55 protein-coding genes (1 of these 55 cut by a window edge) are annotated in these 55,867 nt (G+C 73.4%); 24 read left to right on the top strand and 31 right to left on the bottom strand.

From position 1 onward, the window contains the following. From IE287_RS28740 to IE287_RS28710, 7 genes are all read left to right on the top strand, one after another. Positions 1 to 66: the end of a flavodoxin family protein gene (locus IE287_RS28740; RefSeq protein WP_189852138.1), read on the top strand. The gene continues 555 nt to the left of window position 1, outside the view; 66 of the gene's 621 nt are visible here — the last part of the coding sequence; its start codon lies off the left edge, out of view; the stop codon is at positions 64 to 66. Positions 67 to 115: 49 nt separating this feature from the next. After that, positions 116 to 568 (top strand): nucleoside deaminase, encoded by a 453-nt coding sequence (locus IE287_RS28735; protein ID WP_189852137.1) that lies wholly within the window; start codon positions 116 to 118, stop codon positions 566 to 568. Next, positions 561 to 1,469 carry an isopenicillin N synthase family dioxygenase gene (locus IE287_RS28730; RefSeq protein WP_189852136.1) on the top strand — a complete coding sequence of 303 codons (909 nt, stop codon included), beginning with the start codon at positions 561 to 563 and terminating at the stop codon, positions 1,467 to 1,469. Before IE287_RS28735 ends, IE287_RS28730 begins: the two co-directional genes overlap by 8 nt. A gap of 86 nt (positions 1,470 to 1,555) precedes the next feature. Next, on the top strand, positions 1,556 to 3,616 hold the full coding sequence (locus IE287_RS28725) for a hypothetical protein (protein ID WP_189852135.1): 2,061 nt from the start codon (positions 1,556 to 1,558) through the stop codon (positions 3,614 to 3,616). A gap of 4 nt (positions 3,617 to 3,620) precedes the next feature. Beyond that, a complete protein-coding gene (locus tag IE287_RS28720; protein WP_189852134.1) occupies positions 3,621 to 5,153 on the top strand; it encodes an ABC transporter substrate-binding protein in 1,533 nt (510 codons plus the stop codon). Between the two features lie 101 nt (positions 5,154 to 5,254). After that, the gene (locus IE287_RS28715) at positions 5,255 to 6,484 is read left to right on the top strand and encodes an FUSC family protein (RefSeq protein WP_189852133.1); all 1,230 of its coding nucleotides are present in this window, start codon (positions 5,255 to 5,257) and stop codon (positions 6,482 to 6,484) included. 44 nt (positions 6,485 to 6,528) lie between these two features. After that, positions 6,529 to 8,022, top strand: a complete 1,494-nt coding sequence (locus tag IE287_RS28710) for an MFS transporter (protein ID WP_189852132.1) — start codon at positions 6,529 to 6,531, stop codon at positions 8,020 to 8,022. A 3-nt stretch (positions 8,023 to 8,025) separates the two neighbouring features. On the opposite strand, the gene IE287_RS28705 is transcribed toward IE287_RS28710, so the two are convergent. The 8 genes from IE287_RS28705 to hemL form a co-directional block, all read right to left on the bottom strand. Beyond that, complete coding sequence (locus IE287_RS28705) at positions 8,026 to 8,553, bottom strand: SRPBCC domain-containing protein (RefSeq protein ID WP_189852131.1); 528 nt, start codon at positions 8,551 to 8,553, stop codon at positions 8,026 to 8,028. Positions 8,554 to 8,590: 37 nt separating this feature from the next. Beyond that, positions 8,591 to 9,676 (bottom strand): c-type cytochrome biogenesis protein CcsB, encoded by a 1,086-nt coding sequence (gene ccsB / locus IE287_RS28700; protein ID WP_189852130.1) that lies wholly within the window; start codon positions 9,674 to 9,676, stop codon positions 8,591 to 8,593. Further along, complete coding sequence (resB, locus tag IE287_RS28695; RefSeq protein WP_189852129.1) at positions 9,673 to 11,358, bottom strand: cytochrome c biogenesis protein ResB; 1,686 nt, start codon at positions 11,356 to 11,358, stop codon at positions 9,673 to 9,675. The genes ccsB and resB overlap by 4 nt, the downstream gene beginning before the upstream one ends. Before the next feature lie 3 nt (positions 11,359 to 11,361). After that, on the bottom strand, positions 11,362 to 12,099 hold the full coding sequence (locus IE287_RS28690; protein WP_189852128.1) for a cytochrome c biogenesis CcdA family protein: 738 nt from the start codon (positions 12,097 to 12,099) through the stop codon (positions 11,362 to 11,364). 4 nt (positions 12,100 to 12,103) lie between these two features. Continuing rightward, entirely contained in the window at positions 12,104 to 12,718 is a 615-nt protein-coding gene (locus IE287_RS28685) for a TlpA family protein disulfide reductase (protein WP_189852127.1), read from the bottom strand. Between the two features lie 77 nt (positions 12,719 to 12,795). Next, positions 12,796 to 14,052 (bottom strand): polysaccharide deacetylase family protein, encoded by a 1,257-nt coding sequence (locus IE287_RS28680; protein ID WP_189852126.1) that lies wholly within the window; start codon positions 14,050 to 14,052, stop codon positions 12,796 to 12,798. 197 nt (positions 14,053 to 14,249) lie between these two features. Then, on the bottom strand, positions 14,250 to 14,945 hold the full coding sequence (locus IE287_RS28675; protein WP_189852125.1) for a histidine phosphatase family protein: 696 nt from the start codon (positions 14,943 to 14,945) through the stop codon (positions 14,250 to 14,252). Beyond that, a complete protein-coding gene (gene hemL / locus IE287_RS28670; RefSeq protein WP_189852124.1) occupies positions 14,942 to 16,249 on the bottom strand; it encodes a glutamate-1-semialdehyde 2,1-aminomutase in 1,308 nt (435 codons plus the stop codon). Before hemL ends, IE287_RS28675 begins: the two co-directional genes overlap by 4 nt. A 267-nt stretch (positions 16,250 to 16,516) precedes the next feature. On the opposite strand from hemL, the gene IE287_RS28665 reads away from it, so the two are divergent. Further along, positions 16,517 to 17,116 (top strand): hypothetical protein, encoded by a 600-nt coding sequence (locus tag IE287_RS28665; RefSeq protein ID WP_189852123.1) that lies wholly within the window; start codon positions 16,517 to 16,519, stop codon positions 17,114 to 17,116. A 176-nt stretch (positions 17,117 to 17,292) separates the two neighbouring features. After that, positions 17,293 to 17,685, top strand: a complete 393-nt coding sequence (locus tag IE287_RS28660) for a MerR family transcriptional regulator (protein WP_189852209.1) — start codon at positions 17,293 to 17,295, stop codon at positions 17,683 to 17,685. A 144-nt stretch (positions 17,686 to 17,829) separates the two neighbouring features. On the opposite strand, the gene IE287_RS28655 is transcribed toward IE287_RS28660, so the two are convergent. Continuing rightward, positions 17,830 to 18,684 carry a substrate-binding domain-containing protein gene (locus IE287_RS28655; protein WP_189852122.1) on the bottom strand — a complete coding sequence of 285 codons (855 nt, stop codon included), beginning with the start codon at positions 18,682 to 18,684 and terminating at the stop codon, positions 17,830 to 17,832. Positions 18,685 to 18,966: 282 nt separating this feature from the next. On the opposite strand from IE287_RS28655, the gene IE287_RS28650 reads away from it, so the two are divergent. Beyond that, positions 18,967 to 19,206: a hypothetical protein gene (locus IE287_RS28650; protein WP_189852121.1), complete on the top strand. Its 240-nt coding sequence runs from the start codon at positions 18,967 to 18,969 to the stop codon at positions 19,204 to 19,206. 51 nt (positions 19,207 to 19,257) lie between these two features. On the opposite strand, the gene IE287_RS28645 is transcribed toward IE287_RS28650, so the two are convergent. Beyond that, positions 19,258 to 19,821: a TIGR03086 family metal-binding protein gene (locus IE287_RS28645; RefSeq protein ID WP_229883799.1), complete on the bottom strand. Its 564-nt coding sequence runs from the start codon at positions 19,819 to 19,821 to the stop codon at positions 19,258 to 19,260. A 228-nt stretch (positions 19,822 to 20,049) separates the two neighbouring features. On the opposite strand from IE287_RS28645, the gene IE287_RS28640 reads away from it, so the two are divergent. Both IE287_RS28640 and IE287_RS28635 read left to right on the top strand, forming a co-directional pair. Further along, positions 20,050 to 20,958, top strand: a complete 909-nt coding sequence (locus tag IE287_RS28640; protein WP_189852119.1) for a helix-turn-helix domain-containing protein — start codon at positions 20,050 to 20,052, stop codon at positions 20,956 to 20,958. 14 nt (positions 20,959 to 20,972) lie between these two features. After that, positions 20,973 to 21,530: a GNAT family N-acetyltransferase gene (locus tag IE287_RS28635; RefSeq protein WP_189852118.1), complete on the top strand. Its 558-nt coding sequence runs from the start codon at positions 20,973 to 20,975 to the stop codon at positions 21,528 to 21,530. Here IE287_RS28635 and IE287_RS28630 read toward each other — a convergent pair. Continuing rightward, on the bottom strand, positions 21,514 to 21,954 hold the full coding sequence (locus IE287_RS28630) for a GNAT family N-acetyltransferase (RefSeq protein ID WP_189852117.1): 441 nt from the start codon (positions 21,952 to 21,954) through the stop codon (positions 21,514 to 21,516). The two genes, IE287_RS28635 and IE287_RS28630, sit on opposite strands and share 17 nt — an antisense overlap. Before the next feature lie 110 nt (positions 21,955 to 22,064). Here IE287_RS28630 and IE287_RS28625 point away from each other — a divergent pair, with 110 nt between their 5' ends. Further along, complete coding sequence (locus IE287_RS28625) at positions 22,065 to 22,799, top strand: Mut7-C RNAse domain-containing protein (protein ID WP_189852116.1); 735 nt, start codon at positions 22,065 to 22,067, stop codon at positions 22,797 to 22,799. Between the two features lie 52 nt (positions 22,800 to 22,851). Here the strand turns inward: IE287_RS28625 and IE287_RS28620 are convergent, their stop codons facing one another. Next, positions 22,852 to 23,415: a TetR/AcrR family transcriptional regulator gene (locus IE287_RS28620; RefSeq protein WP_189852115.1), complete on the bottom strand. Its 564-nt coding sequence runs from the start codon at positions 23,413 to 23,415 to the stop codon at positions 22,852 to 22,854. Positions 23,416 to 23,517: 102 nt separating this feature from the next. On the opposite strand from IE287_RS28620, the gene IE287_RS28615 reads away from it, so the two are divergent. After that, on the top strand, positions 23,518 to 24,969 hold the full coding sequence (locus IE287_RS28615; protein ID WP_189852114.1) for an FAD-dependent oxidoreductase: 1,452 nt from the start codon (positions 23,518 to 23,520) through the stop codon (positions 24,967 to 24,969). A gap of 53 nt (positions 24,970 to 25,022) precedes the next feature. On the opposite strand, the gene IE287_RS28610 is transcribed toward IE287_RS28615, so the two are convergent. Beyond that, on the bottom strand, positions 25,023 to 25,583 hold the full coding sequence (locus IE287_RS28610) for a hypothetical protein (protein WP_229883793.1): 561 nt from the start codon (positions 25,581 to 25,583) through the stop codon (positions 25,023 to 25,025). A gap of 77 nt (positions 25,584 to 25,660) precedes the next feature. On the opposite strand from IE287_RS28610, the gene IE287_RS28605 reads away from it, so the two are divergent. Then, positions 25,661 to 25,996: a YnfA family protein gene (locus IE287_RS28605; RefSeq protein ID WP_189852113.1), complete on the top strand. Its 336-nt coding sequence runs from the start codon at positions 25,661 to 25,663 to the stop codon at positions 25,994 to 25,996. A 56-nt stretch (positions 25,997 to 26,052) separates the two neighbouring features. Beyond that, positions 26,053 to 26,808 (top strand): SDR family NAD(P)-dependent oxidoreductase, encoded by a 756-nt coding sequence (locus tag IE287_RS28600; RefSeq protein ID WP_189852112.1) that lies wholly within the window; start codon positions 26,053 to 26,055, stop codon positions 26,806 to 26,808. 257 nt (positions 26,809 to 27,065) lie between these two features. On the opposite strand, the gene IE287_RS28595 is transcribed toward IE287_RS28600, so the two are convergent. Then, positions 27,066 to 28,259, bottom strand: a complete 1,194-nt coding sequence (locus tag IE287_RS28595; protein WP_189852111.1) for an RtcB family protein — start codon at positions 28,257 to 28,259, stop codon at positions 27,066 to 27,068. 174 nt (positions 28,260 to 28,433) lie between these two features. On the opposite strand from IE287_RS28595, the gene IE287_RS28590 reads away from it, so the two are divergent. The 3 genes from IE287_RS28590 (at position 28,434) to IE287_RS28580 (ending at position 31,762) form a co-directional block, all read left to right on the top strand. Then, the gene (locus IE287_RS28590; RefSeq protein ID WP_189852110.1) at positions 28,434 to 29,360 is read left to right on the top strand and encodes a DUF3558 domain-containing protein; all 927 of its coding nucleotides are present in this window, start codon (positions 28,434 to 28,436) and stop codon (positions 29,358 to 29,360) included. Between the two features lie 123 nt (positions 29,361 to 29,483). Further along, positions 29,484 to 30,230, top strand: a complete 747-nt coding sequence (locus IE287_RS28585) for a DUF3558 domain-containing protein (protein WP_189852109.1) — start codon at positions 29,484 to 29,486, stop codon at positions 30,228 to 30,230. A 179-nt stretch (positions 30,231 to 30,409) separates the two neighbouring features. Further along, positions 30,410 to 31,762: a DUF2637 domain-containing protein gene (locus tag IE287_RS28580; RefSeq protein ID WP_189852108.1), complete on the top strand. Its 1,353-nt coding sequence runs from the start codon at positions 30,410 to 30,412 to the stop codon at positions 31,760 to 31,762. Between the two features lie 92 nt (positions 31,763 to 31,854). Here the strand turns inward: IE287_RS28580 and lysS are convergent, their stop codons facing one another. Continuing rightward, positions 31,855 to 33,576, bottom strand: a complete 1,722-nt coding sequence (lysS, locus tag IE287_RS28575; protein WP_189852107.1) for a lysine--tRNA ligase — start codon at positions 33,574 to 33,576, stop codon at positions 31,855 to 31,857. Positions 33,577 to 33,819: 243 nt separating this feature from the next. Here lysS and argS point away from each other — a divergent pair, with 243 nt between their 5' ends. Then, entirely contained in the window at positions 33,820 to 35,586 is a 1,767-nt protein-coding gene (gene argS, locus IE287_RS28570; protein ID WP_189852106.1) for an arginine--tRNA ligase, read from the top strand. Between the two features lie 19 nt (positions 35,587 to 35,605). On the opposite strand, the gene IE287_RS39185 is transcribed toward argS, so the two are convergent. Further along, entirely contained in the window at positions 35,606 to 36,850 is a 1,245-nt protein-coding gene (locus tag IE287_RS39185; protein ID WP_189852105.1) for a helix-turn-helix domain-containing protein, read from the bottom strand. A gap of 271 nt (positions 36,851 to 37,121) precedes the next feature. Between IE287_RS39185 and IE287_RS28560 the strand changes: the two genes are divergently transcribed. Then, on the top strand, positions 37,122 to 37,832 hold the full coding sequence (locus IE287_RS28560) for a DUF4232 domain-containing protein (protein ID WP_189852104.1): 711 nt from the start codon (positions 37,122 to 37,124) through the stop codon (positions 37,830 to 37,832). 60 nt (positions 37,833 to 37,892) lie between these two features. Here the strand turns inward: IE287_RS28560 and IE287_RS28555 are convergent, their stop codons facing one another. The 7 genes from IE287_RS28555 to IE287_RS28525 form a co-directional block, all read right to left on the bottom strand. Beyond that, entirely contained in the window at positions 37,893 to 38,165 is a 273-nt protein-coding gene (locus IE287_RS28555; protein WP_189852207.1) for a DUF1876 domain-containing protein, read from the bottom strand. A 117-nt stretch (positions 38,166 to 38,282) separates the two neighbouring features. Continuing rightward, complete coding sequence (gene hemB / locus IE287_RS28550; protein WP_189852103.1) at positions 38,283 to 39,287, bottom strand: porphobilinogen synthase; 1,005 nt, start codon at positions 39,285 to 39,287, stop codon at positions 38,283 to 38,285. Positions 39,288 to 39,429: 142 nt separating this feature from the next. Next, positions 39,430 to 41,100: a bifunctional uroporphyrinogen-III C-methyltransferase/uroporphyrinogen-III synthase gene (locus tag IE287_RS28545; RefSeq protein WP_189852102.1), complete on the bottom strand. Its 1,671-nt coding sequence runs from the start codon at positions 41,098 to 41,100 to the stop codon at positions 39,430 to 39,432. Continuing rightward, complete coding sequence (gene hemC / locus IE287_RS28540; RefSeq protein ID WP_189852101.1) at positions 41,097 to 42,083, bottom strand: hydroxymethylbilane synthase; 987 nt, start codon at positions 42,081 to 42,083, stop codon at positions 41,097 to 41,099. The genes IE287_RS28545 and hemC overlap by 4 nt, the downstream gene beginning before the upstream one ends. Continuing rightward, positions 42,080 to 43,435: a glutamyl-tRNA reductase gene (locus tag IE287_RS28535; protein ID WP_189852100.1), complete on the bottom strand. Its 1,356-nt coding sequence runs from the start codon at positions 43,433 to 43,435 to the stop codon at positions 42,080 to 42,082. Before IE287_RS28535 ends, hemC begins: the two co-directional genes overlap by 4 nt. After that, positions 43,432 to 44,217 (bottom strand): redox-sensing transcriptional repressor Rex, encoded by a 786-nt coding sequence (locus IE287_RS28530; RefSeq protein ID WP_189852099.1) that lies wholly within the window; start codon positions 44,215 to 44,217, stop codon positions 43,432 to 43,434. The genes IE287_RS28535 and IE287_RS28530 overlap by 4 nt, the downstream gene beginning before the upstream one ends. A gap of 272 nt (positions 44,218 to 44,489) precedes the next feature. Further along, on the bottom strand, positions 44,490 to 44,780 hold the full coding sequence (locus IE287_RS28525) for a glutaredoxin family protein (protein ID WP_189852098.1): 291 nt from the start codon (positions 44,778 to 44,780) through the stop codon (positions 44,490 to 44,492). 93 nt (positions 44,781 to 44,873) lie between these two features. Here IE287_RS28525 and IE287_RS28520 point away from each other — a divergent pair, with 93 nt between their 5' ends. The 3 genes from IE287_RS28520 (at position 44,874) to IE287_RS28510 (ending at position 48,815) form a co-directional block, all read left to right on the top strand. Then, a complete protein-coding gene (locus tag IE287_RS28520) occupies positions 44,874 to 45,839 on the top strand; it encodes an HAD family hydrolase (RefSeq protein ID WP_189852097.1) in 966 nt (321 codons plus the stop codon). Between the two features lie 510 nt (positions 45,840 to 46,349). Continuing rightward, on the top strand, positions 46,350 to 47,141 hold the full coding sequence (locus IE287_RS28515) for an ECF subfamily RNA polymerase sigma factor, BldN family (protein WP_189852096.1): 792 nt from the start codon (positions 46,350 to 46,352) through the stop codon (positions 47,139 to 47,141). A 417-nt stretch (positions 47,142 to 47,558) separates the two neighbouring features. Beyond that, complete coding sequence (locus IE287_RS28510; RefSeq protein WP_189852095.1) at positions 47,559 to 48,815, top strand: DUF5667 domain-containing protein; 1,257 nt, start codon at positions 47,559 to 47,561, stop codon at positions 48,813 to 48,815. A gap of 75 nt (positions 48,816 to 48,890) precedes the next feature. On the opposite strand, the gene IE287_RS28505 is transcribed toward IE287_RS28510, so the two are convergent. The 8 genes from IE287_RS28505 to IE287_RS28470 all read right to left on the bottom strand — a co-directional run bounded on the left by IE287_RS28505 (position 48,891) and on the right by IE287_RS28470 (position 55,741). Beyond that, positions 48,891 to 49,961, bottom strand: a complete 1,071-nt coding sequence (locus IE287_RS28505) for a lysophospholipid acyltransferase family protein (RefSeq protein ID WP_189852094.1) — start codon at positions 49,959 to 49,961, stop codon at positions 48,891 to 48,893. Between the two features lie 15 nt (positions 49,962 to 49,976). Further along, the gene (locus IE287_RS28500; RefSeq protein WP_189852093.1) at positions 49,977 to 51,068 is read right to left on the bottom strand and encodes an NAD-dependent epimerase/dehydratase family protein; all 1,092 of its coding nucleotides are present in this window, start codon (positions 51,066 to 51,068) and stop codon (positions 49,977 to 49,979) included. A gap of 156 nt (positions 51,069 to 51,224) precedes the next feature. Beyond that, positions 51,225 to 51,323: a 30S ribosomal protein bS22 gene (locus IE287_RS28495; RefSeq protein ID WP_003948845.1), complete on the bottom strand. Its 99-nt coding sequence runs from the start codon at positions 51,321 to 51,323 to the stop codon at positions 51,225 to 51,227. 152 nt (positions 51,324 to 51,475) lie between these two features. Beyond that, entirely contained in the window at positions 51,476 to 51,685 is a 210-nt protein-coding gene (locus tag IE287_RS28490) for a helix-turn-helix domain-containing protein (RefSeq protein WP_030495139.1), read from the bottom strand. 127 nt (positions 51,686 to 51,812) lie between these two features. Then, positions 51,813 to 52,628, bottom strand: a complete 816-nt coding sequence (locus IE287_RS28485; protein WP_189852092.1) for a phosphatase — start codon at positions 52,626 to 52,628, stop codon at positions 51,813 to 51,815. Positions 52,629 to 52,709: 81 nt separating this feature from the next. Further along, the gene (locus tag IE287_RS28480) at positions 52,710 to 53,885 is read right to left on the bottom strand and encodes an acetoin utilization protein AcuC (RefSeq protein WP_189852091.1); all 1,176 of its coding nucleotides are present in this window, start codon (positions 53,883 to 53,885) and stop codon (positions 52,710 to 52,712) included. Then, positions 53,854 to 55,050, bottom strand: coding sequence for an MFS transporter (locus tag IE287_RS28475; RefSeq protein ID WP_189852090.1), 1,197 nt, complete (start codon positions 55,048 to 55,050; stop codon positions 53,854 to 53,856). The genes IE287_RS28480 and IE287_RS28475 overlap by 32 nt, the downstream gene beginning before the upstream one ends. A 43-nt stretch (positions 55,051 to 55,093) precedes the next feature. Further along, complete coding sequence (locus tag IE287_RS28470; protein ID WP_189852089.1) at positions 55,094 to 55,741, bottom strand: HAD family hydrolase; 648 nt, start codon at positions 55,739 to 55,741, stop codon at positions 55,094 to 55,096. Between the last annotated feature and the right edge of the window lie 126 nt (positions 55,742 to 55,867).

The following is a 55,867-nucleotide window of genomic DNA, read 5'->3' as shown; positions in this document are numbered from 1 at the left end:
TTCTTCACCCGCGAGGCCCCCTTCGCGCGCTTCCCGTACGAGGAGAGGGCCGCCGCCGGCGTGTGAGCCGGCACCCGGGTGTGACGTCCCCGGTCCCGCGGGGAAGGCTTTCCGCATGGACCGGGAACAGGCGCGCCGCCGGCTCGGCATCGCCCTCGACGAGGCCCGCGCCGGGCTCCGCGAGGGCGGTGTCCCCGTCGGGGCCGCGCTCTACGGGGCGGACGGGGCGCTGCTCGGGCGCGGGCGGAACCGGCGGGTGCAGGACGGGGACCCCTCGGCGCACGCGGAGACCGACGCCTTCCGGGCGGCGGGGCGACAGCGCTCGTACCGGGGCACGACGATGGTGACGACGCTGTCGCCGTGCTGGTACTGCTCGGGGCTCGTGCGGCAGTTCGGGATCTCGCGGGTGGTCGTCGGGGAGGCGCGGACCTTCCGCGGCGGGCACGACTGGCTGGCGGAGCACGGCGTCGAGGTCGTCGTGCTGGACGATCCCGCGTGCGCCGCGCTGATGCGGGAGTTCATCGCCGCCCGGCCCGACCTGTGGAACGAGGACATCGGCCATGGCTGAGGCACGGCTCCCCACGATCGACCTGGCCCGCGATCCGGCCCCGCAGCTGCCCGCCGTGGACCGCGCCCTGCGCGAGGCCGGGTTCCTGCTGGTCAGGGGGCACGGGGTGGACCCCGGGCCGCGGGCCGCCCTCCGCGAGACGGCCCGCGCCTTCTTCCACCTGCCGGCCGCCGCCAAGGAGCCGTACGCGGTGCGGGTCGGCGGGCGGGGGTGGCTCGGGCCGGGCGCGGAGGCGAACGGCCACGCGGAGGGCACGGCGACGCCGCCCGACCTGAAGGAGTCGCTCTCCTTCGCGGCGGAGGAGCCGACCGGGGACCCGGCGGTGGACGCCGAGTGGTTCCTGCCGAACGCCTGGCCCGCGGCGGCGCCCGGGCTGAGGCCGCTGGTGGAGGCGTACCTGGGGGAGATGAGGGCGCTGTCGGACCGGGTGCTCGACCTGCTCGGGACGGCGCTCGGCGAGGAGCGGGACTTCTTCACCCGGCACACCGGCCACCCCACCTTCGGCTTCAACATCAACTGGTATCCGGGGCGGGAGCGGACGGGCGACCCGGAGCCGGGCCAGTTCCGGATCGGTCCGCACACCGACTTCGGCACGGTCACCGTCCTGGACCGGGAGGCGGGCAGGGGCGGCCTCCAGGTCTTCACGGACGCCGGCGGCTGGCAGGACGCGCCGCACGACCCCGCCGCGTTCACGGTCAACATCGGCGACCTGATGGCGGGCTGGACCGGCGGGCGGTGGCGCTCGGGGCGCCACCGGGTGCTGCCGCCGCCGGCCGACGCGCCCGGGGAGGAGCTGATGTCGCTGGTGTACTTCTACGAGTGCACGCCCGGCACCACGGTCCACGGCATCGAGTCCCACCGGTACCTGCGGGACCGCCTCGACAGCATCGCCACGGGCTGACAACACCTCGGCAACAGACCCGAAAAGACTCTCCAGTTCCCAACACCCCGTCGATATCCTTGAGTTGACTGCGACGGGGGTGGCGGGTGCACAGAGAGCTGTACGGCCGCGAGGCGGTCCTCGATCCGCACGGGCTCGCCGCGCGGCTCGTCGGGCTCGAACCGTACGGCCGGGGACGGGTGCCCTTCGAGCACGGCGAGGACCCGCCCGTCACCGTCTTCACCGGCGGCCGCGGCATGGGCAAGACCGTGCTGCTCAAGGAGGTCCGCAACCACTACCGCGGCCTCACCCCGCTCGCCCTCCTCGACTGCTCCGCCGTCGAGGAGCCCGCCGACCACGGGGCCGGCTGGTCCCCCGTCACCGGCGCCCTCGGCGAACTCGCCGTCCAGCTCGGCCGGCGCGCCGACGCCGTGCGGGCCGTGCCCTTCCCGCGCCTCTCGCTCGGCCTCGTCGCGGTCACCTCGGTCGGCTGGACCCGGGAGGACGACGAGCGGGCCCGCCGCGACCTGCTGCGGCTCGGCCCGCTGCTCGCCACCGTCGACGCCGGGCGGGCCGCGGCCGCGTCCTGGGTGGGCAACGTCCTCGCCAAGCTCGCCGGCACCGTCGCCGAGGCGGGCGCCCCCTTCGCCGGCGTGGTCGCCGAGGCCACCGTCGAGACCGTCGCCGACGAGTTCTTCCACCGCTTCCGGCAGGCCCCCGAGGAGTGGTTCGGCGGCTACCGCAACGCCGGCGGCCGCGGCCGCGCCGGGCTCCAGCAGCTCGCCGTGGACTTCGCGCAGGGCGGGCCGCGCCGCGAGGAGGCCGAGGCCTTCCTCGTCCTCACCCTCACCGAGGACCTCCTGCGCGCCTACACCGGGCTGCGCCGCGGCAGCCGCGTCGGGCGCCCCCTGGTCCTCCTCGACAACGCCCACGAACCCGTCGGCCGCGCCCTCGTCGAACCGATTCTGCGCGCCCGCGCCGACGGCCGCCGCGACCGCACCGTCGTCCTCGCCGGCTCCCGGCTCCACGACCACGAGGCACTGCGCCACGCCACCCGCCTGCGGCTGCCCGAGACCGCCCACCGGGCGCCCTGCCCGCGCACCGGCCGGGTCGGCTCCGGCCTCCTCGCCGTCGAGCTGACCCCCCTCACCCCCACCCAGACCCGCGCCGCCCTCGACCGCCACGACGCCTCCGACCTCGCCCCCGCCGCCCTCGCCCGGGCCGTCCACCGCCTCACCGGCGGCCGCCCCCTCGGCGTCGACCTGCTCGCCCGCGCCGCCGGCGAGGCCCCGCCCGCCGTCCGCCGCGGCCTCACCCCCGCCGGCCTCCTCGACCTGACCGTGGAGCTCCGCGAGGACTCCGCCCCCGTGCCGGTCGCCCCCGCCCTCCTCGCCGCCCTCCTGCCGGTCCCCCGGCCCGGCCCGTACGCGGTCCTCGCCGCCGCCCACGACGAGGAGTCCGCCCGCCGCCTCGCCCAGGCCCGCCTCGCCGCCGAGTCCCTCGACGGCGACGTCGCCCTGCGCGTCCGCGACCGGCTCCGCGCCGAGCACTGGGCCGACCACCCCCGCCACTTCGTCGGCGACCCGCTGCTGCGCGCCCTGCTGCTGCACCGGCTCCGCTTCGAGGACGGCGACCACCCCGGCTACTCCGCCTGGCGGGCCGTCCACGAGACCCTCCGCCGCCACTACGGGCCGCAGCCCGGCCCGTACCGGCTCCACCACGACCTCGCCCTCGGCGACACCGCCGAGGCCGTCGCCCACCTCCGGCTCACCTTCCCCGGCCCCGACGTCCTCGGCTGGCTCGGCCTGCTGCGGTTCGTCGCCGCCGCCCCCTACCCGCGCGAGCGGGGCCGCACCGGACCCGACCCGCGCCGGGCGGTCGCGCTCGGCCGGGAAGCCGACCCCGCGCTCCCCGACGGACTCGACCCCGACTCCGCCGAACTGCACCTCGCCCTGCGGCGGCTGCTGCACGCCGTATGGCTGCTCACCGATCCGCTCGCGCTGCCCGACGAGGAGGTCGCCGACCGGCTGGCGCACGAACTGCGCCGGCTCTCCGGCCGCCACCTCACCGGCAGCGGTCCACTGTGGGACGCGGCCGGCCACTGGCCGCGGGACATCCGCGCCTGGCGGGAGCTGTCGCTGCCGCCCGGGCGCGAGGACGGAGTCTGACGCCATGCTCGACCGGCTGCGCCGCCGCTTCTTCTGGACACCCCGGCAGAAGCTCCTCGGCACCCTCCTCGCCGCCTCGCTCGTGCTCGGCCTCGGCGGCTGGGGCCTCTACCTGTTCCTCGAACCGGAGGACCGTTCCTGCGCCACCGGGGTCACCCGGCCCGCCGGCAGCGAGGAGTGCGTCGGCGTGAACGGCGACGGGCACGACTTCCGGGTCCCCGCCCTGACCGCGATCACCGCCGCCATCGGGCGCGAGAACGCGAGCCTCAAGGCCGGCGAGTACGCCACCGTCGCCCTCCTCCTCCCGATCACCGCCGCCGACCCCGGCACCGGCGAGAAGATCCTCCGCGAGCTCCAGGGCGCCCACGCCTACCAGTACCGCGCCAACCACGAGTCCAACAGCGAGACCCCCAAGATCCGCCTGGTCCTCGCCAACACCGGCAACAAGAACGCCCACTGGCGCACCGTCGTCGACCGGCTCACCGGGATGACCGGCGCCCCCGACCGGCTCCGCGCCGTCTCCGGCGTCGCCACCTCCTCCGCCGAGGTGCGCGAGGCGGTGACCGCCCTCACCGGCGCCGGGATCGCCGTCGTCGGCACCACCATCACCGCCGACGACCTCGCCAACGGCCCCGGCCGCGACCGCTTCCCCGGGCTCGCCCGGGTCTCCCCCACCAACAGCGACGAGGCCAGGGCCCTCGCGAACTTCGGGAAGGTCGACGCGGCCCGCGCGATCCTCGTCCAGGACTCCCGCACCGGCGACCACTACATCGACACCCTGCGGTCCGCCTTCGCCGCCTCCCTGGAGGGCGCCCCCTACGAGCCGCAGCTCTACACCTCGCCCCCGGACAACACCGAGGAGGGCACCACCGCCAACACCTTCCGCCAGATCACCCACCTGATCTGCGACACCCGCGCCGAGACCGTCTTCTTCGCCGGCCGCCACACCCAGCTGCGCCAGTTCATCAACGCGCTCGGCTCCCGCGGCTGCGCCGACCGCGCCTTCACCGTCCTCACCGGCGACGAGGGCTCCTACCTGGGCGCCGACGAGAAGCTGAACCGCTCGGCCCTCGGCAAGAAGCTGACCGTCCGCTACGCGGCCCTCGCCCACCCGGACGCCTGGCAGCCCGCCCCCGGCCGGCCGGTGCCGACGACCGGCGGCTCGGTCGTCGCCTTCCGCACCTTCCTGACCGACATCGCGCGCACCGACCCGAAGCCGGTGCCGCTCCGCGACGGGCAGGCCATCGTGGCGTACGACGCGATGGCGACGGCCGTCCACGCCATCCGCCAGGCCACCCCCGCCGACGCCCCCTACCCCGAGCTCGCCGACGTCGGCACCCAGTGGCCGCAGGTCAAGGGCTCGCTGCGGGTCCAGGGCGCGAGCGGCTGGATCTGCCTGGACAACCACGGCAACCCCCACAACAAGGCGGTCCCCGTCGTGGAGCTCGCCCCGGACGGCACCCAGCGCTTCGTCCAGACCGCCTGGCCCGAGGGCCGCCCCCCGGCGGCGAGCTGCCTGCCGCCCAAGCGGGGGTGATCCCGCGCCCGCCCGGACGCATCCGCGCATGAGCGCGCGGCCGTCCGGGCAGGCGATGCTCCAGAGGCCCCCCGGGGCGGCCGACGGGACGAAGGCGGGACGTGGCACGCGACGGAGGACGCAAGGACCGGCGGGACGGCCCGCTCGCCCGCCTGCGCCGCGACCCGTTCGCCGTGCAGACCGTCCGGTCCACGGCGGCCGCCACCCTCAGCTACGTCGTCGCGCTGCGGCTCAGCAGCGAGCCGGTCCCCCTCACCGCGCCCCTCACCGCGCTCCTCGTCGTCCAGGTCACGCTCTACTCGACCCTCACCACCAGCCTCCGCCGGGTGAACTCGGTGGTCGTCGGCGTCCTCATCGCCATCGCCTTCAGCGCCGTCGTCGGCCTGTCGTGGTGGAGCCTCGCCCTCGTCATCCTGGCCTCGCTGCTGGTGGGGCGGCTCGTCCGGGTCGAGGAGTTCGTCCCCGAGGTCGCCATCAGCGCCATGCTCGTCCTCGGCGTCACCCAGGTCTCCGACACCGCCTGGGACCGCGTCCTGGAGACCCTCATCGGCGCCGTCGTCGGCATGCTCTTCAACCTCGTCCTCGCCCCGCCCGTCTGGGTCGACACGGCCGGCGACTCCATCGAGGACCTCGCCCGGCGGATGCGCCTGCTCCTCCTCGACGTGGCGGACGAGTTCACCGGGGCGCCCCCCGTCGAGCGGGCCGCCGTCCGGCTCCACGAGGCCCGCCGCCTGGACAACGACGTCGCCGACGTCGACGGGGCCCTGCGCACCGCCGAGGACAGCCTGCGCTTCAACCCCCGGGTCAAGGAGGGCCTCCTCCACCGGGTCGTGCTGCGCACCGGCCTCGACACCCTGGAGATCTGCGCCGTCGTCCTCCGGGTCCTCGCCCGCACCCTCACCGACCTGGCCAAACACCGCGAGGGGGACGAGCTGCTGCCGGAGCGGGCCGCCCTCTCCGTCCGGGAGACCGCCCAGTACACCGCCGACGCCCTGGTGAGCTTCGCCGTGCTCGTCACCGCGCGGGGCAGCGAGGCGGCCGAGGCGGCCGAGACCCGCCTGGCGGGCGAGCTGCGGGCGGCCCGCGCCTGCCGCGACGACGCCGCCGAACGCCTCCTCGCCCTCGCCCTCGCCGACCCCGGCCGCTGGCAGCTGTACGGGGCGCTGCTCGCCGAGGTCGACCGGATCCTCGACGAGCTCGACCCCGAGCACCGGGGCCGCCGGCTGATGGAGGAGCTCGACCTGCGGGTCCGCGAGCGCCGCGAACGCCACCGCCGGCTCACCCTCCGCGACCGGTGGAGTCCCCGCCGCCGGGCGCGGACGGGCGGATGAGCCGCCGCCGACGGGGTAACCGCGCCCCCGACGGAAGGAGAACCATGAGCGCGCCCGCATCGACGCCCGGGACGGGGACGGTCACCACCGCCGTGCCCGCCCGCCTCGACCGGCTTCCCTGGTCCCGGTGGCACTGGATGATCGTCATCGGCCTGGGCACCGTCTGGATCCTGGACGGCCTGGAAGTCACCATCGTCGGCAACGTCGCCGGCCGGCTGGCCGAGGAGGGCAGCGGTCTCGACATCACCGCCGCCCAGGTCACCGGCGTGGCCGCCGCCCTGTACGTGGCGGGCGCCTGCTCCGGCGCGCTGTTCTTCGGCTGGCTGACGGACCGCTACGGCCGCAAGAAGCTGTTCATGATCACTCTGGCCGTCTATCTCGGTGCGACGGCGATGACCGCCCTGTCCTTCGAGTCCTGGTGGTTCTTCCTCTTCCGCTTCCTCACCGGCTTCGGCATCGGCGGCGAGTACGCGGCCATCAATTCCGCGATCGACGAGCTGATCCCCTCCCTCTACCGGGGACGGGTCGACCTGATCATCAACGGCAGCTACTGGCTGGGCGCCATCGGCGGCGCGCTGCTCTCCGTGGTCCTGCTGGACACCGACATCTTCCCGAAGGACCTCGGCTGGCGCCTCAGCTTCGCACTCGGCGTCGTCCTCGGCCTGGTCATCCTGCTGGTGCGCCGGCACGTCCCGGAGAGCCCACGCTGGCAGTTCATCCACGGCCGGGGTGAAGAGGCCGAGGAGCTGGTCACCTCCGTCGAGCGGGAGATCGAGGCGGAGAAGGGCACCCGGCTGCCGCCGCCGGCCGGCGAGCTCACCATCCACCAGCGCAGGAGCATCGGCTTCGGCACGATCGCGAAGACCGTCTTCGGCCGCTACCCGCGCCGCGCCACCCTCGGGCTCTCCCTCTTCGTCGGACAGGCGTTCCTGTACAACGCGATCACCTTCGGCTTCGGCACCATCCTCATCACCTTCTTCGACGTGCCGACCGGCAGCACCGGCTACTACTTCGCGGTGATCGCGGCGGGCAACTTCCTGGGACCGCTGCTGCTCGGCCACCTCTTCGACACCGTCGGCCGCCGGATCATGATCTCCGGCACGTACCTGCTGTCGGGCCTGCTGCTCTTCGGGACGGCGTGGCTCTTCGACCGGGGCTCGCTGTCGGCGACGACCCTGACGGCCTGCTGGTGCGTGGTGCTGTTCTTCGCCTCGGCGGGCGCCTCCAGCGCCTATCTGACCGTCTCGGAGATCTTCCCCATGGAGACCCGCGCGATGGCCATCGCCTTCTTCTACGCCCTCGGCACGGCGGCCGGCGGCATCAGCGGCCCGCTGATCTTCGCGAAGCTGACGGAGTCGGGCGTGGTCGGCGACACCGTCCTCGCCTTCCAGATCGGTGCCGGGCTGATGTGCGCGGCGGGGATCGTGGCGGCCTTCCTCGCGGTCGACGCGGAGCGCCGCTCGCTGGAGGACATCGCCGAGCCCCTCTCGGCGGTCCGGGCGGACGAGGGGGCCGACGCCCCGGGGAGCCGGGGCTGAGACCTAGGGCACCCACTTCGGCCAGGGCGCGGCGTCCCGCTCGTACCGGTCCCGCAGCACCCGCCATCGCTCGGGGGTCCAGTCGCGCCAGTCCGTCGGGTGCCCGTCCAGGGCGTCCCGGAGGCGTTCGAGGTGCTCGTGCCAGCCGGCCAGGCAGTCGAGGAGGAGCTCCCGGTCGCCCCGGAACTCGTTGGTGAGGCGCAGGACGGTCGACGCCCCGCCGGCGGCCGGTTCCAGATGGAACCGGATCCGCCCGTGCGGGGCGCCGACCGTGTACTCGGCGACGTGGTCGGGGTCCCAGGCGGTGACCCGACCGACGACCTCCGCGCCGCCGTTCAGCCAGCGGAGGGTGACCCGTCCGCCGAGCCGCGGCTCCAGCGGGTCCGCCGCGCACAGCCAGGCCGGCAGGCCCTCGGGCGAGGCGACCGCCGCCCACACCCGTTCCTGCGGGTGCGGCAGCTCGCTCGCGTACCTCAGCAGGTGCGCGTCGCCGTCGTGGGTCTCGCTCCTGCCCAGGGGTATCTCGGTCATACCTCCAGCGTGGCCCCCCGCGGGGGGCCGTGCCAGCTCAGACGCCCGCGTAGGAGTGCTTGCTGCTGACGAAGATGTTCACGCCGTAGTAGTTGAAGAGGAAGCAGCCGAAGGCGATGAGCGCGATGTACGCGGCCTTGCGGCCCTTCCAGCCGGCCGTGGCCCGGGCGTGCAGGTAGGCGGCGTACCCGACCCACGTGATGAAGGACCAGACCTCCTTGGCGTCCCAGCCCCAGTAGCGGCCCCACGCGTCGCCGGCCCAGATGGCGCCCGCGATGATCGTGAAGGTCCACAGCGGGAAGACGGCGGCGTTGACGCGGTAGGAGAACTTGTCGAGCGAGGCCGCGGAGGGCAGCCGCTCCAGGACGGAGCGGGCGAAGGACCCGGGCTCGCCGCCGTTCGCGAGCTTGTTCTCGTACGAGTCGCGGAAGAGGTACAGCAGGGTGGCGACCGCGCCGAGGTAGAAGACGGCGCCGCAGAAGATCGCGGTGGAGACGTGGATCCACAGCCAGTACGAGTCGAGTGCCGGGACCAGCTGGTCGCTGTCGGTGTACAGCCAGGTGGTGGCGACGCCCAGGTCGAGCAGGACCGTGGTCACCAGCGGGAGGCCGATCCAGCGGACGTTCTTCTTGGCGAGCAGGAAGCCGAGGTACGTGCCGACCGCCACCGTGGAGAAGGTGGTGGAGAACTCGTACATGTTGCCCCAGGGGGCGCGCTGCACGGAGATCGCGCGGGTGACGACGCCGGCCGCCTCCAGGGCGAAGGCGAGGACGGTGAGCGAGACGGCGATCCGGCCGTACAGGTCGCCCTTGACCGTGCCGCCGGCGGCGCCGGGGCCGTCGGGCACGTCGCGGGTGCCGGCGGCGGAGCGGGTGACGACCTTCGGCCGGTCCAGGACGGTGGTGCCGCCGGCCCCCTCGACCCGTACGGAGACGGTGGCGGGCGCGGCCGCGTCCTTGGCCCCGGTCAGCGCGGCGGCCGTGCGGCCGACCTTGCTGCGGCTGCCGAACACCCACTCGGTGATGTGGGCGAGGAAGGCCAGGGTGTAGACGGCCATGGAGGCGTAGACGAGCTCGTTGCTGAGCTGCGCCAGGCCCTCGTTGGTCTCGGCGGCGAGGATCACTTCTCGACCCCTTCTGAGGCTTCTGCTTCGGCAGGTTCGGGCGCCGGGGGCGCCGTGGCGGTGAGCGCGACCGCGAGGTCGGCGAGCTCCTCGGGCAGCTTGGCGGACTCGCTGCGGCCGAGGCCCGCCATCTCGACGACGGTCACGCCGTCCTCACCGCGGACGGCGCGGACCCAGACCCGGCGCCGCTGGATGAAGAGCGAGCCGGTGAGTCCGGCGATCGCGGCGACGGCACCGCCGAGGGCGAGGCCGTTGCCCGGCTGCTGGGAGACCTGGAAGCTCGCCCACTCCTTGATGTCCTTCTCGAAGGTGATCGAGCCGGCGCCGTCGGGGAGGGTCATGGTCTCGCCGGGCCGCATCCGCTGGGCGACCCCGGTGCCCCCGTCGACCTCGAACTGGGTCATCTTGGAGGTGTCGAGCTGGTACACGTTCTGCGGCAGGCCGGAGTCGACGCGCAGGTTGCCGTGGTAGCCGGTGAGGGCCATGACGGGGAAGTCGAGCGCGGGGAACTGGGAGAACATGTCCCCCTTGCCGGCGCCGGCGAAGGTGGGCACGAAGAAGGCCTTGAAGCCGAGCTGCTGCTTCTCGCCGTTCTTGTCGCGGTAGCCGTCCATCACCTTGATGGCGCCGGTGGAGGTGATGTTGTTGTCGATGGGCAGCAGCGGGACGGCGCCGTGGAAGACGCTCTTGCCCCGGCCGTCCCTGACGGTGACGACCGGTGCGTAGCCGTGGGCGATCAGGTAGACCTTGGAGTCGCCGATCTTCAGCGGCTCGTTGACCCGGATGACCGCCTTCTCGTCCTTGCCGCCGCCCCGGGTGTAGGTGACGGCCGCCTCGAAGGTGCGGGGGGTGCCGCGCTGCGGGCCGCTCTTCTCGTACGTGCCGGTGAAGCTGTCGAGGGAGAAGCTGAACGGTTCCAGCTCGTCGACGCCGAACTGGGAGCCGGACTTGAAGTCGTCGTACTGGGTGAGCGTGTTGGAGAAGCCGTCGCCCTCGACGACCAGCTTGCCGCCCTCGGACTTGAAGAGCTGGCCCCAGGCGAAGGCGACGAGCATCACGATGAGCGCGATGTGGAAGAGCAGGTTGCCGGCCTCGCGGAGGTAGCCCTTCTCGGCGGCGACGGCGTCGCCGGCGCTCCTGGCGCGGAAGCGGCGGCCCTTGAGGACGCCGAGGGCGGCCTCGCGGACCTGCTCGGGATCGGCCCCGGTGCGCCAGGTGGTGTAGGCGGGGAGGCGGGTGAGCTTCCTGGGGGCGCCCGGCGGCAGGCCGCGGAGCTGGCCGACGAACTGCCAGGTGCGCGGGACGATGCAGCCGATGAGGGAGACGAAGAGCAGGATGTAGATCGCGGAGAACCACACCGAGCTGTACACGTCGAAGAGCTGGAGCTTCTCGTAGAGCGGGGTGAGGCTCTCGTGCGCCGCCTTGAAGTCGGCGACCTTCATCTCGTCCGCGCTGGTCTGCGGGATGAGGGAGCCGGGGACGGCGCCGAGGGAGAGCAGGAAGAGCAGGATCAGCGCCACCCGCATGGAGGTGAGCTGGCGCCAGAACCAGCGGATCCAGCCGACGACCCCGAGGGCGGGGCCGCCGGCGGTCTCCTCCCGGGGCGCGGTGGAGAGGTCCGCGGCCGCGGCCTCGTCGGCGCCGGCCGCGCGGTTCGTTTCCGTCGTGTCGGTCTTGCTCATGGATCAGATTCCCACCGTGAAACCGCTGGACCAGCCCTGCATCGTGGAGACCATGCCGTCCCAGACGCCCGTGAGGAGCAGGACGCCGGTGACGATCATCATGCCGCCCCCGACGCGCATGACCCACACGTAGTGCTTCTTGACCCAGCCGAACGCGCCGAGGGCCTTGCGGAAGGCGATGGCGGCGAGGACGAAGGGGACGCCGAGGCCGAGGCAGTACGCGAGGGCCAGTATGGCCCCGCGCCCGGCGCTGGCCTGCTCCAGGGCGAGCGCGTTGACCGAGGCGAGGGTGGGGCCGATGCACGGGGTCCAGCCGATGCCGAAGAGCGCGCCGAGGACGGGCGCTCCGAGGAGTCCGGCGACGGGCTTCCGGTGGAAGCGGAACTCGCGCTGGGTGAACCAGGGCATCAGCCCGGCGAAGAAGAGCCCCATGAGGATCATGAAGACGCCGAGGACGGTGCCGAGCGTCGAGCTGTACTCCTGGAGCGTGGCGCCGAAGTAGCCGAAGAGGGCGCCGCCGGAGACGAAGACGGCGGTGAAGCCGAGGACGAAGAGGAGGGCTCCCGCGGTCATCCGGCCGCGGCGGGTGTCGGCGAGGTCGGTGCCGGAGACGCCGGTGACGTAGCTGAGGTAGCCGGGGACGAGCGGGAGCACGCAGGGGGAGAAGAAGGAGACCAGGCCGGCCAGGAGGGCGACGGGGACGGCGAGCAGGAGGGCTCCGCTGGTGACGGTCTCGTTCACCGGCTCACTTCTCCTTGAGCAGCGGGTCGATCATGGACCGCAGCTGGGTCTCGTCGATGGCCATGACCGCGCGGGCGGCGATCTTGCCCTCCTTGTCGAGGACGACGGTGGAGGGGATGCCCTTGGGGCTGAGGGTGCCCTTGGGGAAGCCGAAGAGGATGAGCTTGCCCTGGGGGTCGTAGAGGCTCGGGTAGGGGACCTCGTAATCGGCCTCGAAGGCGAGCGCCTGCTGCTTGTTGGCGTCGCGGGTGTTGAGGCCGACGAAGGCGACGTCCTGGCCCTTCAGGTCGCCGGCGGCCTTGGCGAAGTGGGGGGCCTCGGCCCGGCAGGGGCCGCACCAGGAGCCCCAGACGTTGAGGACGACGACCTTGCCCTTCAGGTCGGCGACGTCGAGCCGTTCGCCCTCCAGGGTCTCGCCGGCGATCTCGTTGATGTCGGCGCGCTCGCCCTTGGCGACGGTGGAGATGCCGCCCTTGCTGGTGACGAAGTTGGTGTTGCCGCCGCCGGAGGTGCCGTTGCTGTCGCCGCCGCAGGCGGAGAGCGCGAGGGCGGCGGACAGTACGCCGACGGCGACGAGGGCGCGTCGGGGGGCACGGTGGAGGCCACGGCTAAGGCTCATGTGAAAAGTTTCGCATGGGCGTTTGGGGGATCTTGGGCACCCCCCTACGTGCCCGGAACGCCCCTTGTCAAGATCGCCTAAGCGGTCTTGAGATAGGCGGTCCATCCGCCGGCCGGCTTCTGGCCGACGTCGAGGCCCCGCAGACGGTCGAGGATACGGGGGTCCTGCGCGTCCATCCAGTCGGTGAACTGGCGGAACGACACGAGCCGGACGTCCTTCTTGCCGGCCATCGCCTTGAGCGCGTCCTCGACGGCGTCCATGTAGATGCCGCCGTTCCACTGCTCGAAGTGGTTGCCGACGAAGAAGGGGGCGCGGTTGGACTCGTAGGCGCGGGTGAAGCCGGCGATCAGCGCGTCGGTGGCCTGCCTGCGCCAGCCGGGATAGCGGGAGGGCATGCCCTTGGTCGAGTTCTTCGACTGGTTGGCGAGCATGTTGTAGTCCATGGAGAGGACCTCGAAGGAGTGCCCGGGGAAGGGCACGGCCTGGAGCGGGAAGTCCCAGATCCCCTTGCGCTTGACGGGCCAGGTCTGGCGGCCGCCGGGGGAGCTGGCGTCGTAGCGCCAGCCGAGGCGCTTGGCGGTGGGGAGCAGGTTGTCCTGGCCGAGGAGGCAGGGGGTGCGGCCGCCGACGAGCTCCTTGGAGTAGTCGAAGGGCAGCGGGTCGAGGTCGGTCCAGCCGCTGTTCGTCTTCCACTCGGTGACGAACCTCACGGCCTGGTCGATCTCGCTCTGCCACTGCGCCGGGGTCCAGTTCCCGACGGAGCCGGAGCCCCCGCAGAAGTGCCCGTTGAAGTGGGTGCCGATCTCGTGCCCGTCGAGCCAGGCCCGGCGGACGTTCTCGAGGGTGTCCTTGATGTGCTCGTCGGTGAGGTAGCCGATGTCGGAGGCGCCGACGCGGTTGTTCGGCGGGCGGTAGAGGTCCTTCTTCGACTCGGGCAGCAGGTAGATGCCGGAGAGGAAGAAGGTCATGGCCGCGTCGTGGTTGCGGGCCAGTTCGAGGAAGCGGGGGAAGAGGCCGTTGCCGACCTCGCCGGCGCCGTCCCAGGAGAAGACCACGAACTGCGGCGGGGTCTGCCCCGGTTCGAGCGGGACGGGGGCGTCGGGCTGGTGCGGCTGCCTGCCGGTGTCCGCGGTGGACCCGTCGCCGATGAGGCGGACGGCGTCCTCGGTCGGCGCGGGGGTGGCGGGACCGGTGCCGGTCGAGGGGGATCCGCCCTTGTCCGGACCGGAACCGCCCGCCCCGCTCGGCTCCTTGCCGCCGCACCCGGCGATCCCCAGTCCCGCGGCGGCTCCGACTCCGGCCCCCAGAAGGCTCCTTCGACTCAACCCTCGCATGGCATCCCCATTCACGCTGCGACGCAATACATCATCCAAACCGACAATGAGTGAGATGCAGGGAGGAACACGGAGGTTCCGGCAAATCGCACATAAATTTCAGGGCGGCCGGAGAGTAACCCTTCCCCCGACCGCCCTGACGATGTCGCTCTGACGATGTCCCGTCAAGCCGGGACCGCGGTCCCGGCCGGCGTGGACTACGCGCCGAAGGCCTTCTGGCCGCCCTTCACCGGCTTGGCGCCGGCCCGCAGGTGCACCGGCACCAGATCGATGGCCGGCTCGCTGTACCCGACCGAGACGATCCTGTCGCCCTTGTACGTGAACGAGGTGAGCGAGGCCAGCGTGCACTGCCGGCGCCGCGGGTCGTGCCACAGCCGGCGCCGCTCCACGAAGGACCGCACGATCCAGATCGGCAGCTGGTGGCTGACCAGCACCGCCTCGTGGCCGCGCGCCGCGTCCTTCGCCGCGTCCAGCGCGCCCATCATCCGCACGACCTGCTCGATGTACGGCTCGCCCCAGGACGGCTGGAACGGGTTGGTGAGGTGCTTCCAGTTCGCCGGCCGGCGCAGCGCCCCGTCGCCGACGCCGAAGGTCTTGCCCTCGAAGACGTTCGCCGCCTCGATCAGCCGCCCGTCGGTCGCCAGGTCCAGGCCGTGCGTCCTGGCGATCGGCGCGGCCGTCTCCTGGGCCCGCTCCAGCGGGGAGGCCACGACGTGCGTGACGTCCCGCCCGGCCAGCGACTCGGCCACCCGGTCCGCCATCTTCCGGCCCAGCTCGGAGAGGTGGTAGCCGGCCCGGCGCCCGTAGAGCACGCCGTCCGGGTTGTGCACCTCGCCGTGGCGCATCAGGTGGACGACGGTGATGTCCTGGTCGCCCCGCGCGTTCTCGCTCATGCGGTGGCCTCCGCGGCGGCACGGGCGGCGGCGGGCAGCGCGGCGGCGACCCGCTCGATCGCGCGCTCGTCGTGCGCGGCCGAGACGAACCACGACTCGAAGGCGGACGGGGGCAGGTACACCCCGTCGGCCAGCATCGAGTGGAAGAAGGCGTTGAAGCGGAAGGCCTCCTGCTTCTTCGCGTCCTCGTAGTTCCGCACCTCGTCGGCGGTGAAGAAGACCGAGAACATGTTGGACGCGGTCTGCAGCCGGTGCGCCACGCCCTCCTTGCGCAGCGCGTCCGCGACCAGGTCCCGGATCTCCCGCGAGACCGCGTCGACCTTCGCGTACGCGGCCTCGTCGAGCAGGCGCAGCTGCGCGAGCCCGGCGGCGGTGGCGACCGGGTTCCCGGAGAGGGTGCCCGCCTGGTAGACCGGGCCGGCCGGGGCGAGGTGGCCCATGACGTCGGCGCGGCCGCCGAAGGCCGCGGCCGGGAAGCCGCCGCCCATGACCTTGCCGAAGGTCAGCAGGTCCGGCTTCACGCCGTCCACGCCGTACCAGCCGGCGCGGCTGGTGCGGAAGCCGGTCATGACCTCGTCGGAGATGTAGAGCGCGCCGTTCTCCCGGCACAGGTCCGCGAGGCCCTGGTTGAAGCCGGGCAGCGGCGGGACCACGCCCATGTTGCCGGGCGAGGCCTCGGTGATCACGCAGGCGATCTCGCCGGGGTGCGCGGCGAACGCGGCCCGCACGGCCTCCAGGTCGTTGTACGGCAGCACGATCGTGTCGCCGGCCTGCGCACCGGTCACGCCGGGCGTGTCGGGCAGGCCGAAGGTGGCGACGCCGGAGCCGGCGGCGGCGAGCAGCGCGTCCACGTGCCCGTGGTAGCAGCCGGCGAACTTGACGACCTTCGCGCGTCCGGTGAACCCGCGGGCGAGCCGGATCGCGGACATCGTCGCCTCGGTGCCGGAGGAGACCAGGCGGACCTGCTCGACCGGCTCGACGCGGGACACGATCTCCTCGGCGAGCGCCACCTCGCCCTCGCCGGGCGTGCCGAAGGAGGTGCCGCGCGCCACGGCGGCCTGTACGGCGGCGGTGACCTCGGGGTGGGCGTGGCCGAGAATCATCGGCCCCCAGGAGCAGACGAGGTCGACGTACTCGCGACCGTCCGCATCCGTGAGGTACGGACCGGTGCCGGACACCATGAACCGGGGCGTACCGCCCACAGCCCGGAAGGCCCGCACCGGTGAGTTCACGCCGCCGGGCGTCACAAGGGACGCGCGGTCGAAAAGCGTCTGTGAGACTGGGGCTTCGTATGAATACGACACAGTGATCCTGACCTGCGAGTACGACGTCTGGTACGGAGGGACGGTGTGGGCACCCTGTGCATCACGCCGGGGCGGCCTGCCTCCGCGTCTGCGAAACTGTGGCGGCAGGGACCTCATGGGGTTGGCTCACGCGATCCATGGTGTCAGAGGCCGCGGCGATTCTTGCGGACAGGTGTTTCACCGCAGGAACGCGGGGGAGGTCACTGACACGATGATCGGGTTGCGCGGCGGGGTCGTGTTGCCGAGAAAAAGCAGTCGGGTGGAGATATGCATCGCGGTGGCGGACCGGGCGAGGGGACGGACGACCTGGGTCCGGAGCCTGTCCGGCGGGGGAGGCACCGGCGGCGACGGGCCGAGGATCCGTCCGCGCCGGAGAATCGCGCATCCCCTGAACAGCCCCCGAAGGATCCACCCCTCGGGAGCCGCAGCTTGGCGGTGACGTACAAGTACTTCGGCGCGCCCGACGGTGCCACGGCGGCCCGCGTCCCGATCTCGATGCGCCCGGAGGAGCTGGGCGGCGACGAGCTCGGCATGGGCGGCATGTTCTCCAAGATCAAGCCCGAGACGATAGCGGCGATGGTCCTCACCGGCATCCAGGGCCTGCCGCTGCACAAGGTCCCGCCCCTGGAGCTGGTCGTCCTGCACCCCGACTACGCCGTGGTGAAGCTCCCCACCACCGTGGTGGACCCGCTGCGCGCGATCGGCGAGGAGTCGGTGGGCGCCGCCGCCTTCATCTGGTCGACCGTCCCCGACCGGGGCGGTCCGCGGGACGCCTTCGACGTCTACCAGCTGCTCCACGAGTGGCAGGACTTCTCCGTCCGCCTCCACGAGGCCGGCCACCAGCCGTACTGCCTGGTCTGGCCCTGACGGCTGGCCCTCTCCGCGTTTCCGGTCGTCATAGCGCATTAAATTAGGACGAATCAGATGTAATGCGTGGAGATCGGATCACAGAGGCGCCGTACGAGGAGGACCCCGTCGTGACCGCAGTACGAACGTCCGCGGCCCGCATGCCCGCGGCCCGCACCGCCACCACCGGAGAACCCATGCAGATCTCCGAGGTCGCCGCCCGCACCGAACTCCCCCTGCGGACCATCCGCCAGTACGAGGACTGCGGACTCGTCGTCCCCTCCGCCGCCTCGCCGGGCGGCTTCCCGCTCTACACGGAGGCGGACGTGGCCCGGCTCATGGTCGTCCGCCGCATGCAGCCGCTCGGCTTCGGCCTCGACGAGACCCGCGAACTCCTCACCTCGGTCGACCGCCTCACCGCCGACCGCCCCGGCACGGACGACGAACTCGACCCGGCCGAGCGCGAGGACCTCGTCGCCCGGGTCCGCCGCTACGAGGAGGCCGCCGCCGCCCGCGTCGCCGACCTCCGCGTCGAGCTGGCCCGCGCCGAGGAGTTCGCCGCCTCCCTCCGCTCCCGCCTCGCCCCCTGACCCCGCCCCGGCCTGGGGCCGGCCGCCCCCGCCCCGCCCCAGGATCCGGTCCCGCCCGCACGGCACCGCCGCCACGGTCCTGCCGCCACTGCTGGGCCCGGCCCCGGGAAGGAAACCGCCCTCCCGGAGCCGGGCCGGCCGGGGTCAGCGGGCGAGGACCGCGGCCAGCGAGCGGAAGAAGCGGGCGTACGCGGCCGGGCTCGGCGGGATCTCGGGGTTCCACGGCACCAGCGCCGCCCCCTCCGGCAGCCGCCCCGGCCCCTCCGGCGGGCTCGCGTGGGCCCGGGAGTCGTACAGGACCAGCGCCGGGGCCAGGTCGAGGGCCCGCTCCCACCCCGTGGTCAGCCAGTTCGCGCCGGGCCCCGGGCCCGGGTCGAGCAGCCGGACGCCCAGCCCGGCGAGCCTCGCCAGCTCCGGCCAGGCCTCCGGGCGCGCCAGGTGCACCTGCCCGGCACCGCCCCCGGACAGCGCCAGCACCCGGCACCCGGCACCCGCCGCCGCGGCCGCCGCCCGGACCGCCGCCTCCGCCGCCTCCAGCGCCCCGCCGCCCGGCACCGGATCCGGGGCGCCGAGCGCCGCCGCAAGCTCCCCGAAGCGGCCGATGATCGCCGCCAGCGTCAGGTCGTTGCCGACGGAGAGCGCCGCCAGCGGCACCCCCACCCGCCCGGCCGGCTCCTCGTCCAGGGCGTACGGGCTCTTCCCGTCGTACGTGACGTCCACCACCAGGTCCGGACGGAGCGCCCGCAGGCGCTCCTCGTCCAGCCCCCGCCCCGGCCCCAGGTACGGCACCCCGGCGGCCGCGAGACCGCCGTCCTTCGCCGGGTCCGGCTCCGCCCCGTCGTGCCCGGAGCCGTACACCGCGACCGGCGTCACCCCCAGGTCCAGCAACGCGGCCCCGGCCCGCACGTAGGCCACCACCCGCGCCGGCCTCCCCGGCGCCTCCAGCTCCACTCCCCTGTCGTCCGCGAAACCCCATCCGCGCGCACCCGTTCCGGACATGCGGCTGCTCCCTCCCGGCCGGAATCTGCCTCCGCCCGCCACCTTCGAACGGTTCCCCGCCCGGCACAAGAGGGCCTCCCCGCCCTCACCGCCCGCCGCCCGCCGCCCGCCGCCCGCCGCCCGGGACCTTGGTCCCGGCCCCCCTGCCGAAAGTCCCCCAGGGTGGTGTTAACTGAACGGGTCGGGAGGAAGCAGTAGGAATCGTCTGCGCCGCCGCGCCCGCACGCCGCCTGCCGGTGCGTGCGCCGCGCGAGCCGGCCCTTTCGCCCTGGAGTGAACGTCATGACCGTGTCCGGCCAGTTCTCCGACCCCCGTGTGCTCACCCTCTTCGCCGTGCTCGCCGCCGCGACCGGCGTCTGGCTGACGACGGGCCTGCGCGCCCGCCGCCGCTCCCGCGCGCGGACCCCCATGGACCGCGTCTGGCACCCGCAGGAGTCGGTGCCGCTGACCCCGGCGGAGGAGCTCGCCTTCGGCCAGGTCGTCTCCCGGCTCTCCCTGAACTCCAGCGGCCGCCTCCGCTGAAGCGCCGGAACCCCGGCCCGCGCCCCCGCTCCTCCTCCGCCCGTCGGCGGGTCAGCCCCTCGGCCGCTCCCCCGGGTCGCGGCCCGTCGTCGCGAGCAGCCGCTCGAAGGCGCCCGCGCCGGCCGGCGGCTCGACGGCCTCCCCGAACACGTTCATCCTCCGGGCCATCGGCGCCATCCGCTCCACCTCGTCCACCAGCCCCGCCACCACCTCCGGAGCGGGCTCGAAGGCGCGCCCGGTCGCCCGCGCCAGGTCCCAGGCGTGCACCGTGAGGTCCAGCAGCACCATCGCCCCCACCGTCCTGGCCGGCAGCCCCATCGCCCCCGAGGTCCCCTCCTCGGCCCCCGGCGCCGCCCAGGCCTCGACCAGCCGCCCGGTCTCCACCGCGAACCCCTCCCGCCAGCCGGGCTCCGCGAGCCGGTCGGGGGTCGTGGAGAAGTCGGCGGCCTCCTTCGCCGCCAGCGCCTGGAAGTTCACGACGACCGCGAACAGGTGGTTCAGCAGGGCGCGGACGTCGTACTCCGCGCAGGGCGTGGGCGCGTCCAGGGACTCCTCGCCCGTGCCCGCGATCAGGGGGACGGCCCGGTCCGCGGCGGCGCGGAGCAGGTCGCCCATCCGGAGATCGCTCTTCTCGAAGGCGAGGCGCGTGTCGTCGGCGCGCGTCTCGCCGGGGCCCTGGGCCGTCTCGTCGTACGTCATGCCCCGACGCTAGGAGAACTCCCCGGCCCGGTCTTGAAGAAACGCGCCACGCCCCGACGCGCCCCGGCTCCCCACCCCCGGGAGCAGCACGGGCCAGAGGCCGTCCGGGCGCCCCGGCGGTCTCCCCGCGCCTAGGATCGGCCCATGCCCGACCCCGCCCCGCGCCGGGACACCCGGGGCATCCTCGCCCCCTCCGAGCTGCTCTCCCGGGTCCGCTTCCGCCGCCACGTCCCGGCGCCGGAGCTGCGCCCGTACCTGGAGCACTACTGGCTGATCGACTGGGCGCTGCCCGAGCCGTACACCACCCGCGTCGTCCCCCACCCGTCGGTCAACGTCGTCTTCCAGCGGTACGGCCCGCTCGGCGCCGGCCCGCGGGCCGGCCGCTCGTCCGCCGAGGTCGCCGGGGTCGCGCAGGGGCTCTTCTCGCAACGGCTCGAAGGGGAGGGCCGGGTCTGCGGGGTGCAGTTCCGTCCCGGCGGCTTCCGCCCCTTCGCCCCGGCGCGGCCGGTCTCCGACTGGACGGACCGGCGGGTCCCGCTGCACGAGGCCCTCCCCGGCGCCGGGAGGCCCTCCCCCGGCGGTCCCCCGGCCGAGGCCGTGCTTCCCGCCGCCGTCCCCGGTGCTCTCCCCGCCGTCCTGTCCGCCGTCCTCTCCCCCGACGACGACCACGCGCGCGTGGCGGCCCTCGACGCCTTCCTCCTCGCCCACGGGCCCGCCCCGGACCCCGCCGCCGTCCAGGCGATGGAGCTGGTGGAGCTGGTCCGCACGGACCGCGCGGTCCGGCGGGTGGGACGCCTCGCCCGGCTGTCCGGGCTCTCGCCCCGCTCCCTCCAGCGGCTCTTCGCCTCCCACGTCGGCGTCGGCCCGAAGTGGGTGATCCTGCGCTACCGCCTCCACGAGGCCCTGGAGCGGGCCGGGAGGGGCACGGCCCCCGACTGGGCGGGGCTCGCGGCCGAGCTCGGCTACAGCGACCAGGCCCACCTCGTCCGGGACTTCACCGCCGTCCTGGGCCTCTCCCCCACCGCGTACGCCCGGGGCCTGTCGGTGCCGTGACGTACGGTGCGCCCATGAACGAGCAGACCGACGCGGACACCACGGCCCCGGCGACGTCCGTGCGCCTCGAAGCCTGGTCGGAGGAGGACGCCGGCCTGCTGCGCGCCCTCAACGCACCCGGGCTGATGGAGCACCTGGGCGGCCCGGAGACCGAGGAGCAGCTCGTCCGCCGCCACCGCCGGTACGTCGACCTGAGCGCCGACGCCACGGGCTCCGGCCGCATGTTCCGGATCGTGCTGCTGCCCGAGGAGCGGATCGCGGGCAGCATCGGCTTCTGGACGAGCACCTGGCACGGCGAGGCGGTGTACGAGACGGGCTGGGCGGTCCTGCCCGGATTCCAGGGCCGGGGCGTCGCGACCCTGGCCACGCGCGCGGTGGCGGAGCGGGCCCGGGCCGCGGGACTCCACCGCCACCTGCACGCCTTCCCCTCGGTGGAGAACGCCGCGTCGAACGCGGTGTGCCGCAAGGCCGGCTTCGACCTGCTCGGGGAGCAGGACTTCGAGTACCCGCCGGGCCGCCCGATGCGCTGCAACGACTGGCGGCTCGACCTGACGGCTACCGGGGGCCGGTGAGCGGCCGGACGAAGTGGAAGGCCGCGATGTCGAAGCGTTCGCGCAGGTAGAAGCGGTGGGCGCCGGTGCGGTGGGTGCCGGAGTCGAGGTTGAGCTCGTGGCAGCCGGCCGCCCGCGCGCGCTCCTCCAGGTAGGCGACGAGGGCGTGCCCGACGCCGGTGGAACGGACCGCGGAGGCGGTCACCAGGTCGTCGACGTACAGCTTGCTCAGGGAGCTGGTGTTGTGGACGAACCGCCACCCGGCGACACCGGCGCACCGGCCGTCGTCGCCGTAGGCGGCCGAGAAGCGCAGGCCCTGCGCGTGGCCGCGCGCGTACACGTCCGCGAAGAGGTCGGGGGTCAGGTGCGGGCGCAGCTCGACGAGGACCGGCAGGAGGTCGCTCTCCAGACGGGGGTCGCCGGGCTCGAGGTCGATGATCTTCATGCGGGGACGGTAGCCCAGGCGCCCGCCGTCCCCGGCGGCGACCGGCCCGGCGCGCGCCGCGCACGGGAAATGCCTGGCCCGCCGTCAGGTGCCGATGCGATCCTGTCCTCGTGAACGGACCGGAGATCCAGATCAGTTTCGCCCCAGGCCTGGCCGTCTTCGTCGCCTCCGAGCGGCGGTCGGGGAGCACGGCCGTGACCACCGACGGCGTCTCCTCGCTGGGTCACGTCGTCGAGTCTCTGGGCGTGCCGCTCACCGAGGCCGGCCGGCTCCTGGTCGACGGGCGCCCGGTGGCCGTGGCGCACGTGCCGTCGGCCGGCGAGCACGTCTCCGTCGAGGGCGTCACCCGCCCCCAGCCGGTGCCCGGCGCACCCCTCCGGTTCCTCCTCGACGTCCACCTGGGCACCCTGGCCCGGCGGCTGCGGCTGCTGGGCGTGGACGCCGCGTACGAGAACGAGGACATCGGCGACCCCGCGCTCGCCGCGCTCTCCGCCCGGGAGCGGCGGGTCATGCTCTCGCGCGACCGGGGCCTGCTGCGCCGCCGCGAACTGTGGGCGGGCGCGTACGTGTACAGCGACCGGCCCGACGACCAGCTCCGCGACGTGCTGGAGCGCTTCGCGCCGCCGCTGGCGCCCTGGACCCGCTGCACCGCCTGCAACGGCCTGCTGACCGACACCGGCAAGGAGGAGGTCCGCGAGCGCCTGGAGCGGGGCACCGAGAAGACGTACGACGTCTTCGCCCGCTGCCCGGAGTGCGAGCGGGTCTACTGGCGGGGCGCGCACCACGCGCGCCTGGAGGCGATCGTCGACGAGGCGGTGCGGGAGTTCGGCGCCACCACCCCCTGAGGGGCCGCCGTTTCCCGAGGGGCCGCCGTTCCCCGAGGGGCAGCCGTCCGGCTCAGGGGTGCTCGGCGGTGAGGTACCGCTGGACGGTCGGCGCCAGCCAGGCCACCACCTCGTCCCGGCTCATGTCGACGGCGGGCTGCAGGCGGAGCACGTAGCGGGCGAGCGCCATGCCGAGGATCTGGGAGGCGACGAGCGCGGCCCGCGCCGGGGCCTCCTCGGGCCGGGGGCAGACGCCGAGGGCGACCGGGCCGAGCTGCGCCCCGAAGACGGCCTGCATGCGGGCGGCGCCCGCCTCGTTGGTGACGCCGACCCTGAGCAGGCCAGTGAGCACGTCGTCCCGCTCCCAGCGGTCGAGGAAGTGGTGCACGAGCACGGCCCCGATGTGCCGTGCGGGCAGCGCGCCCAGGCCGGGCAGGGCCAGGTCGATCTCGGAGGCGGCGGCGAAGAGCCCCTCCTTGTTGCCGTAGTAGCGCATGACCATCGAGGGGTCGATCCCGGCGTCGCGGGCGATGGCCCGGATCGTGGCGCGCTCGTACCCGTCGGCGGCGAAGCGCTCGCGGGCGGCCTCCAGGATCGCGGCCCGGGTGGCGTCGGAGGAGCGGCGTGCGGTGGTCATGCCCACAACTGTAGGCCAACAGGTGTTGACACGTCACGGCGACGGGCCCTACCTTTGCCAACAAGCGTAGGCCAACAAGCGTTGACCGATCGGAGGCACGCCATGAGCACCACCGACTCCCGCACCCACGACGGCCGCACCCCCGCCGCCCGCACCGACGTCATCGTCGTCGGCGCCGGCCCCACCGGACTCCTCCTCGCCGGCGACCTCGCCGCCGCCGGCCTCGACGTCACCCTCGTCGAGCGCCGCCCCGCCGGCCGCTCCAACCTCACCCGCGCCTTCGGCGTGCACGCCCGCACCCTCGAACTGCTCGACACCCGCGGCCTCGCCGACGCCCTGGAGGCCACCGGCACCCCCCTCACCCGGATGCGGCTCTTCGGCCGCCTCTCCCTCGACCTCGGCCGCCTCCCCTCCCGCTACGACCACCTCCTCATCACCCCCCAGTACGAGGTGGAGCGCCTGCTCGAACAGCGCGCGGCCGACGCCGGCGTCACCTTCCGCCACGACACCGCCCTGCGCACCCTCCACCAGGACGCCGACGGCGTCACCGCCGAGTTCACCGGCCCCGACGGCGCCCCCCTCACCCTCCGCGCCCACCACCTCGTCGGCACCGACGGACACCGCAGCACCGTCCGCACCGCCGTCGGACTGCCCTTCCCCGGCACCAGCGTCATCCGCTCGATCGTCCTCGCCGACGTCCGACTCACCGACGCCCCCGCCGAGACCCTCAGCGTCAACGGCACCGGCGACACCTTCGCCTTCATCGCCCCCTTCGGCGACGGCTGGTACCGCGTCATGGGCTGGGACCGCACCCGCCAGGTCCCCGACAGCGAACCCGTCGAGCTCGACGAGGTCCGCGACCTCGCCCGCCGCGCCCTCGGCACCGACCACGGCATGCACGACGCCCGCTGGATCTCCCGCTTCCACAGCGACGAGCGCCAGGTCCCCGCCTACCGCGTCGGCCGCGTCTTCCTCGCCGGCGACGCCGCCCACGTCCACTCCCCCGCCGGCGGCCAGGGCATGAACACCGGCCTCCAGGACGCCGCCAACCTCTCCTGGAAGCTCGTCGCCGTCCACCGCGGCGAAGCCCCCGACCCCGAGGCCCTCCTCGACAGCTACCAGACCGAGCGCCACCCCGTCGGCGCCATGGTGCTGCGCACCAGCGGCGCCCTCGTCCGCCTCGCGATGGCCCACACCCCCGCCGCCCGCGCCCTGCGCGCCCTCGCCGCCACCTGCGTCTCCGCCCTCCGCCCGCTCTCCGCCAAGGCCCTCGGCACGGTCAGCGGCCTCGGCATCGCCTACGCGCCCACCCCCGGCGGCGGCCGCACCTCCGGCCGCCGCGCCCCCGACGTACCGCTCCGCGAGGGCCGGCTCCACGCGCTGCTGCGCGCGGGCGAGTTCGTCCTCATCGCCCCCGAGGGCGCCTCACCGGCCCTGCCGTCCTTCGCTCCGACCACCGCCGCCCGCGCGGTCCGGGCCACCTGGACCGACCCCGCCCGCCGCACCACGGCCCTCGTCCGCCCCGACGGCTACGTGCTGTGGACCGCCGGATGACCGCCGTCCGCCACCCGTTCGGCACCGGACGCCCACCACCCGCCCGGCTCGCCTCAGAAGACGTACGGGTCCCCGGTCGCGAGCACGAGCACCCGGTGCCGGTCGTTGACGGAGTTCCGGTCGACCCCGCCGGCCCGCCAGGCCGTGCTCACCTCCACCGTCAGCTCCTGCGGCCGGCCCGCCGTCCTCAGGCGCAGCGCCAGCTCGCCCGCCTCGCCCCCGTCCGGCAGCGCGCCCGTCCGGCAGGACACCACCCGGGCACTGCTCCACAGGCAGCCCGGCGGCAGCTCCTGACCGCCCGCCATGGGCACGGAGAAGGCCAGCCGGACGGTGGCGTCCGCCACGTCGGACGGGCCGTGGTTCTCCGTCACCAGCCACAGCCCGATCCGCCCGTCCCACAGCGACACGTGCCCGTGATGAGCCAGATCCACCTCGCCCCCGGCCACCTCGCCGGCCGCCTCACCCGTCTCCTCGCCGACGGTCTCGCCGACGGCCTCGCCCGGCACCTCGCCGACCGCCCCGGCGGCCGTCCCGGCAGCCGCAGCCACACCCACACCCATCGCCACGAGCGCCGCGAGCGCGGCCCCGAGCACACCCTGAGAGATCGCACGCATAGGCCAAAAATACCCACAGACCATCCCACATTCTGACAATCAGTCAGCCCGCGTGTCCCCCGTGACACCCTGCACTCATGCAGATCGCCCGCTCCGTCGTCCTCTTCGTCGTCGCCGCCCTCTTCGAGATCGGCGGGGCCTGGCTCGTCTGGCAGGGCGTGCGCGAGCACCGGGGCTGGATCTGGATCGGCGGCGGAGTCCTCGCCCTCGGCCTCTACGGATGCGTCGCCACCCTCCAGCCCGATGCCGAGTTCGGCCGCATCCTCGCCGCCTACGGAGGCGTCTTCGTCGCCGGCTCCCTCGCCTGGGGCATGGTCGCCGACGGCTACCGCCCCGACCGCTGGGACGTCGTCGGCGCCCTCGTCTGCCTCGTCGGGATGGCCGTGATCATGTACGCCCCGCGCGGCCGCTGACCGCCGCCTATCCTGGCCACCACACCGACCGACCACCTGTGCGAGGAGCCTCCGCCATGTCCGCCCCCATCGCCGTCATCACCGGAGCGAGCAGCGGCATCGGCGCCGCCACGGCACGGCAGCTGGCCGCAGCCGGCTACCGCGTGGTCCTCACCGCCCGCCGCAAGGACCGCGTCGAGGCCCTCGCCGCCGAGATCACCGAGGCCGGCCACCAGGCCACCGCGTACGCCCTCGACGTCACCGACCGCGCCGCCGTCGACGAGTTCGCGACCGCCTTCCGCACGCTCGCCGTCCTCGTCAACAACGCCGGCGGCGCCCTCGGCCTCGACCCCGTCGCCACCGGCGACCCCGAGGACTGGCGCCGCATGTTCGACGTCAACGTCCTCGGCACCCTCCACATGACGCAGGCCCTCCTGCCCGCGCTCACCGCGAGCGGCGACGGCACCGTCGTCGTGCTCTCCTCCACCGCCGGACACGCCACCTACGAGGGCGGCGCCGGCTACGTCGCCGCCAAGAACGGCGCCCGCGTCCTCGCCGAGACCCTCCGCCTGGAGATCGTCGGCACCCCGGTCCGCGTCATCGAGATCGCCCCGGGCCTGGTCAAGACCGAGGAGTTCGCCACCACCCGCTTCCGCGGCGACACCGACCGCGCCGCCAAGGTCTACGCCGGCGTCGCCGAGCCCCTCACCGCCGACGACGTCGCCGACACCATCACCTGGGCCTGCACCCGCCCCCCGCACGTCAACATCGACCTCCTGGTCGTCCGCCCCCGCGCCCAGGCCTCCAACACCAAGCTCCACCGCGAGCCCTGACACGGCCGGGTGGTCCCCCGGCCACCCGCACGCCCCTCGCGCACCCGACCCGCGGTCGGAGACGGCTCCCCACAGAACGGCCCTCGACCAGGACGGCGATCCCGATCGGGGGCCCCGCCCTCAGGAGGACGCGCTTCCCCCGGCCGACGCCGCACCGATCCGGTCCCGGGCCCGGCCCGCGACGGCGGGGGCCGCACGGCCGGCGGGCCGACACGACGCGGGGCGGCGCACCGTCACGACGGCATCCCGCTCTCCGCTCAGCCCTTCACGCAGATGAGCTGCTTGAGCTTGGCGACGACCTCGACGAGGTCGGTCTGCTGCTCGATGACCTTCTCGATCTGCTTGTAGGCACCCGGGATCTCGTCCACGACGCCGGAGTCCTTGCGGCACTCCACACCCCGCGTCTGCTCCTCCAGGTCCCGCGTCGAGAAGTGCTTCTTCGCCGCGGTCCGGCTCATCTTCCGGCCCGCGCCGTGCGAGGCGGAGTTGAACGAGGCGGCGTTCCCGAGGCCCTTCACGATGTACGAGCCCGTGCCCATCGACCCCGGGATGATGCCGAACTCCCCGGAGCCGGCCCGGATCGCGCCCTTGCGGGTCACGAGCAGGTCCATGCCGTCGTACCGCTCCTCCGCCACGTAGTTGTGGTGGCAGGAGATCACGGGGTCGAAGCTCACCTTCGCCTTGCGGAACTCCCTGCGGATGACCTCCTGGAAGAGCGCCATCATGATCGCGCGGTTGTGCTGGGCGTACTCCTGGGCCCAGAACAGGTCGTTCCGGTAGGCCGCCATCTGCGGCGTCTCCGCCACGAAGACCGCCAGGTCGCGGTCGACGAGCCCCTGGTTGTGCGGCAGCTTCTGCGCCACGCCGATGTGGTGTTCGGCGAGCTCCTTGCCGATGTTCCGGGAGCCCGAGTGCAGCATCAGCCACACCGAACCCGACGTATCGACACAGAGCTCCACGAAGTGGTTGCCGGCCCCGAGCGTGCCCATCTGCAGCGCCGCCCGGTCGCGCCGGAACTTCACCGCGTCCGCCACGCCGTCGAAGCGCTCCCAGAAGTCGTCCCAGCCCGCGGTCGGGAACCGGTAGAGCCGCTTCGGGTCGACCTCCTCGCGGTGCATGCCGCGGCCGACCGGGATCGCCTGCTCGATCTTGGAGCGGAGGCGGGACAGGTCGCCCGGGAGGTCGTCGGCGGTGAGGGAGGTCTTCACCGCGGACATGCCGCAGCCGATGTCCACGCCGACCGCCGCCGGACAGACCGCGTCCTTCATCGCGATGACCGAACCGACCGTCGCGCCCTTGCCGTAATGCACGTCCGGCATGACCGCGAGGCCCTTGATCCACGGCAGCGTCGCCACGTTCCGCAGCTGCTGCATCGCGCCGCCCTCCACCGTGGAAGGATCGGCCCACATCCGGATGGGCACCTGCGCACCCGGCACCTCGACGTACGACATACTTCCTCGATTCCCCCGAAAAGTCTGATAACGCAAAAACCGGAGCCAAAGCCCTCACAGGTGACGGCGGACCGGCATCAACGGCTGTGCGTGCGATAGACATTGTGTCCATCCCCCTTCCGGGGGCGGCAAACAGTTTTCGGGAAAGACCTCGGGAGAAGGGAGCCTGGGACGGTGCAGCGAAAGAGGTACTCACCCGGCCGTTCCTCCGGCAACCTCCTCGGCCTCGGCGCCGGCCTCGCCGTCACCCTCGGCACGCTGGCCGGCTGCTCGGCCGCCGACCCCGCCGAGGACGTCGCCCTCGACGCCAAGGCGGGCGCCGCCTCCGTTCCCGTCGCGGCGCCCGGGCGCTACCGCACGCTCTTCGAGCCCTGCGGCGCCGTCCCCCAGGCGACCCTGCGCGAACTGCTGCCCGGGACCGCCGCCCTGACCGACGCCGAGCGGGCCAAGGTGCTCCGCGGGACGGCCTCCGTCACGTACGACACGGACCGGCGCGTCGGCTGCACCTGGAGCGCCGACGGCGAGGACAGCACGCACCGGCTGGTGCTCGACGTGGAGCGGGTGGTCTCGTACGACCCCACGGTGAGCGACGCGGCGCGGGCGCAGGAGGTCTACACCCGCAAGCAGCTCGCGGCCGGGATCGCCGTCCCGGTGACGCCCGCGCCCACCCCGACCCCCACCGCGGGCGCGACGACCGCCGCCACGCCGACCGGCGCCACGGACGCGACCGCGGCCACGGCGCCCGCGACGCCCGCGGACACGGCCTCGCCGGCCGGCACCGCTCCCGCCGACGCCGGGACCGCCGGCACCGGCGCCCCCTCCTCCGGCGCCACCACGCCCTCCGCCCCCGCGACGACCGGACTGGAGCCGCGGCTGCTGGGCGGGCTCGGTGACATCTCGTTCCTCGGCGACACCCTCGGGAAGGCCGGCGGCGACGCCCGGCAGCGGGTCGTGAGCGTGGTCTTCCGCACATCGAACGTGATCGTGACGGTCGAGTACCGGCAGCGGACGACGGGGGCGGCGGCGGCCCCGGACAGCAAGGAACTGCAGGACAGGGCGCAGAAGCTGGCCCGGCTGCTGGCCGACCGGCTGGAGGAGTAGCCGCCCGCCGGGCGTCCCGCGCGACCCCCCGTGCGGCGGGGGGACCACGTAACGTGTCGGCGTACCCAGGGCCGTCAGGGCCGCCGTCCGGCGCCGCCCGTACGACAAGCGACTGAAGGAACCATGCAGCGATCAGCTCCGCGCCTCACCCGCATTCTCGCCGCCGCAGCCGTCCCGGTGATGCTCGTCGTCGCCGGCTGCTCCTCGGACTCGGGCAGCGGCGGCGGGGACGCGGCCGGTGACTCCGGCGCGGCTCGGGGGGAGGCGACCGCGAGCGCGTCGGCGACCCCCTCGCCGAAGCCGACGCCGACGGTCGAGCCGGCGAAGTACGCGAAGCTGCCGACGGCGTGCAAGGCGATCGCCGCGAAGACCTCGGCCGCGCTGGTGCCCAAGGCGAAGAGCCCGAACGGGACGGCGGCGGCCTCCTCCGACCTGTCGCACCGGGCCGGCTGCTCCTGGAACGGCCTGGAGGACAAGGGCGTCAAGGGCTCGCAGTACCGCTGGCTGGACGTGTCGTTCTACCGGTACGACTCCGAGGTGTCGCTGGGCAGCGGCCAGGCGCGGGCGCAGGAGAACTTCGCCAAGGAGGTCGGCAAGATCCAGGCCACCACGGGCGCCAAGACGCTGAGCACGGCGGCGGCGCCGGGCATCGGCGACGAGGCCAAGCTGGTGACGTACACCGTGAACAAGACCGACGAGGACTTCCCGTACGCGTCGGTCGTGGCCCGCACGGGCAACGTGGTGGTCGTGCTGTCGTACAACGGCGCCGGGTACGCGGGCGCTCCGGTGCCGCGGGCGAAGACGATCGTCGAGGGCGCGACGCAGGCGGCGAAGGAAGCGGTCGCCTCGGTGGTCGCGGCGAACAAGTAGTCGGCCTGTTGTACCCGTCCGACGGGTCGTCCAACCCTGGCCGGTCGCGCGGTTACTGACACAAATCAGCACAGACAGGCAGGTCCGAGCGGAGCCCGTTCCTCCCCAGGGGGCCGGGCTTCGTTCACGTGTGCCACTCTGGGGCCCGCGAGACGTCGAATCACGGGAGGGGATCGCGGGTGGCCGCGATGGAGCTGACACGCACACACCGCATACTCATCGGGCTCGTCATCGGCGGCGCGGTGATCATCGCGGGGATCGGTTTCGCGGGTTCGTACGCGGCCGTGCGCGAGCTTGCCGTGCACAAGGGCTTCGGTACGTTCTCGTACTTCTTCCCGATCGGCATCGACGCGGGCATCTGTGTGCTGCTCGCACTGGACCTGCTGCTGACGTGGCTGCGGATCCCGTTCCCGCTGCTGCGGCAGACGGCGTGGATCCTGACGGCGGCGACGATCGCGTTCAACGGCGCGGCGGCGTGGCCCGACCCGCTGGGCGTGGGCATGCACGCGGTCATCCCGGTGCTGTTCGTCGTGGCCGTCGAGGCGGCGCGGCACGCGGTGGGCCGGATCGCGGACATCACCGCGGACAAGCACATGGAGGGCGTGCGGCTGACCCGCTGGCTGCTGTCGCCGGTGCCGACGTTCCGGCTGTGGCGGCGGATGAAGCTGTGGGAGCTGCGCTCGTACGACCAGGTGATCAAGCTGGAGCAGGAGCGGCTGATCTACCAGGCGCGGCTGCAGGCCCGCTTCGGGCGCGGCTGGCGCCGCAAGGCCCCGGTGGAGGCCCTGATGCCGCTCCGCCTCGCCCGGTACGGCGTCCCGCTCTCGGAGACGGCCCCGGCGGGGCTGGCCGCGGCGGGCGTGGAGCCGGTGCTCCTGCCGCCGAACCCGGCCCCGCTCGCGCAGCCGGGCTTCGAGCCCCAGCCGGTGGCGGTGGTGCAGGCCGCCGCCCCGGTCCTCCAGGAGCTCCCGGCGGGCCAGCCCGCCCCGGCCCCGCAGGGACCTCAGGGCCCGCAGGGACCTCAGGGCCCGCAGCCGCAGCAGGCGCAGCAGCAGGAACCGCCGCAGCCGAACCACGAGAGCCCCTGGTTCGACGCGCCGCAGGTGACCCCCGAGGGGTACGGCGGCACGTACACCGCGCAGGCGGCCGAGCAGGCCGGTGAGCAGGCGGCGGAGGGCGCTTCCGAGGGTGCCCCCGGGGACGCCGCGCCGGCGGAGCCCGAGTCCGCGGACCAGGGACTCCCGGAGCCCGAGGCGGCGCGTCCGGAGCTGTACGGGGTGCTCCAGCAGCCCGACCCGCTCCAGCCGCCCGACCCTCAGATGGAGGAGTTCCGGGAGATCGCCTACAAGATGACGTACGGCTTCGTGCAGGAGCACGAGCGTTTCCCGACCCCGTTCGAGCTGGACCAGATGGTGGCGGAGGCGTACGGCTTCCCGCAGCTCCCGGCGCCCCAGTCCGACCTGCTCCAGCTGGTCACCCCGGAGGTGCAGCAGCGGGTCCACGAGGAGATGCAGGAGTTCGACCCCTCCTGAGCTCCGCCCCCTCCTGAGCCCGCCCGCACCGCGCGCACACGCCGAAGGGCCGCTCCCCCGCGACGGGGAGCGGCCCTTCGGCGTGGGTGGGCTCAGGCGCCGAGCAGCTTGCGCACCCGGTCCGCGCCGACGGCGAGGAGCAGGGTGGGCAGGCGGGGGCCCGTCTCGCGGCTCACGAGGAGCTTGTAGAGGAGGGCGAAGAAGGCGCGCTGGGCGACCTTCAGCTCGGGGGTGGGCTTGGCCTCGGGGGTGAGGCCGGCCATGACCTTCGGGACGCCGTAGACCAGGGTGGTCAGGCCGTCGAGGGACCAGTGGCTGTCCAGGCCCTCCAGGAGGAGGCGCAGGGACTCCCGGCCCTCGTCGTCCAGGGAGCCGAGGAGCTCGGTGTCGGGCTCCTCGCGGACGATGGTGCGCTGGTCGGCCGGGACCTGGGTGCTGATCCAGTTCTCGGCGCGGTCGAGGCGGGGGCGGACCTCGTCGAGCGAGGTGACCGGGGACTCCGGGTCGAGCTCGGTGAGGATCCGGAGGGTCTGCTCGTCGTGGCCGGCGGTGATGTCGGCGACCGAGGCGAGGGTGCGGTACGGGAGCGGGCGCGGGGTGCGCGGCAGCTCGCCGGCCGCGGTGCGGGCGGCGCGCGTGTGGGCGGCGGCGTCGGCGGGCAGCACGGTGCCGTCGGCGACCTTGGCCTCCAGCTTGTCCCACTCGTCGTAGAGCCGCTGGATCTCCTGGTCGAAGGCGATCTTGAAGGACTGGTTGGGCTTGCGGCGGGCGTAGAGCCAGCGGAGCAGCTGGGGCTCCATGATCTCCAGCGCGTCGGCGGCGGTGGGGACGCCCCCCTTGGAGGAGGACATCTTGGCCATGCCGCTGATGCCGACGAAGGCGTACATGGGGCCGATGGGCTGGACGCCGTCGAAGAGCGTGACGATCTGGCCGCCGACCTGGAAGGAGGAGCCGGGCGAGGAGTGGTCGACGCCGGAGGGCTCGAAGATGACGCCTTCGAAGGCCCAGCGCATGGGCCAGTCGACCTTCCAGACGAGCTTGCCGCGGTTGAACTCGCTGAGCTTGACGGTCTCGGCGAAGCCGCAGGTGGTGCAGGTGTAGCTCAGCTCGGTGGTGTCGTCGTCGTAGGCGGTGACGGTGGTGAAGTCCTTGCCGCACTGCCCGCAGTAGGGCTTGTACGGGAAGTAGCCGGCGCCGCCGCCGGAGCCGTCGTCCTCGCCGGCCGCGCCGGAGCCCTCGGCGGCCTCCAGCTCGGCTTCGTCGACCGGCTTCTGGGACTGCTTCTTGGGGGCCTTCTTCGTCCGGTACTGGTCGAGGATGGCGTCGATGTCGCCCCGGCGGCGCATGGCGTGCAGGATCTGCTCGCGGTAGACGCCGGAGGTGTACTGCTCGGTCTGGCTGATCGGGTCGTACTCGACGCCGAGCTCGGCCAGCGCCTCGACCATGGCGGCCTTGAAGTGCTCGGCCCAGTTGGCGTGGGGCGAGCCGGCGGGGGCGGGGACGGAGGTCAGGGGCTTGCCGATGTGCTCGGCCCAGCTCTCGTCGATGCCCTCGATGCCGCCCGGCACCTTGCGGTAGCGGTCGTAGTCGTCCCACGAGATGAGGTGGCGGACGGTGTACCCGCGGCGGCGGATCTCGTCGGCGACCAGGTGCGGGGTCATGACCTCGCGGAGGTTGCCGAGGTGGATCGGGCCGGAGGGGGAGAGGCCGGAGGCGACGACGACCGGTTTGCCAGGCGCACGTCGCTCCGACTCGGTGATGACCTCGTCCGCGAAACGGGAGACCCAGTCGGTCTCGGTGCTGCTCTGAGCCACGGTCGGTACGTCCTTCTTTCCAGATCCTTGCGGGAAGTCCCTCGGAGCCTTCGAGGCCCTACGTCAGTCATTGTCCCAGACGGAACGGGGCGCTCGGAGGTTGTCCACAGGCGTGGTTCCGTCCGTCGGGCCCGTCCACGGCCGGGGACGGCCGGGGAAAACACGTTGCCCACCCATGGGACACTTGACAAGCGATATAGACCACCGGAACACCCGGACACCACACAACAGGAACGGAAGCTCATGGCCTCGGTCCCTTCCCTCGCTTCGACCGTGCAGCAGCGCCTCGCGGAAGGCCTCTCGGCAGCCCTGCCGGAGGCCGGTTCCGCCGACCCGCTGCTGCGACGAAGCGACCGGGCCGACTTCCAGGCCAACGGCATCCTGGCGCTGGCGAAGCAGCTCAAGGGCAATCCGCGGGAGCTGGCGACGAAGGTCGTCGAGGCGATCCCGGCGAACGACGTGCTGAAGGAGATCGAGGTCTCGGGCCCCGGCTTCCTCAACATCACGGTGTCGGACGCGGCGATCGTGGAGACGCTGGCGGCGCGTGCCGCCGACGCGCGCCTCGGCGTGCCGCTGAACGGGTCGGCGGGCACCACGGTCATCGACTACGCGCAGCCGAACGTGGCGAAGGAGATGCACGTCGGCCACCTGCGGTCGGCGGTGATCGGCGCGGCGATGGTGGAGATCCTGGAGTTCACGGGCGAGACCGTGGTCCGCCGCCACCACATCGGCGACTGGGGCACCCAGTTCGGCATGCTCATCCAGTACCTGATCGAGCACCCGCACGAGCTGGACCACACGTCCGGGGACGGCGCGGAGGTCTCCGGCGAGGAGGCCATGTCGAACCTGAACCGGCTGTACAAGGCGTCCCGCGCGCTCTTCGACTCGGACGAGGAGTTCAAGACCCGGGCGCGCGCCCGGGTGGTGGACCTCCAGGCCGGCGACGAGGAGACGCTCGCCCTGTGGCAGCGGTTCGTGGACGAGTCGAAGATCTACTTCTACTCGGTCTTCGACAAGCTCGACATGGACATCCGCGACCCCGACGTCGTCGGCGAGTCGGGCTACAACGACATGCTCCAGGAGACCTGCCGTCTCCTGGAGGAGTCGGGCGTGGCCGTCCGCTCCGAGGGTGCGCTCTGCGTCTTCTTCGACGACGTCAAGGGACCGGACGGCAACCCGGTCCCGCTGATCGTCCAGAAGTCCGACGGCGGCTTCGGCTACGCGGCGACGGACCTGTCCGCGATCCGCGACCGGGTGCGGAACCTGAAGGCGACGTCGCTGCTGTACGTGGTGGACGCCCGTCAGTCCCTGCACTTCAAGATGGTCTTCGAGACGGCCCGCCGGGCGGGCTGGCTGAACGACGAGGTGAAGGCCGTCCAGCTGGCCTTCGGCACGGTCCTCGGCAAGGACGGCAAGCCGTTCAAGACGCGTGAGGGCGAGACGGTCCGGCTGGTGGACCTGCTGGACGAGGCGATCGACCGTGCCTCCGCCGTGGTCCGCGAGAAGGCCCAGGACCTCACCGAGGAGGAGATCACCGAGCGGGGCGCCCAGGTGGGCATCGGCGCGGTGAAGTACGCGGACCTGTCGACCTCGGCGGCCCGCGACTACAAGTTCGACCTGGACCAGATGGTGTCGCTGAACGGCGACACGTCCGTGTACCTCCAGTACGCGTACGCCCGTATCCAGTCGATCCTGCGGAAGGCGGGGGACGCGAAGCCGGTCGCGCACCCGGAGCTGGAGCTGGCGCCGTCGGAGCGGGCCCTCGGCCTGCACCTGGACGGTTTCGGCGAGGTGATCGCCGAGACCGCCGCGGAGTACGCCCCGCACAAGCTGGCCGCGTACCTGTACCAGGTGGCGTCGCTGTACACGACGTTCTACTCGGAGTGCCCCGTCCTCAAGGCGGACACCCCGGAGCAGGTGGAGAACCGCCTCTTCCTCTGCGACGTGACGGCCCGCACGCTCCACCGGGGCATGGCCCTGCTGGGCATCCGGACGCCCGAGCGCCTCTGACGCCGCCGGGGCGGGCGGGTCACTCCTGAGCGACCCACTCGCCCTTGTCGGGCCGGTAGCCGTAGACCGTGCCCCCCTCGACGGCGCGGACGCGGAACGGCTGCCCGCCGTCGTCGATCCGAAGGGTCCCCTTCCGGTCCCCGGTGCTCCACTCCAGCTCCAGGTACCAGGCGACGGCGTGCTCCTCGGTGTGGACGTCGAGGTTGAGGACCTCCGCGTCCCCGGTGGCGACCCGGTACGGGAAGTCCTTCGCCGGCACGACCCGGTCCCCGTCCTGTCCGGCGACCGCCTTCACGTACGGCCGGGGCGGGTCGAGGTCGACGTCGAAGGTCTGCGGGGTGATCCCGCTGCCGCAGCCGTCGCCCATCGAGTACGCGGCCGGCGCCGGCGGCCGGTCGCGCTCGACGACCCGGACGTGGAGCCGCGAGAGCACGACCGGTTCCCGGGTGCGTCCGGTGACGGTGACCTGGAGCTGCATGTGTCCGCCGTCGATCCCGCCGAGCGCACGGGCCCACGGCCGGGTGTCCTGCGGCGGGGGCGGGGGCGGCACGTGCTGCGGCTTCTGGTCGAGGACGTAGTACTGGCCGCAGGGCTCGGCCCAGTTGTACGAGCTGATGCCGGCGTTCAGCGGTGCGGGCGCCGCGACCCCCGCGGAGTCCCCGTTCCGGCCTCCGGCCGGTTCCCCGTCCCCGTTCCGCGCGACGAGGTGGGCGCCGGGGACGGCGAGGGCGACGACGGCCGCGGCCGCGAGGGCGCTCCTGTACCGCGCCCGGGAGGGCGGCGGGGCGCCGGCCGCGGGCTTCGACGCCACGACGGGCCCGCCGAGGACGTCCGCCCCGGCAGGCGCGGCGGACCCGGCGGACCCGGCGGGCAGCTCGACCCCGGCGGGCGCGGCGGACCCGGCGGGCAGCTCGACCCCGGCGGGCGCGGCGGACCCGGCGGAGACGTCCTCACCGCCGGCACCGCCGGCACCGGCCTCACCGGTCTCGCCCCCGCCCCGTTCTCCCGGCTCCCCGCTCCGCCCGCGGGCGTCGTCCGCGACGATCCAGGCGCGGTGGAGCCCGACGAGTTCCTCCCGCGAGGCCCCGCACAGGCGCCCGAGGCGTTCCAGGGGCGCGAAGTCGGTCGGGACGGCGTCGCCGTTGCAGTACCGGTGGAGGGTGGAGGTGCTGACGTGGAGCCGCTTGGCGAGCGTCCCGTAGCTCAGCCCCGACCGCTCCTTGAGTTCCTTCAGCAGCCCGGCGAGCCGGTCCCCGCTGTCCATCGTCGTCCCCCGTCGGCGTCGGCGTTCCGGGAACGCGTTCCGGGCGCGGTGCGTCTCCCCAGCTCACAGGGGGTGGAAGCGTTCCAGCGTTCCTCATTGTCCCGCGTGGGTCGACACCGCGTCACACCGGCTCGCAGCATGGAGCCATGCCGAACAGCCGCGTCACCGACGCCCTGGCACTGATGGTGCTGATCCTCTGCACCGCGATCGTGATCACCCTGCTCGACGGCCACTGACCGCCCGACACCGGACCCACCACGGGGGAACCACCATGCGTCTGTCCGCCCGCCGCCTCGCCCTGCCCGCCGCCGCACTGGCCGCGGCGCTCGCCCTCACCGCCTGCCAGTCGTCCGGCGGGCGGGCGGCTCCGGCCCCGGGGAGCCCCGGGCAGGACACCGCCGCCCCGGCCCCCACGACGGCCGAGCCGACGCCGACGGCCACGCCCACGCCCACGCCCACCGCCGAGGCGGCGCCGACCGCCGACCCCGCGCCGAGCGCTCCGAAGAGGAAGCCCACGGCCACCGCTCCCGCCCCCTCCCGCACGTCGGCCGCGCCCCGGCCCGCCGACGACGGCCCGGTGCGCCGCCCCTGCGCCGCCGGGGACGTGAAGGTCGTGGCGAGCAAGGTCAGCCGCCCGATCAACCACCTGGCCCTGACCGTCACGAACATCGGCGGCCGCCCCTGCGACGCGGTGGGCGCGCCCCTCGTCGGCTTCGACGGCAGCCAGGCGCCGATCAGGATCGTGGAGGACAGCAAGCCGCAGGCCGTGGTGACGCTGGCGCCCGGCGACTCGGCGTACGCGTCGCTGATCCTGACGGGGGAGCCGGGCGGCGACACGCACGGCATGACGGTCCGCACGGTCAAGGTGAACCTGACCGCGGACAGCATGGTGACGGTGCCGGCGCCGGAGGGGACGTACGTGGACGACGGCGCCGCCGTCTCGTACTGGCAGCGGGACCTGGAGGACGCCCTCCGGTACTAGCCGCACCACCGGCACCCGCCCTGCGCCCGGTACCGGCCCGGACGCCGGGCCGGCGGGCGTCTAGCGGTTGATGGGGTACGACATCCGGCCCGAGGCCTCGTCGATCTCCGCGTGCGCCTTCTGCAGCAGCTGCGAGGCCAGGTCCATGAGGGCGCGGGCCCCGGCGATCTCCTCGCCGACCCGCAGCTGTTCCGGATCGGAGGGGTGCCGGTGGGCGGAGCCGTGGGCCCGGAACTCGGAGCCGTCCGAGAGCCTGACCATGGCCGCCGCCCGCGTCCGGTCGCCCTCCTCCTTGAACTCCATGTCGACGTGCCATCCGACGAGCGTGTTCATCATGAGGACCACCTCCGGGGAGGTACCTGTCGGGTACCTCTCCAGGGTGCGCCGTACCGTGCGCCCCCACCACTCGCCCCGGGCCCGCCCAACGGCCCGCCGCCACCGGCCACCGGCCTACCGGCGTCCGGCGGACAGCTTCTGCGCGACCTCGGTGGCCCAGTAGGTGAGGATCATCTGCGCGCCGGCCCGGCGGATGCCGGTGAGGGTCTCCATGATCGCCTTGTCGCGGTCGATCCAGCCCTTCTCGGCGGCGGCCTCGACCATCGCGTACTCGCCGCTGATCTGGTACGCGGCGACGGGGACGTCGACGGTCCGGGCGACCTCCGCGAGCACGTCCAGGTAGGGTCCGGCCGGCTTCACCATCACCATGTCCGCGCCCTCCTCCAGGTCCAGCGCCAGCTCGCGCATCGACTCGCGCAGGTTGGCGGGGTCCTGCTGGTAGGTCTTGCGGTCGCCCTGGAGCGACGAGCCGACGGCCTCGCGGAAGGGGCCGTAGAAGGCGGAGGAGTACTTCGCGGTGTACGCGAGGATCGACACGTCCTCCTTGCCGATGGTGTCCAGCGCGTCGCGGACCACCCCGACCTGGCCGTCCATCATCCCGGAGGGTCCGACGACGTGGACGCCGGCGTCGGCCTGGACCTGCGCCATCTCGGCGTACCGCTCCAGGGTGGCGTCGTTGTCGACCCGGCCGTCCTCGTCGAGGACGCCGCAGTGGCCGTGGTCGGTGTACTCGTCGAGGCAGAGGTCGGACATGATCACGAGCTCGTCGCCGACCTCGGCCCGCACGTCCCGGATGGCGACCTGGAGGATCCCGTCCGGGTCGGTCCCGGCCGTACCGAGCCCGTCCTTCCTGGCGTCCTCGGGCACGCCGAAGAGCATGATCCCGGAGACGCCCGCCTCCAGGGCCTCCACCGCGGCCTTCCGCAGGGTGTCCCGCGTGTGCTGGACGACGCCGGGCATCGCGCCGATCGGCACGGGCTCGGCGACGCCCTCGCGCACGAACGCGGGCAGGATCAGGTCGGCCGGGTCGAGGCGGGTCTCGGCCACCATCCGCCGCATGGCGGGCGTCGTCCGCAGCCGTCGTGGCCGCGCCCCCGGAAAGCTTCCATACGAGTTCATCCCCCGAGGCTACGCCCGCCCCCGGCCCCCACTTACCGACAGCGTGTTGCCGGCGCGGGGCACGCCGCTCCGGCACGGACGGGACGGCGCGGGCCCCCCGGAGGGGACCCGCGCCGGAAAGGGGACGGCCCGCTCGGGCGGGTTACGTCGTGCGCCGCCGCCGCGCTCCGGGGCGCCGCTCGCTCGGACGCGTCACGGGGTCGCCCGCCTCCAGCGCCGCCGCCCGGCGCCGCAGCCCGAACTCCGCCAGCGCCTCGGCCAGCTTGTGGACGGACGGCTCGGGGGACAGCACGTCGACCCGCAGCCCGTGCTCCTCCGCCGTCTTGGCCGTCGCCGGCCCGATACAGGCGATGACGGTCACGTTGTGCGGCTTGCCGGCGATGCCGACCAGGTTCCGCACGGTCGACGACGAGGTGAAGAGCACCGCGTCGAAACCGCCGCCCTTGATCGCCTCGCGGGTGTCCGCCGGCGGCGGCGACGCGCGCACCGTCCGGTAGGCGGTGACGTCGTCGACCTCCCAGCCCAGCTCGATCAGCCCGGCGACGAGGGTCTCGGTCGCGATGTCGGCGCGCGGCAGGAAGACGCGGTCGATCGGGTCGAAGACCGGGTCGTACGGCGGCCAGTCCTCCAGCAGGCCCGCGGCGGACTGCTCGCCCGACGGCACGAGGTCCGGCTTCACGCCGAAGTCGACCAGCGCGGCGGCCGTCTGCTCGCCCACGGCCGCGACCTTGATCCCGGCGAAGGCGCGGGCGTCGAGCCCGTACTCCTCGAACTTCTCCCGCACGGCCTTGACCGCGTTGACCGAGGTGAAGGCGATCCACTCGTACCGTCCGGTGACGAGCCCCTTCACGGCCCGCTCCATCTGCTGCGGGGTCCGCGGCGGCTCGACCGCGATGGTCGGCACCTCGTGCGGCACGGCGCCGTAGGAGCGCAGCTGGTCGGAGAGCGACGCGGCCTGCTCCTTGGTGCGCGGCACGAGCACCCGCCAGCCGAAGAGCGGCTTGGACTCGAACCACGAGAGCTGGTCGCGCTGCGCCGGGGCGCTGCGCTCGCCGACCACGGCTATGACCGGCCGGTGGCCCTCGGGCGAGGGGAGCACCTTGCCCTGCTTGAAGACCTGGGCGATCGTCCCGAGGGTGGCGTTCCAGGTCCGCTGGCGGGTGGTGGTGCCGGCGATGGTGACGGTGAGCGGGGTGTCCGGCTTACGGCCCGCCGCCACCAGTTCACCGGCGGCCGCGGCGACCGCGTCCAGCGACGTGGACACGACGACGGTCCCGTCGGAGGCGCCGACCTCGGCCCAGCACCGGTCGTCGGCGGTCCGCGCGTCGACGAAGCGGACGTCGGTGCCCTGCTCGTCGCGGAGCGGCACACCGGCGTAGGCGGGGACGCCGACCACGGTCGCGACGCCGGGGACCACCTCGAAGGGGATGCCCGCGGCGGCGCAGGCCAGCATCTCGGCGCCGGCGTTGCCGTCGAGGCCGGGGTCGCCGGTCACCGCACGGACGACCCGCCTGCCGCCGCGCGCGGCCTCCATGACAAGATTGGCCGCATCCCTCAACACGGGGACACCGGCGGCTGTTGACGCCTCGTCAACAACCGTCAGCTCAGGCGTGCTCACGCCCGCGCGCGCATGGCAGCGAACGACGTCGAGAACCTCCGGCTCGGCGATCAGGACGTCCGCTCCGCCCAGGGCCTCGACGGCCCGGAGGGTCAGGAGTCCCGGGTCGCCTGGGCCTGCGCCGAGGAAGGTGACGTGGCCGTGACCCGCGAAGACGGGGGACACGGGGCTGGTGGTCGGGCTGGTGGGGCTCAAAGTGCTCGCTCCCCCATAAGACCGGCCGCACCCTTGGCGAGCATCTCGGACGCGAGCTCGCGTCCGAGCGCCGCCGCCTCGTCGTGCGAGGTGGGGACGGGACCGGTGGTGGACAGCTGCACCAGCGTCGAGCCGTCGGTGGTGCCGACGACGCCGCGCAGGCGCATTTCGGTGACAACCTGCCCGTGACCGGGACCGTCGGCGAGGATGTCGGCGAGCGCGCCCACGGGTGCGCTGCAGCCGGCCTCGAGGGCGGCGAGCAGGGATCGCTCAGCGGTCACGGCGGCCCGCGTGCGCGGGTCGTCGAGAGCGGAGAGCGCGGCGACGAGGTCGGTGTTCGACGCCGGGCATTCGACGGCCAGGGCACCCTGGCCGGGGGCGGGCAGGACGGAGTCGACCGGCAGGTGCTCGGCCGACAGGCCGCCGAGGAGTTCCTTGGTGCCGCCGATGCGGTTGAGTCCGGCCGCGGCGAGGACGACGGCGTCGAGCTCGCCCTTGCGGACGTAGCCGACGCGGGTGTCGACGTTGCCCCGGATCGGGACGCAGGTGAGGTCGAGGCCGTGGCTGCGGGCGTACGCGTGCAGCTGGGCCATGCGGCGCGGCGAGCCGGTGCCGACGCGGGCGCCCGCGGGCAGCCGGTCGAGCGAGAGCCCCCCGCCCGCGATGAGGACGTCGCGCGGGTCCTCGCGCCGCGGGATCGCGGCCAGCACCAGCTCGGGGTGCTGGGCGGTCGGCAGGTCCTTCAGGGAGTGGACGGCGAAGTCGACCTCGCCGGCGAGCAGCGCGTCGCGCAGGGCGGCGACGAAGACGCCGGTGCCGCCGATCTGCGCGAGGTGCTCACGGGAGGTGTCCCCGTACGTGGTGATCTCCACGAGCTCGACGGGCCGGCCGGTCAGCTGCCGGACCGCGTCGGCCACGTGGCCGGACTGGGCCATGGCGAGCTTGCTGCGCCTGGTCCCGAGCCTCAGTGCCCTCTCGGTCATACTCGCCCTCGGTTCTTGACGTCGGCGTCATTCAGGTCGGCCCGGGAGACGGAGGCAACCGTCTCCGGGTCGAGGTCGAAGAGTGTCCGCAGCGCGTCCGCGTACCCGGCGCCGCCGGGCTCGCTGGCCAGCTGCTTGACCCGCACGGTCGGCGCGTGCAGGAGCTTGTCGACGACGCGGCGCACGGTCTGGGTGATCTCGGCGCGCTGCTTGTCGTCGAGGCCGGGGAGGCGGCCTTCGAGGCGGGCGACCTCGCTGGCCACCACGTCGGCGGCCATGGTGCGCAGGGCGACCACGGTGGGGGTGATGTGGGCGGCGCGCTGGGCGGCGCCGAAGGCGGCGACCTCGTCGGCGACGATGCCGCGGACGTGGTCGACGTCGGAGGCCATGGGGGCGTCGGCGGAGGCGTCGGCGAGCGACTCGATGTCGACGAGCCGGGTGCCGGGGATCCGGTGGGTGGCGGCGTCGATGTCGCGGGGCATGGCGAGGTCGAGCAGGTACAGGGGCTCGTCGCGGCCTTCGGCGGCGGCCTCGACGGTGTCGCCGGAGAGGACGAGGCCGGTGGCTCCGGTGCAGGAGACGACGATGTCCGCCCGGCCCAGTTCGTCGCCGACGGCAACCATCTCGGCCGCGCGCGCGGCCACCCCGGTGCCACCGGGCTCGGCGAGGATCTCGGCGAGCCGCTCGGCGCGGGCGAGGGTGCGGTTGGCGATGACGATCTCGGCGACCCCGGCGCGGGCGAGGGTCGCGGCGGCCAGCGAGGACATGGAGCCGGCGCCGATGACGAGGGCGCGCTTGCCCCGCGCCCAGGCCTCGACCTCGGTGTCCTGGGCCAGCTGCTCCAGGCCGAAGGTGACGAGCGACTGTCCGGCCCGGTCGATGCCGGTCTCGCTGTGGGCGCGCTTGCCGACCCGCAGGGCCTGCTGGAAGAGGTCGTTGAGGAGGCGGCCGGCGGTGTGCAGGTCCTGGCCGAGGGCGAGGGCGTCCTTGATCTGGCCGAGGATCTGGCCCTCGCCGACGACCATGGAGTCCAGGCCGCAGGCCACCGAGAAGAGGTGGTGGACGGCCCGGTCCTCGTAGTGCACGTAGAGGTAGGGGGTGAGCTCCTCCAGCCCGACGCCGCTGTGCTGGGCGAGGAGCGTGGAGAGCTCGGCGACGCCGGCGTGGAACTTGTCCACGTCGGCGTAGAGCTCGATGCGGTTGCAGGTGGCGAGGACGGTGGCCTCGGCGGCCGGTTCGGCGGCGAGGCTGTCCTGGAGGAGCTTGGCCTGGGTGTCCGAGGGCAGCGAGGCCCGCTCCAGGATGGAGACGGGTGCGCTGCGGTGGCTCAGCCCGACGACGAGGAGGCTCATGCCGGCATCACCGCGGGGACGTCCCCGTCGGGTCCCTTGCGGCCGCCCTGGGCGGTGGTGCGGGCGGCGGGCGGCGCCGCGGGCGCGGCGGCCTGCGGGGCGGCGTCCTCGCCGGGCTCCTCGCCCGCCTTGCGCTGCTCGTGGAAGGCGAGGATCTGCAGCTCGATGGAGAGGTCCACCTTGCGCACGTCGACGCCGTCGGGCACGGAGAGCACGGTCGGGGCGAAGTTGAGGATGGAGGTGACGCCGGCGGCGACGAGGCGGTCGCAGACCGCCTGGGCGACGCCGGCCGGGGTCGCGATGACGCCGATGGAGACGCCGTCCTCGGCGATGATCTTCTCCAGGTCGTCGCTGTGCTGGACCGGGATACCGGCGACCGGCTTGCCGGTCATGGCGGGGTCGGCGTCGATGAGCGCGGCGACGCGGAAGCCTCGGGAGGCGAAGCCTCCGTATCCGGCGAGCGCGGCACCGAGGTTGCCGATGCCGACGATCACGACGGGCCAGTCCTGGGTCAGGCCGAGCTCGCGGGAGATCTGGTAGACGAGGTACTCGACGTCGTACCCGACACCGCGGGTGCCGTACGAGCCGAGGTAGCTGAAGTCCTTGCGCAGCTTCGCGGAGTTGACGCCGGCCGCGGCCGCGAGCTCCTCCGAGGAGACCGTGGGTACGGAGCGCTCCGACAGCGCGGTCAGGGCGCGCAGATACAGCGGAAGGCGGGCGACGGTGGCCTCGGGAATTCCTCGGCTACGGGTCGCCGGTCGGTGAGTTCGGCCAGTTGCCACGGTGCTCCTGCGGGATGAGCGGGGCTGCAGGCGGCCATACGTCCCAAGACCGCCCCGTCGAATGCAGGCTATGTCTTTGTGAACGCGTGCACAAAGATGGTGTCCGTTTTGTCCGGCCAAAGTGACCGGGGTCACGCGGCCGGTTCCCGCCACGGTGGAACCGTCGCGCGGTGCGACGCGTTGGGATCCCGAAGGGGGCAAAGCCGCACACACTCCTCACGACGTGGCCCCCGAATGCCAACAAAACGTCCACGATGGTAACCGGCTTTCGGTCACACACCCAGTTCGCGCCGCAGCCGCTCCGCGTCCACCCGCCAGAAGGTGTGCTGTTCGCCGTCGACCAGGACGACCGGAATCTGCTCCCAGTACTCCTTGTACAGCGCCTCGTCCTGGAGGATGTCCCGCTCCTCCCAGCGCGCCCCGGTCTCGGCGCACACCGCCTCGATCACCGCCCGGGCGTCGTCGCAGAGGTGGCACCCCGGCTTCCCGATCAGCGTCACGGTCCGCGCGGCCGGGTCCTTGGCCGCGTCCTTCTTCTTCGCACGTCCGAACATGCCGCCCATTGTCCCGCCCGGCCACGGCGGTGACCCGCACTGTTCACACGACGGCATCCCCACAAGTCGGGAAGGACCGAACAGACTGGCTATGCTCCAGACATGGCCGCTCTGGGATGGCTCACCCCCCGTAGGCGCTCCGCCACCGCGCGCAGCGTCCTCGCAGGCGAGGCCGCCGCCGAGGCGGCCCGCAAGACCTCGCTCCAGCTGGAACGGGAGAGAGAGGAGGCCGCGGCCCTGGAGGCCGCGCGCGCCTCCGGAGCAGAGCCCGAGGAGCCCGAGTTCCCGGTCGCCGGCGACGTGCGGGCGGCCGCCTTCTTCGACCTCGACAACACCGTCATGCAGGGCGCCGCGATCTTCCACTTCGGCCGCGGCCTGTACAAGCGGAAGTTCTTCCAGCGCCGTGAACTCGCCCGCTTCGCCTGGGCGCAGATCTGGTTCCGGCTGGCCGGCGTCGAGGACCCGGCGCACATGCAGGAGGCCCGCGACAGCGCGCTCTCCATCGTCAAGGGCCACCGCGTCTCCGAACTGATGTCGATCGGCGAGGAGATCTACGACGAGTACATGGCCGACCGGATCTGGCCGGGCACCCGTGCCCTGGCCCAGGCCCACCTCGACGCCGGCCAGAAGGTCTGGCTGGTGACGGCCGCCCCGGTCGAGACGGCCACGATCATCGCCCGCCGCCTCGGACTCACCGGCGCGCTCGGCACGGTCGCCGAGTCGGTGGACGGCGTCTACACCGGCCGGCTGGTCGGCGAGCTGCTGCACGGCCCCGCCAAGGCCGAGGCGGTCCGCGCGCTGGCCGCCGCGGAGGGCCTGGACCTCGCCCGCTGCGCCGCGTACAGCGACTCGCACAACGACATCCCGATGCTCTCGCTCGTCGGCCACCCGTACGCGATCAACCCGGACACCAAGCTGCGGAAGCACGCCCGGGACCGGGAGTGGCGCCTGCGCGACTACCGGACCGGCCGCAAGGCCGCCAAGATCGGCATCCCGGCCGCCGCCGGCCTCGGCGCCGTCGCGGGCGGCACCGCCGCCGCGGTCGCCCTGCACCGCCGCCGCCGCTGACCCGGGCCCGCCCCGCCCCCTCGGCACCGCCGCCGGCCGAACCCCGGCCCGCCCGGCGGCGGGACGCCGCGCCGGTACCCGAACTCCCGGACGTTCCCGGCACGCCACGCCCGTGCCGATACGTTTCGGCTGCGATCATCTGCGACAACCGCGGACCAGGGGGGCTCACCCGTCCGTGGTCGAACACCCCCGCACGCCTCGACTCCCGGGCATTCCCACGCCCTTACCCAGGAGCGGCACCGATCACTCCCCTCTACCGCACATGAGCACAACGCAACGCCGACGCAGTCACACTCGGAAGTCACTCGATCAATAACCGGTCACCAACTGCGACTTGATCCGTCGGCAATCTATAACCGAAGCGACGTAATCGATGATTTAGGCAACTGGGTGTAGCGCTGCCTGTACGAAGCGTTATTCTCCTCAGACGCACAGCGGAACCCTCCCGTCGCCACGACGAGTGAACGGATCCGCACTGCACGTGATGGAAGCTCTGCCTCTGGGAGTCCCGTGTACCCACACGTCGGGGTTGACGCCTCGGGCCTGGCTACGCTGCGCGCAACGGTCCTCGACCACTTGCGTGGCTTCGTCCCCACCGCGTACGTCGGTCCTGCCCCCGCCTTCGCCTTCGCCGCGCCGGCACCTGTCGGGCCTTGCTATGCCCTGGCCGACGGCGGCGCCGCCGTCGGCAGACGAGGCGCGCGCGGCGGTGCCGGAAGCCCGACCACCGCCCGACGCCCCACCGCCGACAGCGACAGCGCCCGCATGATGGACCTGGTCGAGCGCGCCCAGGCCGGCGAGGCGGAGGCTTTCGGCCGCCTGTACGACCAGTACAGCGACACCGTCTACCGCTACATCTACTACCGCGTCGGCGGGAAGGCGACGGCGGAGGATCTCACCAGCGAGACCTTCCTGCGCGCCCTGCGCCGGATCTCCACCTTCACCTGGCAGGGCCGGGACTTCGGCGCCTGGCTCGTCACCATCGCCCGCAATCTGGTGGCCGACCACTTCAAGTCCAGCCGCTTCCGGCTGGAGGTCACCACCGGCGAGATGCTCGACGCCAACGAGGTGGAGCGCAGCCCGGAGGACTCCGTCCTCGAGTCCCTCTCCAACGCCGCGCTGCTCGACGCCGTCCGGCGTCTCAATCCCCAGCAGCAGGAGTGCGTCACCCTCCGCTTCCTCCAGGGCCTCTCGGTCGCCGAGACCGCACGGGTCATGGGGAAGAACGAGGGCGCCATCAAGACCCTCCAGTACCGGGCCGTCCGCACCCTGGCCCGGCTCCTTCCCGAGGACGCCCGCTAGCCCCGGGCCCCGCAGCCGAACCCGAACCCGGAACCGGACCAGGAACCGAGCCCGAACCCGGAACCGAAGCCGACCGCCGCCGCTCCCCCGTCCCCGCTCCTCCCGTCCCCCGGCCCGTCCCCGGCCCCGGCCCTCTCCGATTTCCCCGTGAAACCACTTGTCCCCTCATCCCCGCACCTCCCCCCCACGCCACCACTGCCCGTCCCACATCACAGTCGGTGACGCTTCGATGACGCACTGGTCCGATCATCTTTCGCGCGTAACCCAAGTGCCGCGCCGCTCGTTGTGCGAAATGCAGGCTCCCTGTGGTCACGCCCTGCCCGCAGATACTCACTCGATCGTGTGGATCTGCTCAAGGAGGGCAACCTTCCGGACCCCTTGGGGAGTCGACCGTCATGACGAGAGGAGGTGCCGCCAGTGATCGCGAACGTGCACCGGCGGGCGAACGCCTTCGCCCAGGCCCTGGAGGACCGGACGCCCGAGGGCGAGACGGCCGACCGGCCCGACGCCCCGGCCGACACGGGCGACCAGGGACGGCTGTTGGCCTTGGCGAGCGGTCTCGGCGAACTGCCGAGGCCGGGGCTCGACCCCGAGGTCAAGGTGGTGCAGCGAGCCCAGCTCGTCGCCGCCATGGAGGCGATGTTCGCCCAGGGGACGGCCGCCGCGGGGCCTGCCGTCCCGGAGCAGCGGACCGGCAGGGGCGCCCACCGGGCATCCCCCCTACGGAAGCTCCGCCCCCGGTCCCGCTGGACCAAGGGGCTCGCCGCCGGTGGCCTCACCGTCGGCGTGGCGGCCGGAGCCTTCGGCGGCGTGGCCGCCGCCAGCTCCGACGCCCTCCCCGGTGACTCGCTCTACGGACTCAAGCGGGGCATGGAGGACCTCAAGCTCGGCATGGCCGACGACGACGCCGACCGCGGGGGCATCTACCTCGACCAGGCGTCCACCCGGCTCGGCGAGGCCCGCCGGCTCATGGAGCGCACCCGCTCCGGCGAGCTCGACCACGAGTCCCTCGGCGAGATCCGGCGCGCCCTCGGCGGCATGAAGCACGACGCCGAGGAAGGCCACCGCCTGCTCCGCCAGGCCTACGACCGGGACGGCGAGATCGCCCCCATGGCCCGGCTGAACTCCTTCGCCCAGGCCCACCGCGACACCTGGAACGGCCTGCGCGACCGCCTCCCCGTCCAGCTCGCCGACGTCGGCGAAGAGGTCAGCGGCGTCTTCGACGCCATAGACCAGGAGGTCGAGCCGCTCCAGTCGATGCTGCCCCGCACCCCCCAGACGGGCGCGGTCGACCCCGGCGGCTCCAGCAGCCCCACCGCCCGGCAGGACCAGCCGGGCGCCGACACCCGGCAGCCCCCGGCCACCCGGGGCACCCCCGCCCAGGACGGCCGCCCGACCGCCACACCCCGCCCCTCCGGCACCACCCAGGGTGGCACCGGCGGTGGCACCGGCACCGGCACCACCCCGAGCCCGGGCGCCGAGACCACCCCCATCTCGCCGGAGGACGACGGCCTCCTCGGGGGCAACACCGGCGGCCTCCTGCCGTCCCCCACGGGCGCGCCGACCGCCCCGGAGGACGGCCAGGTGACCCCCACGCCCCCGGACGTCACCATCCCGCCACTCCTGCCGGGCCTCCTTCCAGGCCTCGGCATCGACAGCGAGGACGCTCGCTGACAAGGAGAAGGGGCGCCCCCACGGACGGGGGGCGCCCCTTCTTCCATGCCCGGCCGTCCGGACCGGTCGCGGGGACTAGAAGAACACCGACCTCCGCTGCACCAGCAGCTTGTACAGCGTGTGCTGGATCTGCTCCCGCACCTGGTCCGTCAGGTTGAACATCAGCATCGGGTCCTCCGCCGCCTCCGGCGGATAGGAGTCCGTCGGGATCGGCTCGCCGAACTGGATCGTCCACTTCGTCGGCAGCGGCAGCATCCCCAGCGGCCCCAGCCACGGAAACGTCGGCGTCACCGGCACGTACGGCAGCCCCAGCAGACGCGCCAGCGTCTTCGCGTTCCCGATCATCGGGTATATCTCCTCGGCGCCCACGATCGAGCAGGGCACGATCGGCACCCCCGCCCGCAGCGCCGTGGAGACGAAACCGCCCCGCCCGAACCGCTGGAGCTTGTACCGCTCCGAGAACGGCTTCCCGATCCCCTTGAAGCCCTCCGGCATCACGCCGACGACCTCCCCGGCCCGCAGCAGCCGCTCCGCGTCCTCCGCGCACGCCAGGGTGTGCCCCGCCTTCCGGGCCAGCTCGTTGACGACCGGCAGCACGAAGACCAGATCCGCCGCGAGCAGCCGCAGGTGCCGGCCCGCCGGGTGGTGGTCGTGCACCGCCACCTGCATCATCAGCCCGTCCAGCGGCAGCGTCCCGGAGTGGTTCGCGACGATCAGCGCGCCGCCCTTCTCCGGGATGTTCTCGACGCCCTTCACCTCCACCCGGAAGTACTTCTCGTACAACGGGCGCAGCATCGACATCAGCACCTGGTCGGTCAGCTCGGCGTCGTAACCGAACTCGTCGACCTCGTACTCGCCCGTGACCCGCCGCCGCAGGAACGCCAGCCCGCCCGCGAGCCGCCGCTCCCAGGCCGCCCGGCCCGGCCCGGCCCCCGCACCGCCGTCCTCCGGGGCCTCAGGAGCCTCCGGGGCCTCGGCTCCGGAGGCCTCCGTCCGCGCCTCCTCCGGCACCTCCCGCGCGCCCGGCAGCGCCCGTACCGCCGCCGGGCCGCCGGTCCCGGAGCCGGACGGCTCCTCGGCCCGGCCGGGCCGCCGCCGGGCACGCGACCGGTCGTCGTCGAAGGGAATCACCTTGGCGTCCGCCATCGCTGTCGCCGCTCCTCAGGAACCGTCGTCGGAAGGGGTCGGAGGGGAGGGAACCGTGCCGGAGGCGACCGGACGGGCGCCCGGGGCGACCCTGCCGGCCAGCCGGTCCACCGCTCCCGCGAGCGTCTCCGGCGGCAGCAGCCCCGGGCCCCGGCTCGCCGCGAAGTCCGCGAACGCCCCCGCCGTCGAGTACCGCGGCAGGAAGCCCAGGACCTCCCGCATCTGCGTGGTCGAGACGACCCTGCCGTGCGTGAGGAGCCGGATCTGCTCGGGCGCGAAGTCGGTCAGCCCCACCGTCCGCAGCGCGGTGCCCACCCAGGTCACCGCGGGCAGCAGCACCGGCACCGTGGGCCGCCCCAGCCGCCGTGCGCACTGCGACAGCAGCAGCACCCCGTCGCCCGCCACGTTGAAGGTCCCGCAGTTCAGCGACCCCCGGCGGGGCTCGCGCGCCGACAGGTCCAGGACGTCGATCACGTCGTCCTCGTGGACGAACTGGAGCCGCGGGTCGTAGCCCAGGACCGTCGGCATCACCGGCAGCGAGAGGTACTCGGTCAGCGGGGAGTCCACCCGGGGCCCCAGGATGTTCGCGAACCGCAGCACGCACACCGCCACGTCCGGCCGTCGCCGGGCGAAGCCCCGGACGTACCCCTCGACCTCCACGGCGTCCTTCGCGAAACCACCGCTCGGCAGCGACTTCGCCGGGGTCGTCTCGGTGAAGACCGCCGGATCGCGGGGCGCGGAGCCGTAGACGGTCGTGCTGGACTTCACCACCAGCCGGGCGACCCTCGGCGACTTCTGGCAGGCCCCGAGCAGCTGCATGGTGCCGATGACGTTGGTCTCCTTGACCGACGTCCGGCCCCCGGCGCCCAGCGCCGTCCCGGTGACGTCGAGGTGCACCACCGTGTCCACCTCGTGCTCCGCGAGCACCTTGGCGATGGCCGGCCGGCGGATGTCCGCCCGGACGAACTCGGCGGCCCCCAGTGGATGCCCGGGCTCGACCGCGTCCACGGCCACCACCCGCTCCACCTCCGGGTCCCGCTGGATCCGCCGCACGAAACGGCCCCCCAGATGCCGGGCTGCACCCGTGACGAGCACGACCTTGCCCAAGATCAGCGCCTTCCGTCCGAACTTCCTGGCGTCTTCCCGTAGCCGCCACCGTAGCGCGTGCGGATTTCGGCGCAATGAAAACGTGGCCCTCCACCGATGACGGTGAAGGGCCACGTCGTGTCACACACGGAGAGCCGCTCGCGCGACCGCCGCCTACTACTTCTTGTTGCGACGCTGAACGCGCGTGCGCTTGAGCAGCTTGCGGTGCTTCTTCTTGGCCATCCGCTTGCGCCGCTTCTTGATAACAGAGCCCACGACTACCCTCGCTCACTTCTTCTCACTGGTGCGGGGCGTCTGGGCCCACACGACCTACGAGGGGTCAGCCTACCGCCCCTGGCACCGCACGAGTAATCCGAGGGCCGGACGCAGCTCACCGGCCGTTCGGCCGCAGGACGACCGCGCGCCCGTTACGCGGTCCCCACCCCCACGTACGACTCCCTGAGGTACGCGTGAACCGCCTGTTCCGGGACCCGGAAGGACCTGCCCACCCGGATCGCCGGCAGATGACCGCTGTGCACCAAGCGGTACACGGTCATCTTCGACACGCGCATCACCGCGGCGACTTCCGCCACGGTCAGGAACTTGACCTCGTTGAGAGGCCGATCGCCAGCAGCCATGACCCACCTGTACCTTCCGCCGAGACGCCCACCGGCTTCCCCTCCGGTGACTCTTCGTCGTCGAACGCTCACGAATCAGACTAGGGGCGGGTGGTACGAGTGGGGAAGAGGAGCCCCTATCGCCCGTTTACCGTGACAGACACGCTCGATTGAGTACATAGCGCGTGAGGGGACGGTAGTACGCCGAGGGCACTCCGTCATCCAGCGGTACGGCCACCGACACCTGGCCCTCGGCCTCCCCCACGAAGAGCGCGGGATCGTCCGTGTCGGCCACCCCGATCGCCTCGATACCCAGCTGACCAGCGCCGCAGACCCAGCCGTGGTCCCCGACCACCAGCTCCGGGAGCGGCCCGCCGGCCTCCGCGGCGCTCTCCAGAGCGGCCCGCACCGGCAGCGCCGAATGGGAGTGCGCCCCCGGTTCACGCCCACTCTCCGACGGCCCCGCCTCCCGTACGAACGCGACTCCGCGTACGTAGTCGAGGAGGTACGTGCGTAGACCGAACCGGGTCGTTATGTCGACACATCGCCCCTGCGCCGGGGTGAGTACGTCACATCCCGCCGCCGAGAGGGCGTCTGCGAGAGCGGCGTAGAAACCGAGCAGCCGGTGCGGATGCCCCGTCCCGAGCAGCACCGGGGCCCGCCGCGCCGCCGCCGCCGCGAGCCGCCCCGCGAAGGCGTCGAGGCCCCGCAGCGTCCGCTCGGGATCGATCACGTCCGGCCCCGAGCGGTGCGCCGGATCCGCCGACACCCCGCACTTGTCCGCCATCAGCCGCAGCAGCTCGGACTCGTCCCAGCCGCCGGCCGGCACCAGCCCGAGCGTCACCCGGGGATCCCGCGCCGCGAAGAGCCGATAGCTCCGCAGACTCTCCTCCCGCGAGGTCGCCACGATCCCCGCCAACCCCGCCGCCAACAGATGCGCCCGCAGCGCCCCGGTACTCAACACCCTCCCGATGCTGCCCGATTCATCCTGTCGGAGCGTCAGAACCAGTTGTTCACCGCACAGTTGGCGTAACAGGGCCGGTGATCAGGCGAGCAGTCCGCGCAGCGGGAAGGCGGCCCTGCGGGTCGCGAGCACCGCCTGGTCCAGCCGGTCCGCGGGGTCGTACCCCGCCGTCCACGCGCGGAAGTCCACCGGCCACCGCCCGTCGGTCATCCGCCCGGGCCCCAGCTGCCGCGTCCGCGCGTACACCTCGTCCCGCCACGAGGACGGGACGACCGTCTCCGGTGCCACGGGGGCGTGCGCCGCGATCCCCACCAGGTGCGTCCACGACCGCGGGACGACGTCGACGACCGCGTACCCGCCGCCGCCCAGCGCGAGCCACCGCCCGTCGGCGCAGGCGTGCGCCAGCTCGTGGCACGCCTCCTGCACGGCCCGCTGGGCGTCCAGCGAGACCGCCAGGTGCGCCAGCGGGTCGTCGAAGTGGGTGTCCGCCCCGTGCTGGGTCACCAGCACCTGCGGCCGGAAGTCGGCCAGGAGCTCGGGCACCACCGCGTGGAAGGCCCGCAGCCATCCCGCGTCCCCGGTGCCGGCCGGCAGCGCCACGTTCACCGCGCCGCCCTCGCCGGGCCCGGCCGCTCCGGTCTCCTCCGGCCAGCCGGTCTGCGGGAACAGCGTCCGCGGATGCTCGTGCAGCGAGACCGTCAGGACCCGCGGGTCCTCCCAGAACGCCGCCTGGACCCCGTCCCCGTGGTGCACGTCGACGTCGACGTACGCGACCCGCTCCACGCCCAGTTCGAGGAGCCGGGCGATGGCCAGCGAGGCGTCGTTGTAGATGCAGAACCCGGCCGCCCCGCCCGGCATCGCGTGGTGCAGCCCGCCGGCGAAGTTCACCGCGTGCTCCGCCTCGCCCCGCCACACGGCCTCCGCCGCCGCCACCGACTGCCCGGCGATCAGCGCGGAGGCCTCGTGCATCCCCGCGAACGCCGGATCGTCGACGGTCCCGAGCCCGTACGCCTGGTCGGCGTGGCGCGGGTCGGCCGAGGCCGCCTTCACCGCGGCCACGTAGTCCTCGCGGTGCACCAGCCGCAGCGTCGAATCGCCGGCCGGCTTGGCCGCCACCACGTCCACCGCCCGGTCGAGCCCGAAGGCCCGGACCAGCCCCATGGTCAGCGCGAGCCGCACCGGGTCCATCGGGTGCTGGGGCCCGAAGTCGTACCCCGTGACAGCTTCATCCCACATCAACAGTGCGCGGCCGCTCATGCCCGCCACCGTATCGGGCCTCCCTCGCCCCGAACGACGTGGCATACACCACCGTCACCAGGACGAGCACCATCGGCACCAGCATCGCCCCGCGGTAGCTCCACGCGTCCCCGAGCGCCCCCACCAGGGGGGAGCCGACGAGGAAGCCGACGTAGTTGAAGACGTTGAGCCGGGCGACGGCGGCGTCGCTGTTTCCGGGGAAGAGCCGTCCCGCCGCCGCGAAGGTCTGCGGCACGATCACGCTCAGCCCGAGCCCCAGCACCGTGAAGGCCGCGATCCCCACCCACGCCGACTGCGCCACCGCCACCAGCGCGAAGCCGCACGCCGCGAGCACCGCTCCGGCCCGCACGACCGCCGACGCCCCGAGGTGGCGCACCCCGAGGTCGCCCACGGACCGCCCGATCAGCGTGGTCACCATGTACGCGTTGTAGGGGACGGTCGCCGCCGCCTCCGAGCTGCCGAGCACGTCCTGGAGGTACTTCGCCGACCAGTTGGAGACGGTCGAGTCCCCGATGTACGCGAAGGTCATCACCAGGCACAGCGGCAGCAGCAGCCGGAACACCGGCGTGCCGCCCTTCGCCCCCGGGCTCCCGTCCGGGGCCGTCCCGGCGTCCACGTACCGCCGGCTGCCCAGGAACGCCGCCGGCGCCAGCACCACGACCACCGGCAGGTAGGACCAGAACAGCGACAGGTGCCAGTGCGCCCCCGCCCAGGCCAGCGAGGCCCCGGCGATCCCGCCGAGGCTGTACGCGGCGTGGAAGCCGAGCATGATGCTCCGCCCGTACGCCCGCTGGAGGCTGACCCCCAGCATGTTCATGGAGGCGTCGAGCGCGCCGACGGCGAGACCGAACACGCCCAGCGCCACGGCCGCCATCCACAGCTCGTCCCCCGCGCCCACGCCCAGCAGCGCCAGCAGGACGACGGGCTGGGACCACCGCAGCACCCGCGAGGGCGCCACCCGGGCGACGACCTTCTCGGTCGCCACGCTCGCCACGCCCGCGAGGATCGGCACGGCGGCCAGGAAGAGGGGCAGGAGCCCGTCGGATATCCCGTACCGGTCCTGGATCCCGGGTATCCGGGTCACGAGCAGGGCGAAGGCCACGCCCTGGACGAGGAAACTGAGGGCCAGGGAGGACCGCCCCCGCCGCAGCCGCGCATCGGTCATGGCGGCACAGCGTAGGGCCGTCGCCTACCGATGGGTAGATGGATCACAGACCCAACATGCCGGGCAGCTCGTCCATCCGCGAGAAGAAGCCCCGGGCTCCCGCGAGCCGCTCCTCGGGGGTCATCGCCGTGAACCCGTACACGTCCATCCCGGCCGCCACGGCGGCCTGCACGCCGAGCCGGCTGTCCTCGACGACGGCGCACCGCTCGGGCCGGACGCCCCGCCGGGCGGCCGCGTGGAGGAAGAGGTCGGGCGCCGGCTTCCCCCGGCCCACGTCCTCGGCGCTGAAGACGACGTCCTCGGGGAACCAGGCGTCGAGCCCGGTCTTGTGGTGTCCGACCCGGATCCGCTCGTGGCTTCCGGAGGAGGCCACGCAGTACGGAACGCCCTCGGCCGCCAGCCGCTCGAGCACCCCCACCGCTCCCCGCACCGGCTCGAGTTCGGCCCGGAACGCGGCGAAGACCCGCGCGTGGAAGACGTCGTCGAAGTCCTCCGGCAACCGCTCCCCGGTCCGTTCCCAGACGAGGTCGTGCACCCGGTGCATGGCGGCCCCCATGTAGTCGCGGAGCGAGTCCTCGTACGTGGTGGGATGCCCGAGCTCGGTGAGATAGCCGGCGAGCAGCCGGTTGGAGAGCGGCTCGCTGTCGACGAGCACGCCGTCGTTGTCGAAGATGACCAGGTCGTAGCGCATGCGTCCAGCCTAGGCCCGGCCCTGAACGCAGAAATGCCTCAACCCCCGGACATGGTCCGGGGGTTGAGGCTAAAAATTGTTCGGCGGTGTCCTACTCTCCCACAGGGTCCCCCCTGCAGTACCATC

It is taken from the genome of Streptomyces omiyaensis, assembly GCF_014650895.1.
Classification (GTDB): Bacteria; Actinomycetota; Actinomycetes; order Streptomycetales; family Streptomycetaceae; genus Streptomyces; species Streptomyces omiyaensis.
Note: the sequence above shows the minus strand (reverse complement) of the source record. Positions and strands in the feature narration are given on the sequence as shown.

Coding starts and splice junctions, on each gene's coding strand:
- IE287_RS28735 (WP_189852137.1), top strand. CDS start 116: ATGGACCGGGAACAGGCGCGCCGCCGGCTCGGCATCGCCCTCGACGAG.
- IE287_RS28730 (WP_189852136.1), top strand. CDS start 561: ATGGCTGAGGCACGGCTCCCCACGATCGACCTGGCCCGCGATCCGGCC.
- IE287_RS28720 (WP_189852134.1), top strand. CDS start 3,621: ATGCTCGACCGGCTGCGCCGCCGCTTCTTCTGGACACCCCGGCAGAAG.
- IE287_RS28710 (WP_189852132.1), top strand. CDS start 6,529: ATGAGCGCGCCCGCATCGACGCCCGGGACGGGGACGGTCACCACCGCC.
- IE287_RS28705 (WP_189852131.1), bottom strand. CDS start 8,553: ATGACCGAGATACCCCTGGGCAGGAGCGAGACCCACGACGGCGACGCG.
- resB (WP_189852129.1), bottom strand. CDS start 11,358: ATGAGCAAGACCGACACGACGGAAACGAACCGCGCGGCCGGCGCCGAC.
- IE287_RS28685 (WP_189852127.1), bottom strand. CDS start 12,718: ATGAGCCTTAGCCGTGGCCTCCACCGTGCCCCCCGACGCGCCCTCGTC.
- IE287_RS28680 (WP_189852126.1), bottom strand. CDS start 14,052: ATGCGAGGGTTGAGTCGAAGGAGCCTTCTGGGGGCCGGAGTCGGAGCC.
- IE287_RS28675 (WP_189852125.1), bottom strand. CDS start 14,945: ATGAGCGAGAACGCGCGGGGCGACCAGGACATCACCGTCGTCCACCTG.
- IE287_RS28665 (WP_189852123.1), top strand. CDS start 16,517: ATGCATCGCGGTGGCGGACCGGGCGAGGGGACGGACGACCTGGGTCCG.
- IE287_RS28660 (WP_189852209.1), top strand. CDS start 17,293: ATGCAGATCTCCGAGGTCGCCGCCCGCACCGAACTCCCCCTGCGGACC.
- IE287_RS28655 (WP_189852122.1), bottom strand. CDS start 18,684: ATGTCCGGAACGGGTGCGCGCGGATGGGGTTTCGCGGACGACAGGGGA.
- IE287_RS28650 (WP_189852121.1), top strand. CDS start 18,967: ATGACCGTGTCCGGCCAGTTCTCCGACCCCCGTGTGCTCACCCTCTTC.
- IE287_RS28645 (WP_229883799.1), bottom strand. CDS start 19,821: ATGGGCGACCTGCTCCGCGCCGCCGCGGACCGGGCCGTCCCCCTGATC.
- IE287_RS28640 (WP_189852119.1), top strand. CDS start 20,050: ATGCCCGACCCCGCCCCGCGCCGGGACACCCGGGGCATCCTCGCCCCC.
- IE287_RS28635 (WP_189852118.1), top strand. CDS start 20,973: ATGAACGAGCAGACCGACGCGGACACCACGGCCCCGGCGACGTCCGTG.
- IE287_RS28630 (WP_189852117.1), bottom strand. CDS start 21,954: ATGAAGATCATCGACCTCGAGCCCGGCGACCCCCGTCTGGAGAGCGAC.
- IE287_RS28620 (WP_189852115.1), bottom strand. CDS start 23,415: ATGACCACCGCACGCCGCTCCTCCGACGCCACCCGGGCCGCGATCCTG.
- IE287_RS28615 (WP_189852114.1), top strand. CDS start 23,518: ATGAGCACCACCGACTCCCGCACCCACGACGGCCGCACCCCCGCCGCC.
- IE287_RS28610 (WP_229883793.1), bottom strand. CDS start 25,583: ATGCGTGCGATCTCTCAGGGTGTGCTCGGGGCCGCGCTCGCGGCGCTC.
- IE287_RS28605 (WP_189852113.1), top strand. CDS start 25,661: ATGCAGATCGCCCGCTCCGTCGTCCTCTTCGTCGTCGCCGCCCTCTTC.
- IE287_RS28600 (WP_189852112.1), top strand. CDS start 26,053: ATGTCCGCCCCCATCGCCGTCATCACCGGAGCGAGCAGCGGCATCGGC.
- IE287_RS28595 (WP_189852111.1), bottom strand. CDS start 28,259: ATGTCGTACGTCGAGGTGCCGGGTGCGCAGGTGCCCATCCGGATGTGG.
- IE287_RS28585 (WP_189852109.1), top strand. CDS start 29,484: ATGCAGCGATCAGCTCCGCGCCTCACCCGCATTCTCGCCGCCGCAGCC.
- argS (WP_189852106.1), top strand. CDS start 33,820: ATGGCCTCGGTCCCTTCCCTCGCTTCGACCGTGCAGCAGCGCCTCGCG.
- IE287_RS39185 (WP_189852105.1), bottom strand. CDS start 36,850: ATGGACAGCGGGGACCGGCTCGCCGGGCTGCTGAAGGAACTCAAGGAG.
- IE287_RS28560 (WP_189852104.1), top strand. CDS start 37,122: ATGCGTCTGTCCGCCCGCCGCCTCGCCCTGCCCGCCGCCGCACTGGCC.
- IE287_RS28555 (WP_189852207.1), bottom strand. CDS start 38,165: ATGAACACGCTCGTCGGATGGCACGTCGACATGGAGTTCAAGGAGGAG.
- hemB (WP_189852103.1), bottom strand. CDS start 39,287: ATGAACTCGTATGGAAGCTTTCCGGGGGCGCGGCCACGACGGCTGCGG.
- hemC (WP_189852101.1), bottom strand. CDS start 42,083: ATGACCGAGAGGGCACTGAGGCTCGGGACCAGGCGCAGCAAGCTCGCC.
- IE287_RS28535 (WP_189852100.1), bottom strand. CDS start 43,435: ATGAGCCTCCTCGTCGTCGGGCTGAGCCACCGCAGCGCACCCGTCTCC.
- IE287_RS28525 (WP_189852098.1), bottom strand. CDS start 44,780: ATGGGCGGCATGTTCGGACGTGCGAAGAAGAAGGACGCGGCCAAGGAC.
- IE287_RS28520 (WP_189852097.1), top strand. CDS start 44,874: ATGGCCGCTCTGGGATGGCTCACCCCCCGTAGGCGCTCCGCCACCGCG.
- IE287_RS28505 (WP_189852094.1), bottom strand. CDS start 49,961: ATGGCGGACGCCAAGGTGATTCCCTTCGACGACGACCGGTCGCGTGCC.
- IE287_RS28490 (WP_030495139.1), bottom strand. CDS start 51,685: ATGGCTGCTGGCGATCGGCCTCTCAACGAGGTCAAGTTCCTGACCGTG.
- IE287_RS28480 (WP_189852091.1), bottom strand. CDS start 53,885: ATGAGCGGCCGCGCACTGTTGATGTGGGATGAAGCTGTCACGGGGTAC.
- IE287_RS28475 (WP_189852090.1), bottom strand. CDS start 55,050: ATGACCGATGCGCGGCTGCGGCGGGGGCGGTCCTCCCTGGCCCTCAGT.
- IE287_RS28470 (WP_189852089.1), bottom strand. CDS start 55,741: ATGCGCTACGACCTGGTCATCTTCGACAACGACGGCGTGCTCGTCGAC.